Raw genomic sequence first — 57,453 nt, forward strand, 5'->3', positions numbered from 1 at the left:
GGAGGCCGAGGGTCTGACCATGTACGGCCAGATGACGGCCGGTTCGTGGATCTACATCGGCTCGCAGGGCATCGTCCAGGGCACCTACGAGACCTTCGGCGCGGTCGCCCGCAAGAAGTTCGACGGCACTCTCGCCGGCACGATCACCCTCACCGCAGGCGTCGGTGGCATGGGCGGCGCCCAGCCCCTCGCCGTGACGATGCACGAGGGCGTCGCCATCTGCGTCGACGTCGACGGGACCCGCATCGACCGCCGCATCGGCACCCGCTACCTGGACGTGAAGGCCGACAACCTGGACCACGCCCTGGAGCTCGCGGTCCAGGCCCGTGACGAGCGCCGCGGCCTGTCCATCGGCGTGGTGGGCAACGCAGCCGAGATCTTCCCGGAGCTGCTGCGCCGCGAGGCCCCGATCGACATTGTCACCGACCAGACCTCCGCCCACGACCCGCTGGCCTACCTGCCCGTCGGCATCTCGGTCGAGGACTGGGACAAGGAGCGCGAGGCCGACCCGGCCGGCTTCACCGACAAGGCGCGCCACTCGATGCGCCTCCACGTCGAGGCCATGATCGGCTTCCTCGACCGCGGCGCCGAGGTCTTCGACTACGGCAACTCCATCCGCGACGAGGCCCGCAAGGCGGGCTGCGAGCGCGCCTTCGACTTCCCCGGCTTCGTCCCGGCGCACATCCGCCCGCTGTTCGAGGAGGGCCTCGGCCCGTTCCGCTGGGCCGCCCTGTCCGGCGACCCGGAGGACATCGCCAAGACGGACAAGGCGATCAAGGAGCTGTTCCCGGAGAACAAGCACCTGCACCGCTGGATCGACATGGCCGCCGAGCGGATCGCCTTCGAGGGCCTGCCCGCGCGCATCTGCTGGCTCGGCTACGGCGAGCGCCACCTGGCCGGTCTGAAGTTCAACGAGATGGTCGCCTCCGGCGAGCTCTCCGCCCCGGTCGCCATCGGCCGTGACCACCTCGACTCCGGCTCGGTCGCCTCCCCGTACCGCGAGACCGAGGCCATGAAGGACGGCTCCGACGCCATCGCCGACTGGCCGCTGCTCAACGCCCTGGTCAACACGGCCTCCGGCGCCTCCTGGGTCTCCATCCACCACGGTGGCGGCGTCGGCATGGGCCGCTCCATCCACGCCGGTCAGGTCTGCGTCGCCGACGGCACCGAGCTGGCCGCGCAGAAGATCGAGCGCGTCCTCACCAACGACCCGGCGATGGGCGTCATCCGCCACGTCGACGCGGGCTACGAGCACGCGGCCGAGGTCGCGGCCGAGCGCGGGGTGCGGGTGCCGATGCGCGAGGGTGACGACGCGTGACGAGTTCTTCCTTCGGCGAGATGTGGCGCGACCTCGCGCCCATCGGCCGCCACAACGAGAGCGGCGGCTACCGCCGCTACGCCTGGACCGCCGCCGACACCGACTGCCGGGCCTGGTTCAAGGACCAGGCCGAGTCCCGTGGCCTGACCTACGAACTCGACCGCAACGGCAACCAGTGGGCCTGGCTCGGCGACGCCTCCGCAGGGGACGCCGTCGTCACGGGCTCCCACCTGGACTCCGTACCGGACGGCGGCGCGTTCGACGGGCCCCTCGGGGTCGTGTCGTCCTTCGCCGCCCTCGATGAACTGAGGCGCAGGGGAGTGGAGTTCACCCGCCCCCTCGCCCTCACCAACTTCGGTGACGAGGAGGGCGCCCGGTTCGGCCTGGCCTGCGTCGGCTCCCGCCTCACCGCGGGCCGGCTCACCCCGGAGCATGCGGCGCAGCTGCGGGACGGCGACGGCGTCAGCCTCCCGCAGGCCATGGAGCGGGCGGGCTACGACCCGGAGGCGATCGGCCCCGACCCCGAGCGGCTCGCGCGCATCGGCGCGTTCGTCGAGCTGCACGTGGAGCAGGGCCGCGCCCTGGACCTGTCCGGCGACGCCGTGGGCATCGCGAGCGCGATCTGGCCGCACGGCCGCTGGCGCTTCGACTTCCGCGGCGAGGCCAACCACGCGGGCACCACGCGTCTCGTGGACCGCCGCGACCCGATGCTGTCGTACGCGCAGACCGTCCTCGCCGCCCGCCGCGAGGCGGAACTCGCGGGCGCCGTCGCCACGTTCGGCAAGATCTCCGTCGAGCCGAACGGCGTCAACGCCATCCCGTCCCTGGTCCGCGGCTGGCTCGACTCCCGCGCCCCCGACCAGCAGACCCTCGACACGGTCGTCACGGCCGTCGAGAAGGCGGCCCGCGAGTACGCCGACGCGCACGGCATCGACCTGGAGACCGTGCGCGAGTCGTTCACGCCGGTCGTCGAGTTCGACCACGCGCTGCGCGACGAGCTCGGCCGCATCCTCGGCACCGACGAGCAACTCACCGTCCCGGTGCTCGGCACCGGTGCGGGACACGACGCCGGAATCCTCGCGGACTCCGTGCCGACCGCCATGCTGTTCGTGCGCAACCCCACGGGCGTCTCGCACTCCCCGGCCGAACACGCCGCGGAGGACGACTGCCTCGCCGGGGTGAGCGCACTCGCCGACGTATTGGAGGGCTTGGCGTGCAGGTGACGTACTGGCTGGAGCATGCCTGGCTCGACCCGGAGGTCGAGCCGGGCGTGGTCGTCGAGGTGTCGCGGGACGGCCGCATCGCGGACGTGCGCACCGGCGTCGGCACCCCGCCCCCCGACGCGACCGTTCTGCGCGGCCTGACCGTCCCCGGCCTGGCCAACGCCCACAGCCACGCTTTCCACCGCGCCCTGCGCTCCACCGTCCAGGTGGGCTCGGGCACGTTCTGGACGTGGCGCGAGGTCATGTACTCGGTCGCGGACCGGCTGACCCCGGACACGTATCACGCGCTGGCCAGGGCGGTGTACGGGGAGATGGCGCTCGCCGGGATCACCACCGTCGGCGAGTTCCACTATCTGCACCACGCGCCGGACGGCACCCCGTACGACGACCCCAACGCGATGGGCGAGGCCCTGATCGCGGCGGCGGCCGAGGCCGGCATCCGCATCACGCTCCTCGACACCGCGTACGTCTCGTCGGGCTTCGGCAAGGAGCCCGACCGCCACCAGCGGCGCTTCTCCGACGGCACCACCGAGGCGTGGGCGGAGCGGGCCACGCTCCTCAAGGACCGCGACCACGTGCGCATCGGCGCGGCGATCCACTCCGTGCGGGCCGTCCCCGCGGACCAGCTCGACACGGTCGCCGAGTGGGCGGGGACGCGCGGCGCGCCCCTGCACGTCCACCTCTCCGAGCAGGCCGCGGAGAACGAGGCGTGCCTGGCCGCGCACGACTGCACGCCGACCCGGCTCCTCGCGGACCATGGCGTGCTCGGCCCGAACACCACGGGCGTCCACAACACGCACCTCACCGACGAGGACATCGCCCTGCTGGGCGGTTCCGGGACGGGCACGTGCATGTGCCCCACCACGGAACGCGACCTGGCGGACGGCATCGGCCCCGCCGTCGCCCTCCAGAAGGAGGGCTCACCGCTCTCCCTGGGCTCGGACAGCCACGCCGTCATCGACCTCTTCGAAGAGGCGCGGGCGATGGAGCTGAACGAGCGGCTGCGCACGCGGACGCGGGGCCATTGGACGGCGGCGGCGCTGCTGCGCGCCGCCACGGCCGACGGTCACGCGGCGCTCGGCTGGGACGACGCGGGACGGATCGAACGCGGGGCGCTCGCCGACCTCACGACCGTCGCGCTGGACTCCGTACGGACGGCGGGCCCGGTGCCGCGCCTCGGGGCGGAGACGGCGGTGTTCGCGGCGTCGGCCGCGGACGTGCGGCACACGGTCGTGGGCGGCCGCCACATCGTCCGTGACGGCCGGCACGAGCTGGTCGGAGACGTCCCCGGGGCGCTGGCCGCGGCGATCGGGGCGCTGCGGGCGTAAGGCTGTCTCCCCTCCCCAGCCCGCCTCTTCCCGAATGTCCTCGAACGCCGGACGGGCTGACACAACAGCCCTCCGGCGTTCGAGGATTTCCCACCCACGGAGAGGAACCATGACCACCACCGTCATCACCAACATCGGCTCCCTGGTCACCAACGACCCGGCCCACGGCGACAGCCCGCTCGGGCTCATCGAGAACGCGGCGGTGGTCGTCGAGGGCGACCGGATCGTCTGGGTGGGGCCGCAGGCGAAGGCCCCCGACGCCGACGCCACCCACGACGCCGAGGGCCGCGCCGTCATCCCCGGATTCGTCGACTCGCACTCCCACCTGGTGTTCGCGGGCGACCGCACCCAGGAGTTTAACGCCCGCATGTCGGGCCGCAGTTACTCCGCCGGAGGCATCCGTACGACGGTCGCGGCCACCCGCGCCGCCACGGACGCGGAGCTGGAGGCGAACCTCACCCACTACCTCGCAGAGGCGCTGCGCCAGGGCACGACGACGTTCGAGACGAAGTCGGGCTACGGGCTGACCACCGAGGACGAGGAGAGGGCGCTGCGCATCGCTGCGCGGCACACCGACGAGGTCACCTACCTCGGCGCGCACATCGTGTCGCCGGACTACGCGGACGACCCGGCCGCCTACGTCGCGCTCGTCACCGGCGAGATGCTGGACGCCTGCGCCCCGCACGCCCGCTGGGTCGACGTCTTCTGCGAGAAGGGCGCCTTCGACGGCGACCAGGCCCGCGCGATCCTCACGGCCGGCAAGGCCCGCGGCCTGCACCCCCGCGTCCACGCGAACCAGCTCGGCCACGGGCCCGGGGTCCAGCTCGCCGTCGAACTCGACGCGGCGAGCGCCGACCACTGCACGCACCTCACGGACGCGGACGTCGACGCCCTCGCCAACAGCGGGACGGTCGCCACGCTGCTGCCCGGCGCCGAGTTCTCCACGCGCGCCGAGTGGCCCGACGCCCGCCGCCTCCTGGACGCGGGAGCGACCGTGGCGCTGTCCACGGACTGCAACCCGGGCTCGTCCTTCACGTCCTCGGTGCCGTTCTGCATCGCCCTGGCCGTACGGGACATGGGGATGACCCCGGACGAGGCGATCTGGTCGGCGACGGCGGGCGGCGCGCGGGCGCTGCGCCGCGACGACATCGGCCGCGTGGCGCCGGGCGTGTACGCGGACCTGGCCCTGCTCGACGCGCCGAGCCATGTGCACCTGGCGTACCGGCCGGGCGTGCCGCTGGTGTCGGCGGTCTGGCGGCGCGGAGCACGCGCCGCCTGAGCCGCACACACGTCGCCTCCGCGCTGCATGCGCGGAGGCGATGGAGGTCATGGCTCCGGCGTGACGGCTATTCCTCGAGCGTGAGGCCCTTGCGCAGGCGTACCAGCGTGCGCGACAGCAGCCGGGACACGTGCATCTGGGAGATGCCCAGCTCCTCACCGATCTCCGACTGCGTCATGTTGGCGACGAAGCGCAGGGAGAGGATCTTCCGGTCCCGGGACGGGAGTTCGGCGATCAGGGGCTTCAGGGACTCGACGTACTCGATGCCCTCGAGCCCGTGGTCCTCGTACCCGATGCGGTCCGCGAGCGCGCCCTCGGAGTCGTCCTCCTCGGGCTGTGCGTCCAGGGAGCTGGCCGTGTAGGCGTTGGAGGCGGCCATGCCCTCGACGACCTCGTCGTTCGTGATGCCCAGGCGCTCGGCGAGCTCGCCCACCGTCGGTGCGCGGTCGAACTGCTGGGCGAGTTCGTCGCCCGCCTTGGCAAGGTCGAGACGAAGCTCCTGGAGCCGCCGCGGAACGCGAACCGACCAGGACGTGTCACGGAAGAAGCGCTTGATCTCGCCGACGATGGTCGGCATCGCGAACGTGGGGAACTCGACGCCGCGGCTCAGCTCGAAGCGGTCGATCGCCTTGATCAGGCCGATCGTGCCGACCTGGATGATGTCCTCCATCGGCTCGCTGCGGGAGCGGAACCGGGACGCCGCGAACTTCACCAGGGCGAGATTGAGTTCAACCAGCGTGTTGCGGACATACGAATACTCGTGGGTGCCCTCTTCGAGGGACTCCAGCCGCTCGAAGAGCGTTTTGGACAGGGCCCGGGCATCCACGGGGCCCACCTCGTCGAAAGGCGGGATCTCCGGCAGGCCGGCCAGGTTGTCGAAGGTCTCGTGTTCCGGTGGGGGTGTCGACGTCGACGCCTGGTCAGTACGCGATTCGTCGAGCCGGGGTGACATGATGTCCTCCATCGTTCTCGGCATATGGCTGCCGGTGCCAATTCGTGCACTGCGGTGTGCGGCGCCTCCAAAGCCGGCCGTGGTCGATAGCTGTCCTTACTAGGCCTACCCGCTTTTACGCTCCGCCCGCAAGTGCGTTCTGTGCGTAAATGTCCGATTCCTAGGGGTTGTTCGGGTACCGGAGGGCATACTGAAGGCGTAGTGTTCGAGGGCGTCAATGAACAGCCACGACGGTCGAGCAGACTCGGAAGAGAGAGACGTCATGGACCGCGGGACAGTCGGCAGCGCGCATCGGGGCCGGCTTCTGGTCGAGGTGCGGGAAGAGGGCGCCAGCGCCGTCGTGACTCCGGTGGGTGAGCTGGATCACCACACCGCCGATCTATTGCGAGAACCCCTGGAGAGCTGTCTCACCGCCGGATTCTCACGGCTGGTGATCGACTGCTCACGGCTTGAGTTCTGCGATTCGACCGGGCTCAATGTGCTGCTCGGCGCCCGCCTCAAGGCGGAGGCCGCCGGCGGCGGAGTCCATCTGGCCGGGATGCTGCCCGTGGTGGCCCGGGTCTTCGAGATCACCGGCGCGGAAGCCGTCTTCACCGTCCATGAGTCGCTGAGCGCGGCTCTCGAGGACTGACAGGACGCGTACGCAGGTGAAGCACGGAAGTTACGCGTCAGTTGTCTCTACGTGATCGAGGCGTTACCAGCGTCACACCAGCCATGCCGAACAAGTGGGTGTTCTCACGGATCGGTCGGGCAGGAGACATGCTGGGTCCGACGCCGGACCACGCCGCCACGGCGGATCTTTTCCACACATCACACGTCAAGAGTCTCGGTGAGGTGAAGTGCTGATGGGCACCACCCGGCCTTACTCGCCGGGCGACCGCGGCCCGGAGCCGGAAGCCGCCGGCGAAACCGGTGGCACGCCAGGTCTGCCCCCCGTCGACGTCGGGCGGGCAGCCGGGCACCAGAGCCGCAGGCTCAGCCTCGCCGGGGCGGCCGGCATCGTCCCCCTGGCTCGTGACTTCACCCGCGAGGCGTTGCACGCGTGGGGCTGGATGCCGGCGGACACCGCCGACCGGAGAGCCGCCGCCGAGGACGTCCTGCTCGTCGTCTCCGAGCTGGTCACCAACGCCTGTCTGCACGCCGAGGGCCCCGAGGAGCTGCGCATCTCCTGCGACAGCAAGGTGCTGCGCATCGAGGTCTCCGACCGGGGGTCCGGGCAGCCCGCGCCCCGGACCCCGCACCGCGCAGGCCGCCCCGGAGGGCACGGGATGTTCATCGTGCAGCGCCTGTGCGTGGACTGGGGGGTCGTCAGGACCGCGGGCGTCCCCGGCAAGACCGTGTGGGCCGAAGTCGGGGCGCCCGCCTGACGGGAGCCCTTGGGGGGCCTGGGGTTACCCCGGGTTCGCACGTCTCTTCGCACGCGCCGGATCCCATCGGATCCGGCGCACACTTATGTCTTCCCTCGACAAGGTCCCCGGCGTACCTTGAGCGCCCAATCTGATGTGCCGTCAGTAACTTGGCGCGTGCCACTCAGGAACTCCCGGCATGAGGGGAACTCGAGGTGTCGTACCGGACGTACCAGAAGCGAACGGCAGCGCTCGCGCTGGCCGCGGCCCTGGCCGGCTCCGGGGTGCTGATGGCCGCCCCCGCAGCCCAGGCCGATGTGCAGGACGTCAACTACCAGTGCAAGACGCCGATCGGGAACAAGGGAGCGGTCTCCCCGATCGACATCAAGGGCGTGAAGAGCGGCAGCGGCTACAAGATCACCATGTCCTTCCAGAAGGGCGTCTCGTCCAGCCCGGTCGAGCTCGGCAAGGGCGCCATGAAGCCCAGCGCCGTCATCAAACTGGGCGGCGCGGAGACCGGTTCTCTGCCGGTGTCCGGGCCGCCGAACGCCGAGGCGGTCCCCGCCAACACCCCCATCAAGATCAGCGACCTGTCGGGCACCTACACCCCCGCGAAGAGCGGCAAGGTCACCTTCACGGCGGGTGTCCTCACCATCAAGGCGCTCGGCACCACGACCACGTGCACACCCGCGAACAGCCCGAAGCCGTCACTGACCCTGGACGTCAAGTCGGCCGGAGGCGGCGGCACTTCGGGCGGATCCTCGGGCGGATCGCAGAGCAACCCGTCCGGCGGCGAACTGCCGCAGACGGGACCCGAGGACTCCGCGATCGCGCTCGGCACCCTCGGCGGCACGGTGCTGCTCGCGGGCGCCGCGGGCGTGCTGTGGCTGACGCGGCGCAACCAGGCGGCGCGCTGACCTCGGCGGCCGTGCCCGTCCGACATCCGTACGTGACGACCTGGAGCCGCCGATGCCGTCCAGTCCCCGGGCCCGCGCCCGCCTGCGCGCGCTGTGCGGGGCCGCCGTCCTGCTGACATCGGGGGCGGGGGTCCCGGCGGCCGCGGCCGGCACGGCGCCCGCCTGGTCCGTCTCGCCGTCGGCCGGCGGCGGCACCAGGCCCGCGCAGGACGGGCGCCCCTACTTCTACGCGGAGGGGGTGCCCGGCGCCGTGCTCCAGGACAAGGTGGCCGTCACCAACCCCGGCGGCCGCGCCCTGACCGTACGGCTGCGTGGCGCCGACGCCGACAACACCGGCACCGGCGCCCTCTCCCTGCGCACGAGGTCGACCGACACGGGCGCCTGGATCACCTTCGCCCGGCGCGAGGTGAGGATCCCGGCGCGCACCCGCGCCGAGGTGCCCTTCACCGTCACCGTCCCGGCCGACGCCACACCCGGCGACCACCCGGGCGCCGTCGTGGCGAGCGCGAACGGGCGGGACTCCGGGGTCAGCGTCCATCTGCGGGTCAGCGGCCCCACCCTCTCGGCGCTCACCGTCGAGCGGGTCCGGGTCGCCGGCGGCCGGATCTCGTACGACCTCGTCAACCGCGGCAACACCGTCCTGACCCCGAGGCTCGCCGTGCGCGCCGACGGCGTACTCGGCCGGGCGCTCGACCGGCGCCCGCGCACCCTGCCGGTCGAGCTGCTGCCGGGCCGCCGCGTCACCCTCAGCGAGCCCTGGAAGAACGTCCCCGCCCTCGACTCGGTCCGGGTGCGGCTCACGGTCACGGCCGGGGGCGGAGCGCACGACGAGGCGACGGCGACGAAGCGGTTCGTGCCGTGGGCGGCGGTCGCCGGAACGTGTGCCGTGATCCTGGTCGCCGGGGGCGCGGCCTTCTGGTTCGTACGCCGACGGCGGCATGCGAACGGCGGCAATGGCGGCAACGGCGCGAACAGCGGGAACCACGGGAGCCAAGAGATCCAAGGGAGTTGGTCATGAACCGCCGCCACCGCTGCGGGCCCCGGCTGTGGGCGGCAGCGCTCGTCCTCGTCACCGCGCTCGGCCTCGCCGCCCTGCCGCTGCAGGCCGCCTCCGCCGCCGAGGGGCCGGCCGTCACCCTCTCCAAGTCCCAGGCGGGCACGGGCGGTTCGATCACCGTCGGCGGCTCGGGCTGGCGTCCCAAGACGCTGCTCATGATGCTGATCTGCGGCCAGTCCGAACCCGGCCGGGGAGTCATCGGCGGCACGAACTCCTGCGCCAACGCCGACGGCCGCGCCGTCACGACCGGGGACAAGGGCACCTTCAGCAAGAAGCTCCCGGTCGCCGAGCCGCCCGTGCCCTGTCCGTGCGTCGTCCACGTGGCGACCGTCACCGGCGACAAGGCGCAGGCGGACGTGGTGTTCAAGGTCGCGGGCCATCCGGTCCAGGCACTCCCCGCGCAGTCGGACGGCGGCGGCAAGCTGTCCGTCCTCACCGACACCCGGCTCGACGGTTCGAGCGGCGTCCTGACCTGGTTCGGCGCGCCGGCGTCGCGCACCTTCGTCTTCACCGTCGGCAACGTCGGCTCGGCCCCCCTCAAGGACCCGGTCTTCCAGGTCGGCACCTCCCACGGCGTGTTCGCCCCGCAGTGGGAGGACCAGCAGTGGCGCGGCACGATCGCCCCCGGCAGGAAGGCGCAGATCAAGCTGCCCGTCGAGCTCACCTCGGGGGCGCACGGCAACTACCTCGTCTCCCTCAAGTTCGGCGGCAAGGTCCTCGCCGAGCAGCCGTGGGGCGTGGGCCGCCCCTGGGGCGTGACGCTCTTCTGGATCCTGCTCTGCGTCGTCCTACCGGCCGCCGTGTTCCGGATCGGGATGGCCGTCGTCGACCGCGTACGCCCTCGGCGGTCCGGCGGCGCGGGCCGGCACCGGGGCGCGCTGCGCTTTCCCGAACTGCCCGCGCGCGTACCGAAGCTGCGCCTGTCCGAGTCCTCCCGGCGCGTCGCGAGCCCGCCGCGCGACACCACGGGAACCGGCACCCACACCACTACGGCCCTGCCCTGGTTCACCCCGGACACCGATCCGGGCGCACCGGCCGGTCAGCTCTCCGCACCGTCAGACAACAGCCCGACAACGAAGGGAAACACGTGAGCACCCAACGGAGAGTGAGCGCGGCCGGCGTCGCCCTGATGCTGGGCGGTGCGGGCCTCCTGCTCGCCGCCGCACCGGCACAGGCCGCCGAGGTCGCGTACAAGACCGAGTGCATCCCGCCCGCGATCTCCGGTATGGACCCCGTGCACGGCACGACGAAGGTGGAGATCACGGCGCCCGCGGAGGCGAAGGTGGGGGACGAGGTGGAGGTCGTCTGGAAGACGACACAGGCCGCCTCGGACAACCCCGGCGTCATCGACCTGGAGAAGGACACCGTCCAGCCGACCGGCACGGTGAAGGTGGGCGGCGCGCAGACCGCGGATCTGGCGGTGGAGGGCCCGCGCAGCAACCCGCCGATCAAGAAGAACAGCCCCATGGTGCTCTCCGACATGAAGGGCAAGATCAAGCTGACGGCGCCCGGCGAGGTGACGCTGACCCCGGACAAGTACAACATCAACGTCAGCAAGCCGATCTCGACGGACACCAAGTGCTCGCCCGAGGAGACCGTGAAGCCCGGAGCGACCATCAAGGTCACCGACGCGGGCGGCGCCACCACGGGCGGGCTGCCCACCGGCCTTCCGACGGGCGTGCCCACCGGGCTCCCGACGGGTCTGCCGACCGGGCTTCCCACGGGCGGCACCAGCGGCGGCGGGACCACCGGCGGCTCCTCCGCCGCGGGCGGCAGCGACACCGGTGGCAGCGGCGGCGGGAAGAGCGACTTCACCGGCAAGGAAGTCCAAGTCCCCTACAAGTGCAAGACGCCCATCGGCAACAAGGACGCCACGTCGCCGGTGCAGATCAACGCGAAGAAGGACGGCGGGAATTACGGCCTCACGGTCCAGTTCAAGAAGTCCGTCATGGACAGCCCGGCCGACATCCCGAAGGACTCGGTCAAGCCGTCGATGGAGGTGAAGCTGGGCGGCGCCGACAAGGGCACCGTCCATGTGGAGGGCCCGACGAACGCGGAGCCCATCAAGTCCGGTGAGCCCATCAACATCCCCGACCTCACGGGCACCTACAAGCCGGGCGCCGACGGCAAGTCGACCCTGTCACCCGGCGTCCTCACGGTGAACGCCCTCGGCACGACGACGACGTGCACCCCGTCGAAGTCGGAGGTCTCCCTGGAGATCGACACGGCGGCCCAGCCGGGCGGCGCGGCCGGCGGCTCGGGGTCGGCCGGCGGCTCGGCGGGCGGCGCGGACACGTCCGGCGGCCTCGCGGAGACAGGCTCCTCGAACGACGGCGTCCTGCGCGCCCTCGGCCTGGTCGCGGGCACGGTGATCCTGCTGGGCGGAGCGGTCTTCACGTTCCTGCCGAAGCGGCGGGCCCGGCTGCGCTGACCGGGGACACCCCGTAACGCCGAAGGGCCGCCGCACCGGATCCGGTGCGGCGGCCCTTCACACATGTGCAGGCCGGGCGGAGCGACTAGCGGACGTCGCCCATGAGCTCCTTGACCTTCTTGCGGTACATGAACACCGCGCCACCCGCGATCACCGCGAGTGCGGCCTCCAGGGCCACGACGCCCGAGCCGTTGAGGTCGGCGCCGTAGGTGGAGAGCAGACCCGTCACCGCGTCGCCCGCCGTCACCGCGAGGAACCAGACACCCATCATCTGGGAGCCGTACTTCGCCGGGGCCATCTTGGTGGTCACCGAGAGGCCGACCGGGGAGAGCGTCAGCTCGCCGACCGTCTGGACGAAGTAGATCAGGACGAGCCACCAGGGGCTGACCTTGCCGTCGCCCGCGGCCGTCAGCGGCAGCAGGAAGACGAAGAAGGAGATACCGACGAGGGCCAGACCCAGCGAGAACTTGGTGACCGTGCTCGGCTCCTTGCCCTTGCGGGCCAGCGCCAGCCAGATCATGGCGGCGACCGGGGCCAGCGCCATGATGATCACCGGGTTCACGGACTGGAACCAGGAGACCGGGAAGTCCCAGCCGAAGACGCTCGTGTTGGCGTGACTGTCGGCGAAGATCGACAGGGTCGAGCCACCCTGGTCGTAGATCATCCAGAAGACGGCGGCGGCGACGAAGAACCAGATGTAGCCGGAGACCTTCGACTGCTCGGCGCTCGTCAGTTCCTTGTCGCGCTTGATGCGGCCGAGGACCATGATCGGGACGATCAGGCCGATCAGCATGAGCGGGACCATCACCCAGTTCAGGGTGTAGGTGCCGGTGCCCACGACGATGCCGTAGAAGACGACCGCGATGAGCAGCCAGATCATCGACTTCTTCAGCGTGGCGGCACGCTCGGCGGCGTCCAGCGGCTTCGGGACGACCGACGACTTCTCCGACAGGTGGCGGGTGCCCAGCAGGAACTGGGCGAGGCCGATCGCCATGCCGACCGCGGCGAGCGCGAAGCCGATGTGCCAGTTCACGTTCTGGCCGACGGTGCCGATGACCAGCGGCGCGGCGAACGCACCGAGGTTGATGCCCATGTAGAAGACGGTGAAGCCGCCGTCACGACGCGGGTCGTCGGGGCCGTTGTAGAGGTGGCCCACCATCGTCGAGATGTTGGACTTCAGCAGACCCGAACCGACGGCCACGAAGAGCAGACCGACGTAGAAGACGCCGTTCGACGGGACGGCCAGCAGCAGGTGACCGAGCATGATCACCACACCGGCGATCGCGGTCGTCTTGCGCGGACCCCACACGCGGTCGCCGAACCAGCCACCGGGCATGGCGAGCAGGTACACCGTCGAGACGTAGACGGAGTAGATGGCGATCGCGGTGGCCGCGTCGAGGCCGAGCCCCTCGGGGGCCACCAGGTACAGCGGAAGCAGGGCGCGCATGCCGTAGTAGGAGAAACGCTCCCACATCTCGGTCATGAACAGAGTGGCCAGACCGCGAGGGTGGCCGAAGAAGGTCTTGCCGCCGGAGGGTGCCCCGGTGGATTCCTTCGTCAGGCTGGTCGCCATGGAAGATCCTTGCTGGTACGGGTCGCGGGTCGTGGGTGACCGGGCGGCCAGTGGGGGGTGGCCGGCACCGGGACCTGCCGTCCTCCTCCCCACGCCCACAGGGGAGCGCCTCCGCGTGCGAAGACGCATACGGAGACCAGGTACGGCTGTCCCGGGATCCACACCCCGTACGCGTCATAGCGTCGGGGTCCGGCCCACAGGTCATTCCTTCATGCTGGTTGGTAACCAGCTCGCACATGAAAGAGACCTTCGGCGCGCGGTGCGCTCCAAAGGTCGTTCTTTAGTGCATCAGGCGTTCAGTCACCATACGACACGACAGTGCGGCATATGGAAGGACTTGAGACATGGATCACAGGTCTTGACGGAACCGTGCGCGCGGATTCGAAGGCATTCCCCAGGATCTCATCCCACAGCCGCAGGCCCGCCCGGCCAGGTCGCGGCCCTGGTGGATCGCCCCCCGGCCGCGGTCCGGCGCGGACTACCATCACTGCATGACCCGTGTACTGCTCGCCGAGGACGACGCGTCCATCTCGGAGCCCCTGGCCCGTGCCCTGCGCAGGGAGGGTTACGAGGTCGAAGTGCGTGAGGACGGCCCGACCGCGCTCGACGCCGGACTTCAGGGCAGCATCGACCTCGTCGTACTCGACCTGGGGCTGCCCGGCATGGACGGCCTCGAGGTCGCCCGGCGGATGCGCGCCGAGGGGCACACGGTGCCCGTCCTCATCCTGACCGCCCGCGCCGACGAGGTGGACACCGTCGTCGGCCTGGACGCCGGCGCCGACGACTACGTCACCAAGCCGTTCCGCCTCGCCGAACTGCTCGCCCGCGTACGGGCCCTGCTGCGGCGCGGCGCCGCCGAGCCCCAGCAGCCGCCCGCCACGCACGGCGTCCGCATCGACGTCGAGTCGCACCGCGCGTGGATGGGCGACGAGGAACTCCAGCTCACCGCCAAGGAGTTCGACCTGCTGCGGGTCCTGGTGCGCGACGCCGGCCGCGTCGTCACCCGCGACCAGCTGATGCGCGAGGTCTGGGACACCACCTGGTGGTCCTCGACGAAGACCCTCGACATGCACATCTCCTGGCTGCGCAAGAAGCTCGGCGACGACGCCGCCAATCCCCGCTACATCGCCACGGTGCGCGGCGTCGGCTTCCGTTTCGAGAAGAGCTGACGTACTGGTACAGCTATGCGCCGCCGTCTGATCAACTCCACGCTCGCCGTCGTGCTCGTCGTGATCGCTGTCTTCGGGGTCTCGCTCGTCATCGTCGAGACCCGCACGATCACCAACAGCGCCCAGGAGCGGGTGGACTCCGAGGCGGTCCGGCTCGTCAGCATCGTCGACAGCCGGCTCCTCGGTGACGAACAGGTCACCGGCGCGATCCTGAGGAACCAGGTCGGCCCCGACCGGTACGCCAGGATCGAGCTGCCCGGGCACGCCCCCATCCAGATCGGGGAGCGCCCCGCAGGGGAGGTCATCCAGGCCACCGCCAAGGGCGAGAAGGGCGAGACGGTCACCGTCGAGGAGCCGCGCTCCTCCGTCACCCGCGAGGTCGGCCGCACGCTGCTGATCATCGCCGGGGTGGCGCTGCTCGCCGTCATCGCCGCGGTCCTGCTCGCCGTACGCCAGGCCAACCGGCTCACGTCCCCGCTCACCGACCTCGCCTCCACCGCGGAGCGCCTCGGCTCGGGCGACCCCCGCCCCCGCCACCGCCGCTACGGGGTGACCGAGCTGGACCGGGTCGCCGACGTCCTCGACTCCAGCGCCGAGCGGATCGCCCGCATGCTGACCGCCGAGCGGCGCCTGGCGGCCGACGCCTCGCACCAGCTCCGTACGCCCCTCACGGCGCTCTCCATGCGCCTGGAGGAGATCACCGTCACCGACGACCTGGACACGGTGAAGGAGGAGGCGACGATCGCGCTCGCGCAGGTCGAGCGCCTCACGGACGTCGTGGAGCGGCTGCTGACCAACTCGCGCGACCCGCGTACCGGGTCCGCGGTCTCCTTCGACCTGGACGAGGTCATCAAGCAGCAGCTGGAGGAGTGGCGCCCCGCCTACCGCAGCGCGGGCCGCGCCATCGTCTCCTCGGGCAAGCGGCATCTGAAGGCCGTGGGCACGCCGGGCGCCGTCGCCCAGGTCCTTGCCGCACTGATCGAGAACTCGCTCATGCACGGCGGTGGCACCGTCGCGCTGCGCACCCGCGTCACGGGCAACCAGGCCGTCGTCGAGGTCACGGACGAGGGGCCGGGGGTGCCGGGGGATCTGGGTGCGCGGATCTTCGAGCGGACCATCAGCGGCCGCAACTCGACGGGTATCGGCCTCGCGGTCGCACGGGACCTGGCCGAGGCGGACGGCGGCCGCCTGGAGATGCTCCAGACGAACCCGCCGGTGTTCGGGCTGTTCCTGTCGCGTACGCCGCTGAAGAAGCCGGCGCCCGGTGGTGGGCCCGAGACGGTCCGCTAGCCGGCTGGCCGGTGCCTGGACCGGGCCTGGTCAGCGGTGGGTGCGCTGCACGTCGGAGCGGCGGTCCTCGCGCCCGTCCGGCCCGTCCCGGCCGTCCCGGGTCTCCAGGAACGATCCAGCGCGGGTGACGGTCTCGTGGGGCAGGGTCTTGAAGACCCACGTGCGGTACGACCAGAAGCGGAACAGCGTCGCGATGCCGATGCCGATGACCTTGAAGAGGTTGCGCTGGAGCGAGCTGTCCCAGCCGAAGCCGTAGATCGCCACGTACAGGACGCCGTTCTCGATCACCAGGCCGACCGCGCTGAACGCCAGGAAGAGCGAGAGCTCCCGCGTCCGGCCGCTCTTGTCGCGGTCACGGTAGGTGAAGTAGCGGAACCCCACGTAGTTGAAGGCGATGGCGATGACGGTGGCGATGATGTTGGCCCGCACGGCCTGAAGGTTCGTGGTGTGCCACAGAAAGTTGGAGACCCCGAAGTTCACCAGGGTTCCGAGCGCGCCCACGGCACCGAACTTGGCGACCTCGCGGCCGAGCCGGTCGAGCCGCGCACGCCATGTGACAGGTCCGTTCATCGTGCTTGCCCCAGCCCCCGTAGATTCCGATATATCGACCCCGTCATGCTAACCAGGCGGCTGGTCGGGCGCCTGGGGACGCCGGTAATCCTGGCACCGCGGGGCGGCCGATACTCTGGGGGTGTGACGTTCCCGGTAGTCGGCATGGTCGGCGGGGGGCAGCTCGCTCGTATGACACACGAGGCGGGCATCCCGCTCGGCATCAAGTTCAAGCTCCTCAGTGACACTCCTCAGGATTCCGCGGCGCAGGTGGTCAGCGATGTCGTCATAGGCGACTATCGCGACCTGGACACGCTGCGTGACTTCGCGCGGGGCTGTGACGTGATCACCTTCGATCACGAGCACGTGCCCACAGAGCACCTGCGGGCCCTGGAGGCGGACGGAATCCCCGTTCGCCCAGGACCCGATGCTCTGGTGCACGCCCAGGACAAGGGTGTGATGCGCGCGAAGCTCACGCAGATCGGTGCTCCCTGTCCGCGCCACCGCATGGTGAAGGACCCCGCCGACGTGGCGGCCTTCGCGGCGGAGGGCGCTGCTGACGGCGATCCCACCAGTGACGGGTTCCCCGTGATCCTCAAGACGGTGCGCGGCGGCTACGACGGGAAGGGGGTGTGGTTCGTACGGTCCCTGGAGGACGCGGCCGAGCCCTTCAAGGCCGGCGTCCCCGTCCTCGCGGAGGAGAAGGTCGACTTCGTACGGGAGCTCGCGGCCAATGTCGTCCGCTCCCCGCACGGCCAGGCCGTGGCCTACCCCGTCGTCGAGTCCCAGCAGGTCGACGGCGTGTGCGACACGGTGATCGCGCCCGCCCCCGGCCTCGACGAGGATCTCGCCCTGCGCGCCGAACAGCTGGCCCTCGGCATCGCGAAGGAGCTCGGTGTCGTCGGGCATCTCGCGGTGGAGCTCTTCGAGACCCGCGACGGCCGCATCCTCGTCAACGAACTGGCGATGCGCCCGCACAACTCCGGCCACTGGACCCAGGACGGGGCCGTGACCTCGCAGTTCGCGAACCACGTCCGCGCCGTCCTCGACCTCCCCCTCGGCGACCCGCGCCCGCGCGCCCCCTGGACGGTCATGTGCAACGTCCTCGGCGGCGACTACCCGGACATGTACTCCGCGTATCTGCACTGCATGGCCCGTGACCCGAAGCTCAAGATCCACATGTACGGCAAGGACGTGAAGCCCGGACGCAAGGTCGGCCACGTCAACACCTACGGCGACGACCTGGACGACGTGCTGGAGCGCGCCCGTCACGCAGCCGGCTACCTCAGAGGAACGATCACCGAATGAGCACGTCCCCTGTCGTTGGCATTGTCATGGGTTCCGACTCCGACTGGCCCGTCATGGAGGCCGCCGCCCAGGCTCTCGACGAGTTCGAGATCCCCTACGAGGTGGATGTCGTCTCCGCGCACCGCATGCCGCGCGAAATGATCGCGTACGGCGAGCGCGCCGACGGCCGCGGCCTCAAGGCGATCATCGCGGGCGCCGGGGGAGCCGCCCACCTGCCGGGCATGCTCGCCTCCGTGACCCCGCTGCCCGTCATCGGCGTCCCGGTCCCGCTGAAGTACCTCGACGGCATGGACAGCCTGCTGTCCATCGTGCAGATGCCCGCGGGCGTCCCCGTCGCCACCGTCTCCGTCGGCGGCGCGCGCAACGCGGGCCTGCTCGCGGCCCGCATCCTCGCCACCCACGACGAGGAACTCCTCGGCCGCATGCGGGAGTTCCAGCAGGAGCTCAACGACCAGGCCACGGAGAAGGGCAAGCGACTGCGGGCCAAGGTCGAGGGCGCGTCCGGCTTCGGCTTCGGGAAGTGACCGCGATGACCACCTCCCTGGAGCGGGCCCGCGCGATACTCGCCGACTTCCCCGTCGTCGACGGCCACAACGACCTGCCGTGGGCACTGCGCGAGCAGGTCGCGTACGACATCGACGCGCGTGACATCGCCGTCGACCAGAGCGCGCATCTGCACACCGACCTGGCCCGGCTGCGGGCCGGCGGGGTCGGCGCGCAGTTCTGGTCCGTGTACGTGCGCTCCGACATGGCCGGCGACGTGGCGGTCAGCGCCACCCTGGAGCAGATCGACTGCGTCCAGCAGCTGATCGAGCGCTACCCGGCCGACCTGCGCCGCGCGCTGACGGCCGCCGACATGGAGGCCGCCCGCACCGAGGGCCGGATCGCGTCCCTCATGGGCGCCGAGGGCGGCCACTCCATCGACAACTCGCTGGCCACGCTGCGCGCGCTGCACACCCTGGGCGTGCGCTACATGACACTCACGCACAACGACAACATCGCGTGGGCGGACTCGGCGACGGACGAGCCGGGCGTCGGCGGACTCTCGCCCTTCGGCCACGAGGTCGTACGGGAGATGAACCGGGCCGGCATGCTCGTCGACCTCTCGCACGTGGCGGCGACCACGATGCGGGCCGCGCTCGACACGTCGGTCGCGCCGGTGATCTTCTCCCACTCGTCCTCGCGCGCCGTGTGCGACCACCCGCGCAACATCCCTGACGACGTCCTGGAGCGGCTGCCCGCGAACGGCGGCGTCGCGATGGCCACGTTCGTGCCGAAGTTCGTCCTCCAGGCCGCCGTCGACTGGACGGCCGCCGCGGACGACAACCTGCGCGCGTACGGCTTCCACCACCTGGACACGTCGGCGCAGGCCATGAAGCTCCACCGCGCCTTCGAGGAGGAGCACCCGCGCCCGGTCGCCACCGTCTCCACGGTCGCCGACCACCTCGACCACATGCGCGAGGTCGCCGGCGTCGACCACATCGGCATCGGCGGCGACTACGACGGCACGGCGTTCCTGCCGGACGGCCTCGGCGACGTCTCGGGCTACCCGAACCTGATCGCGGAGCTCGTCGACCGCGGCTGGTCGGACACCGACCTCGCCAAGCTGACCTGGCAGAACGCGGTACGGGTCCTCGGTGCGGCGGAGGACGTGGCCCGGGACGAGCAGGCGCGGCGCGGCCCCTCGAACGCGACGCTCGACCAGCTCGACGGCTGAGCGACCAGCTCGACGGCTGGGCGATCGGGCTCGACGGCTGGGCGACCTGCAGAAACCTCCGGAGTGATGCTGCTCCGGAGGTTTGGGGGCCCGGTGTCGCCGAACGCGCGGCCCATCAGGTGGCTGCGGGCCATGCGTGTGAGGGCGAACGCTACTGCCGACACCGTCGACGCCCGGAGCTTTGCCATGGCAGACCTGCAGGACGAACTGACCGCCACCTCCGAGATGCGCGAGCTCACCGAGCTCGGTCGACACCGACATCCCGCGACTGCGTGACGGAGGCGTCGGCGCCCTTCTGTGGGGCAACGTCCAGCGCGTCCTGCGCGGGACGGAGTTCGCGGCGCGGTCAGCCGCGCTGCGCCGCCCGCCGTCGACGGCGAGGATCGAACGCCTCGACACGTGACGGGCGGGCAGGGGAGCGGACTCAGCAGGCGCACAGGCAGAACGGGTGCCCTGCCGGGTCCGCGTAGACCCGCCAGGTGCGCGAGCGGTCCTCCGCGTCGAGGACCCTCGCGCCCAGGGCCAGTACGCCCTTCTCCGCGGTGTCGAGGTCCTCGACCGTGAGGTCCAGGTGGAACTGCTGCGGCCGGTCGGGCGCGGGCCAGGCCGGCGGTACGAAGTCGGGTGCCGCCTGGAACGCGAGCGGCCGGCCGCCCGATACTTCCAGGTCGACCCATGTGCCGTCGTCGCTCGTCACTTCGCCGCCTAGCACCTCCGCGTAGAAATCGGCGAGCGCGCGCGGTTCGGGACAGTCCAGGACGACGACACCCAGCGTGGCGAGAGCCATGACATCTCCTCGGTGTGAGGGTTACCCGTAGAGGCCTTCATAAGGTAACCGCGTTACTGCATGCTCCCGCAACAGAGGTAACGTCGCAACCATGAACGACCGCGTGCCCGCACCCGGGGGACTGGCCCTGATCCAGGACCTGGTGAACACCCTCGACATCGAGACGGGCGCCGACGCACTCGACACGGAGAAGGGGCGCGAGGCGCTCGGCCTCACTCAGGAGGAGGCGGAACCGGCGCGCGAACTGCGCGAGTCGCTGCGCGTCGCCTGCCTCGCACACGGCGGACACGCCCCCCACCGCTCGGTGACACCCCTGCACCGGCTGCTCGCCGAGGCCCCGCTCCTGGTCACCGTCGACGCGACGGACGGCTCGGCCTCTCTCGCGCCGGCGGACCCGCACGCTCTCGTCTCCCGCGTCGCGGCGGCGATCGCCCAGGCGCACGCGGACGGCACCTGGCCCCGCCTGAAGGCCTGCGAGGCCCCCGACTGCCACTGGGTGTACTACGACCGCAGCCCGGCGGGCCGCGGTCGCTGGTGCTCGATGGCGGTGTGCGGAGCGCGCGCCAAGATGCGCCGCTACCGCGCGAAATAGAGGCTCAGGCAGCCGGGCGGCCCATCGCCCGGTACGTCCAGCCGGCTTTGCGCCACAGCACTGGGTCCAGCGCGTTGCGCCCGTCGAGGATCAGCCGCGTACCGGCCAGCTCGCCGAGTGCCGCCGGGTCCAGCTCGCGGAACTCGCGCCACTCCGTCAGGTGCAGGACCACGTCCGCGCCCCGCACGGTCGCCTCGGCGGACTCCGCGTAGCCGAGCGTGGGGAACAGGCGCCGCGCGTTGTCCATGCCCTTCGGGTCGTAGACCGTGACCTGGCCGCCCTGGAGGTGGATCTGCCCGGCCACATTCAGCGCGGGGGAGTCCCGTACGTCGTCGGAGTCAGGCTTGAACGTGGCGCCGAGCACCGCGACCCGCTTGCCCAGGAACGAGCCGCCGCCGAGCGCCTCGCGGGTCATCTCGACCATCTGGCCGCGGCGCCGCATGTTGATGGAGTCGATCTCGCGCAGGAACGTCAGCGCCTGGTCGGCGCCCAGCTCACCGGCGCGCGCCATGAACGCGCGGATGTCCTTGGGCAGACAGCCGCCGCCGAAGCCGATCCCGGCCCGCAGGTACTTGTTGCCGATCCGCTCGTCATGGCCGAGGGCCTCCGCCAGCTTCGCCACGTCGCCGCCCGCGGCCTCGCAGACCTCGGCCATCGCGTTGATGAAGGAGATCTTCGTCGCGAGGAACGAGTTGGCGGCCGTCTTGACCAGCTCGGCCGTCGGGAAGTCCGTCACCACGAACGGCGAGCCCTGCCCGACCGGCGTCGCGTACACCTCGCGCAGGGTCTTCTCGGCGCGGTCGCTGCGCACGCCGACCACGATCCGGTCCGGGTGCAGGGTGTCGCCCACCGCGAAGCCCTCGCGCAGGAACTCCGGGTTCCAGGCCAGCTCGACCTCGGCGCCCGCGGGCGCCAGCTCCAGGATGCGGGTCGCGAGGCGCTCGGCGCTGCCGACGGGCACCGTCGACTTGCCGACGACGAGCGCCGGCTTGCTCAGGTGCCGGGCCAGTGACTCCACCGCGGCGTCGACGTACGACATGTCGCAGGCGTACTCGCCGTGCTTTTGCGGGGTGTTCACGCACACGAAGTGGACGTCACCGAACTCGGCGACCTCGGCCCAGTCCATGGTGAAGCGCAGCCGCCCGGTCGATCCCTCGATCCCGGCGACGTGCTTGCGCAGCAGTTCCCCGAGACCGGGCTCGTACATGGGGACCTCGCCCCGTGTGAGCATCTCGATCTTCTCGGGCACGACATCGAGCCCGAGCACCTCGAAGCCGAGTTCGGCCATGGCGGCGGCGTGTGTGGCGCCGAGGTAGCCGGTGCCGATCACGGTGATCTTCAAGGCCATGAGAGCTCCAGAGGTGTACGGCTGCAGTGCGGCCCCGAGCATAGTCGGGCGTGACGGGGGCCCTCACAGGGCACGTTTCCGCTGTCGTGTAGCTCACGTATCCCTCAGGTGGGCAGAGGCATAAAATTTGGGTTACTTAACGGTAATTAGCGTCCTTGGAGCGTGAGTCACCTTGGCAGGTTCGCCCGAATTCGACCTGTACCGTCCGGCCGAAGAGCACGACATGCTCCGCGAGTCCGTGCGGGCCCTGTGCGAGGCCAAGATCGCGCCGTTCGCCGCGGCGGTGGACGAGGAGGCGCGTTTCCCGCAGGAGGCCCTCGACGCACTCGTCGCCAATGACCTTCAGGCCGTGCACGTACCGGAGTCCTACGGCGGCGCCGGGGCCGACGCCCTCGCGACCGTCATCGTGATCGAGGAAGTGGCCCGCGTCTGCGCCAGCTCCTCCCTCATTCCGGCCGTGAACAAGCTGGGCTCGCTGCCCGTCATCCTCTCCGGCTCCGAGGAGCTGAAGAAGAAGTACATGACGCCGCTCGCCAAGGGCGAGGGCATGTTCTCGTACTGCCTCTCCGAGCCGGACGCGGGTTCGGACGCGGCGGGCATGAAGACGCGCGCGGTCCGCGACGGCGACTTCTGGGTCCTCAACGGCGTGAAGCGCTGGATCACCAACGCCGGCGCCTCCGAGTACTACACGGTCATGGCCGTCACCGACCCGACCAAGCGCTCGAAGGGCATCTCCGCCTTCGTCGTCGAGAAGTCCGACGAGGGCGTCTCCTTCGGCGCCCCGGAGAGGAAGCTCGGCATCAAGGGCTCCCCGACGCGCGAGGTCTACCTCGACAACGTCCGCATCCCCGCGGACCGCATGATCGGGGAAGAGGGCACCGGCTTCGCCACGGCGATGAAGACCCTGGACCACACCCGCGTCACCATCGCGGCCCAGGCCCTCGGCATCGCCCAGGGCGCCCTCGACTACGCCAAGGGCTACGTCAAGGAGCGCAAGCAGTTCGGCAAGCCGATCGCCGACTTCCAGGGCATCCAGTTCATGCTCGCCGACATGGCCATGAAGATCGAGGCCGCCCGCGCCCTGACCTACCAGGCCGCGGCCAAGTCGGAGCGAGGCGACGCGGACCTCACCTTCCAGGGCGCCGCGGCCAAGTGCTTCGCCTCGGACGTCGCCATGGAGGTCACCACGGACGCCGTCCAGCTCCTCGGCGGCTACGGCTACACCCGCGACTACCCGGTCGAGCGCATGATGCGCGACGCGAAGATCACGCAGATCTATGAAGGCACGAACCAGGTCCAGCGGATCGTGATGGCCAGGAACCTGCCGTAGTCCAGACCCCTGAAGCAGCCCCCGGCGCCGTGCCGGGGGCTGTTCTGCGTCCGGCCGATCTCGCCAACTCCCAATGCGGCAAGGACCGTACGCGGTCTGTGACGTGTGTCGTACGCTGTGCGCCTGTGGTCGCGTCCTGAGGGGCGCGGGCCGCGTGGGGCCGGGGGGCCGCCGTACCTGCGGGCCGGCTCGTGACGCGCACTCCCGGTGCCTACAAGGGAGTTGGGGGATGGTCATGGGGGGCCTGACGGACCGGCACGTGGTCGGCCAGCGGATCGGTGACCTCGCCGACGAGCGCGGGCTCGCACCGAGAGCCGAGGAACTCCAGGCGCTGGCCAAGGCGTTGCGTGCCGCAGACGCCGACGGCCTCGGCACCTGGGCCGACCTCGACCTGCTCGCCGCGTACGGGCGGCCCGAGAGCGTGGCGGTCGATCCGGCCGTCGAACACAAGGCGTGGGGCTGGCTGGAGGCCGGGCTCGGGGCGCTGGTCTTCCTGCCGCTGCTGTTCACCTGGCACGGCCTGACCCAGGCGTCCAGCGCGTACGGGGCCCTGACGGGCGACAACCCGAAGGCAGCGGCGCGGCCCTTCCTCCAGCTGTGGCAGTCCGGGTTCGAGGGACACCTCGCCGGGCTCTACACCTTCGGCACGGTCGCGATGAGCGCGACGGTCGCGATCGCCGTGCTGTTCGCCCTGGCGCTCGTACACAGCTTCCGCAAGGCGGCGGTCGACCGTCGCGAGGAAGCCGCGCGCCGTGCCGCCGAGCAGCTGATGGCGCGCCTGGTGCCGGCCCTCAGCCGTGCCCAGCTCGTCCTCAACGAACACCGGATGTCGTCCCCGGTCAGGTTCGCCGCCGAGCTGACCGGCGCCGCCAAGACGCTGACCCGGCTCGGCAACCGGGCCGCGAAGACCAACGCCGAACTCGCCGCCGCCGCCGAGACGGTCGGTGCGGCGCTCAAGGAGGCGGAGCGCCAGCTGGGCGCGGTCGGCACCTCCGTACGGCCGCTGGAGGAGGCTGCCGGACGGATCGAGACGGCCGTCAGCGGCAGTGGCGCGATGGTACGCGAGGCGCTCGATGAGGTCCGGGCGGTGAACGGTGAGGTCCGCGACAGCCTCGGCAGGGCCGGGGAGCGCGTCGAGGACTCCGTGACCGTACTCGCCGCCTCGCAGCGGTCGTTCACCACCGGCATCGAGGTCGCCGCCGATGTGTCGGCGCAGGTTCTGGGGCGCCTCGACGCCGCCGCGGAGGAGTCCGCGCGGCTGTTCGCCGCCGCCGAGGAGGCGGTACGGGAGTCCCGGAAGGTGGCGGAGGAGACGCAGGACGCCGTGCGGGACTCGCAGAGCGCCGCGCAGGAGACCCAGACCGTGGTGCGGGCGATGGCCCAGCAGGCCGGTGCCCTGCGCGAGACCGCCGAGAAGTTCGCGCAGCTGGTGGCGGTGGCGCAGAACTCCGGGGGAGTCGGTGTGCCCGTCCCCCGGCCGCCGGAGGGCGCGCCGTCGGCGCCGCCCGTACCGCCGTGGCCCGCGCGCGGTGTGGATCTCGGCAAGCCCGGCGACGCGGGTGAGGCCAGGGGGCACTCCGTCGAGGACGCCGTGCCGGGCCGGCCGGGCTCCGCGGGATGAGGGCGCGCAGGTTCAACCCGCTGCACCTGGCGGGCTGGCTCTTCGCCGACATGCTGCTGGTCCTCGCGCTCGTCGCGATGGGCGACCAGGGCGACCCCCAGGCCGCGGAGGCCGGACCGACGCCCTCGGCGTCCGCGAGCGGTAAGCCCACGCCGTCGAAGAGCCCCGAGCACAAGGGCCCGCGCGCGGTGACCCGTACGCCCGTCAAGGTGTCCATCGACGCCGCTCAGGGGGACCGGGACCGTATCGAGGAGCGGCTGCGCGCGGTGACGGAGAAGTACCGGGGACGGCAGGCGGCATTCGTCCTCACCTTCGGCCGCAACAGCGACCCGGGCGCCGGAGGCGCGTACGCCCACCAGGTCAACTCGCTGCTGACGAAGGCCCGTCCGGACATGTTCAGGAACGCGACCACCCGCGACTTCTGGAAGGGCGCGGCCACCGGGGGCCATGCCGACATCGAGATCTACTTCTACACCTACGCGAACTGACGACAGGCTTTCCGGAGGCACGAGGCCATGCAGATTCTGCCGTTCTACCTGCTGTGCGACGAGTCGGGCTCGATGACGGGGGACCCGATCGAGGCGATCAACAGCGCATTGCCCGAGCTTCACCACGAGATCAGCACCAATCCGACGGTCGCCGACAAGACCCGGTTCTGCCTGATCGGCTTCTCCGACGACGCGAAGGTGCTGCAGCCCCTGGTCGACCTGAGCGACATCGAGGAGGTCCCGGCGCTCGCCGCGGGCGGACTGACGTCGTACGGCGCGGCCTTCCGCGAGCTGCTGCGCTGCGTCGAGGCGGACGTCGCGTCGCTGAAGGCGCAGGGGCACGAGGTGTACCGGCCGGTCGCGTTCTTCCTGTCCGACGGCATTCCGACCGACGACGGCTGGGAGCAGGACCACAAGGACCTGCTCGGCTCGAAGTACGCCCCGAAGATCATCGCGTTCGGGATCGGTGACGCGGAGGCCGCGACGATCGGGCAGGTGGCGAACTTCCGCGCGTTCATGCAGCAGGACTCGACCGTGTCACCGGCGAAGGCCCTGCGGGAGTTCGCGTCCAGCCTGACCCGCTCCATCGTCCGGTCGGCGAGCAGCATCCCGGCCGACGGCGGGAGCGGTTTCACCCTGGCCGTGGACGAGACCGTCCCGGGCTTCTCCACCGTCTCCCTCGACAAGCTGTGAGCGAAGGGCGTACGCGGATGAACGAGAGCGAGGAAGCGGCCCGGCGGCACTGGACGCCGACCGACCCGCACGGCTTCGTGGCGTCGGACGGCGCCCCGACGGTGCGGGCCGACTCCCCAACGGTGCGCGACGACTATGAGCTGCCGGCGCCGGTGCAGGGCGCCGACGGCCCGGACCTCACCTCGTCTCCCGTCCCCGCTCTCGGCGCGCCCGCCCACAGCGGTCCGAAGGCGCCGAGCTATCCGCCGGTCCCGCAGGGACTGCCCGCCGTGGCAGGGGACTTGGCGGCGGCCGTGCTGCCGGACATCGTCCTCGACGGTGCCGCGTACCCGGGACTGAGCGTCCGCGCCGCCTCCGTACGCGGGGACTCCCACCGCTATGCCGGGGAGCCGCGGCAGGACGCGCTGTGCGTGACCCGCATCGGTGGCGACGAGCACGGCGGTGAGCTGCTGATGCTCGCGGTCGCCGACGGAGTGGGCTCGGCCCCGCGCTCGCACGTCGGGTCCAACGAGGCCTGCCGCCTGGCCGCCCGCTACCTCGACCACTCCACGTCCCTGCACGAGGCGATCCGCACCGGCGACGCCGAGCGGTTCCAGCGCACGGCCGACAACGTGGTGCGCCAGATCGGCAACCTGCTGGGTGACCTCGCGTTGCAGCACAGCGAGCACCCGGACGCCTTCGCCACCACGCTGCGGATCCTGTTGGTCCCGCTCGACCCGCGCATACGCACCCGCGGCTTCCTGGCGGTCGGAGACGGCGGCACGGCCCTGCTGAGCCGCGGCTACTGGCACCTGGACGTCGTGGGAGACGCCGACGGCGACAAGGACAGCGACGTCATCGACACGCGCACCGCGGCGTTGCCGCGCGCCCGCTCCGCCGTGACACGCCTGCTCCACGCTCACGCCGGCGACGTCCTCGTCCTCAGCACGGACGGCCTGTCGTCCCCGCTGGCGGGCGACGCCGGTATGCGGGACTTCCTCGCCGAGGCGTGGAACGGCGACGAGGTCCCGGCGCCGGCCGACTTCCTCTGGCAGTTCCAGTACCGGGTCAAGTCGTACGACGACGATCGCACCGCCGTCGTCCTGTGGGAGCACGGGGAGGCGCGGTGACGTTCCACAACGGCGCCGATCTCCCGTACAGCGGGCTCAAGTTGCTCGGCAAGGCAGGGGACGGCGGGCAGGGTGAGGTGCACGCGGTCGGCGGCCCCGGTGACCTGCTCTACAAGAGCTACCGCGAGCCGCACAAGGTCGACGGGTCGTCGCTGGCGGCCCTGGTGGCGTACCGTCAGGCGCTTGCCGCCACCGACAGGGACCGCCTCGACGCGGAGACCGCGTGGCCGCTGTGCCGGGTCCTCGACGCGGGGACGGTCACCGGGTTCCTGATGCGCAGGGCACCGGCGACCACCAACTGGCGTACCCCCAAAGGCGATACGAAGCTCATCGACCTGTCCTACCTGCTCCGTGAGCCCAAGGCGGCCTGGCAGGCCGTGCCGCAGCCCGAGCCGGATGCCCGGCTCGGGATCGCCGTCGCCCTGGCCGGGCTGTTCGGGCGGCTGCACGCGGCGGGGCTCGTGGTCGGTGACCTGTCGCAGGCCAATGTGCTGTGGACCCTCACGCCCGAGCCCGCCGTCTTCCTGCTCGACTGCGACGGCATCCGGCTCGTCGGCCGGCCCGCCGTGCTCGACCAGGCGGACACCCCTGACTGGCACGACCCGCTCGCCCCGGCCGGGACGGCCACCGTCGACAGTGACCGGTACAAGGCGTCACTGATGATCGGGCGGGTGCTGATGCGGGACCCGTACGTGCATCCGGGCCAGCCGATGGCGCCGCTCTCCGGTGTCCTCGACGACCGGCGCGAGGCAGCGGTGCGTAGCCTCTGGGCCCTAGCGGCCGGTCCCTACGGAAGCCGGCCCGACCTCGGGCAGTGGCAGACCGCGCTCGCCGGGCGCGAGACGATCAAGCTGATCGCGGCCGCTCCGGCGCCCCGCCCCGCGGTCGACCGTTCGATGTTCGACACCGCCCGGCGGCGCGGCACGATACAGCTGAACGGCCGGGGAGGACCGGGGCAGCCGGCCTGAGGTGGAGATCCGACCGGCCAACTGCCCCGTCTCTTGCGTCAGTTGCCCGAGACTGTCACGGTCTCGTCGTTCTTGAGCTCGCCCACCAGCTGCTTGACCTTGGTCTTGTCCCAGACGAGGTTGCCGTTGACCGAGCCGGAGACCGGCATGTTCATCGACTTGCCGTCGCCGCCCGTGACGCCCTTCATGGCGAAGAACATCGAGCCCAGGTCCCACAGGCTCATGTCCTTGTCGACGACGAGCGAGTCGAGTCCCGCGCCCATCGTCGGGTAGAGCTTGAACGGGTTCATGACCGTCGACGGGGTGGCCACCTGGTGGGCCAGCGCCGACAGGAACGCCTGCTGGTTCTTGGTGCGCTGGAGGTCGCTCGCCGCGAACGCGTGGCGCGTACGGACGAAGGCCAGGGCCTGCTGGCCGTTCAGCGTCTGCTTGCCCTTCTGGAAGTCGGCTCCGGACCACTTGTCCTTGAAGCCCTCCTTCAGGTTCATCTCGACGCCGCCGACCGCGTCCACGATCTTCGCGAAGCCGCCGAAGCCGATCTCCGCGTAGTGGTCGATGTGCAGCCCGGTGTTGAACTCGACGGTCCGCACGAGCAGTTCGGGGCCGTCCTCCGCGTAGGCGGCGTTGAGCTTCACCTGGCGGCCCTGGTTCGGGTAGAGCTTGCCGGAGTCCGAGCCCTTGTAGGACGGGATGGTGACGTTCGAGTCACGCGGCAGGGAGATCATCGTGCTGCCGTTGTCGCCGGTGTGCAGGATCATCATCGTGTCCGTGCGCTTGCCTTCGGCGGACCCGGTGTGCAGCTTCTTCTTCTCCGCGTCGGACATCCCGGCCCGGCTGTCGGTGCCGACGATGAGGTAGTTCGTGCCCGCGCCGGCCTCGGGCCGCTCTATGACCTTGGAGAGGTCGACGTCACGGTGGAGCTTGGAGTCGGCCCAGAAGTACGTGCCGATGCTCACACCGACGAACACGACGACGAGGGTGAGGACGGCCCACTTGATGCGCCGGCGCCAGTTCGGCCGGGGCCGCGGGGGCGCGTACCCGTCGTCCGGGTCGTTGTCGTTCGGTATGTAGCCGCCGCCGCGGCGCCCGCCGCCATCGCCGTAGACCTGGCCGGTGTTGTAGCCGCTGTCGTACTGGTCCCCGTACCCCTCGCCGTACGAGGGCTGCGCCGGGACCGTGGGCCGGGGCGGCGCGGAGCGGCGGGGGCCGCCGCCCTGTCCGCGCTGCACATGCGGCATCGCGCGGGCGCCCTCGGGGCGCGCGCTGGCACTGCCGCGACCGTAACCGCGGTCGCCGCCGCCCTGACTGTCGCCCCAACCCTCTGGCCAATCGTTCATGGCCCCAGTGTGCAGTCCTCGGCTGTGTGCCCCACAAGGGTGGGTGGCGAATCGGGCCAGGGCTGTTGCAGAGCTGACACAAAGCAGCCCGTGTCCTGCCCGGCATAAGGTGGAGGTCATGACAGACCAGGCCCGCGGCACGGAATCCGAAATTCCGGGTAAGCCGACCTCAGCTTCCCGTACGACGTTGTCGCACATCATGACCCATAACGACACCAACCTGCTCGGAACGGTACATGGTGGCGTGATCATGAAACTGGTCGACGACGCGGCGGGCGCCGTGGCCGGACGGCACTCGGGCGGACCCGCCGTCACCGCCTCCATGGACGAGATGGTCTTCCTGGAGCCGGTGCGTGTGGGCGACCTGGTCCATGTGAAGGCACAGGTCAACTGGACGGGCCGTACCTCCATGGAGGTCGGGGTCCGGGTCCTCGCCGAACGCTGGAACGAGTCGACGCCGGCCCAGCAGGTCGGCTCCGCGTACCTCGTGTTCGCCGCTGTCGACGCCGACGGCAAGCCCCGCTCGCTGCCGCCTGTGCTCCCGGAGAGCGAGCGCGACAAGCGGCGCTACCAGGAGGCCCAGATCCGCCGCCAGCACCGGCTCGCGCGCCGCCGCGCGATCAAGGAACTGCGGGAGCAGCGCGCGGCCGACGGCATCGAGGACTAGGTCCTGGGGTCTTTCGCCTGGAGGCGGCGGGGTGTCAGGCGCACACGACCTGGTCCCCGGTGACCGCCCCGAACTCGCCGTGGCGGTCGTCCTCGGCCCGCACCGCGCGGACCTCCTTGAAGTCGGGGCCCGCCACCACCTTCAGGACCGCACCCTGTCCGTTCACGGCCTGGAGCTGCGCGCCGGGCAGCGCCGTCGCCAGCGCCTTGGCCGACCGGTCCCAGCGCGGGTCGTAGAGAACCACCGTGTGCTGAGCGGTGCGCTGCGCCGCGTTCATCGGCGTACCGCTCGTGCGGAACCCCGTCCCCCGCAGCCCCGCGTCCACCGCCTTGCCGAGACCCGGTGTCATCGTGCCGTTCTCCACCTGGACGCGGATCTGCTGCGGTGCGACGCCGACGACCGTCCCCGTCTTCTTCTGGTGGTGCACAGCGAGCGGCTTGTCCTCGCGCAGCGCCTTGAACAGCTTCCCGGACTTCGCCGGGTCCCACTTCACCGTCGAGCCGATGCCCTGGACCGGGAAGCTGACGTTGCCGATCGGCACGGTCGTGAACTCCGACGACGACGGTGAGAACCCCCGCATCGCCTGCCCGAGCTCGACCATCTGATCCATGCCGAACCCCCGGTCCGCGCGCACGGAGCTGAGCAGGGTGCGAGCCACGTCACGGAACTTGACCGGGTTCAGGAGCACCCCGGACGACGTGGTCTTCGCGATGAGCGCGGCGAGGAAGCGCTGCTGGCGCTGCATCCGGCCCAGGTCGCCCGCCCCGTCGGTGTGCCGGGCGCGCACGTACTGAAGGGCCTGGCCGCCGTCGAGCGTGTGCGTGCCGACGGCCATGTCGAGCCCGGTGTACGAGTCCTTGAGCGGCTTGGCCGTGCAGATCTCCACGCCGCCGAGCACGTCCACCGTCTTCATGAAGCTGGTGAAGTCGACCTCGAGATAGTGGTCGATCTTCACCCCGGTCATGTGCTCGACGGTGCGCACGGTCAGATGGGGCCCGCCCTCCGCATACGCCGCGTTGATCTTCAGCGGGTGCTGCTGGTGCTGCTCGCCCGTCGTCTGGTCGGTGTGCGAGGGGATCTCGGCGTACGAGTCCCGGGGCAGGCTGACGATGCTCGCGCGGTCCCGGTCGGCGGAGAGGTGCACGATCATGATCGTGTCCGTGCAGTGACAGGGCGCGCCGCCCAGCCGGTACTTCTTCTTCTCCGCCGGGGTGATCTTGTCGCGGCCGTCGGTGCCGACGAGCAGCACGTTCGTCCCGTGACCGCCGGAGGGCCGGTTCTTCATGTCCTTGAATGGGTCGACGCGGTTGATCTCGGTGTCGAGCCCGGTGACGACCGCGTGCCCGATCCCGGCGGCCGCGAGGACCGTGACCGAGACCGTCGTCGCCACCCGCATGGCCCACCGAGGCTTCTTCCTCCGTACGGGGACGGGCACGGGGGGACGGCCGCGCTCCTGCCGTGGGGGACGCGGCGGGCGTGCGGGGGAGCGCGTCGGCGGACTGGGCACCTGGGGACACCTCCGAGAAGGTGGGCGTGGGATCGCGAGCACCGTAGGCCGATACGATCTCCTGCCCGCGGTAGTGACCACGGCGGCGCGCGCCGGTGTCCCCCATTAGCGGTAACGTGACGCCTGATGAACGCGAATTCCGACAAGCAGCTTCCGCCCGTATCGGTGATCATGCCCGTCCTCAACGAGGAGCGGCACCTGCGCGGAGCCGTCGAGGCGATCCTGGCGCAGGAGTACGGCGGCGAGATGGAGGTCGTGGTCGCGCTCGGCCCGTCCTCGGACCGCACGGACGAGATCGCCGCGGAGCTCGTCCGCGAGGACCCCCGGGTCCACACCGTGCCGAACCCCACGGGCCGTACGCCCGCGGCGCTGAACGCCGCGATCGAGGCGTCCCGCCACCCCATCGTGGTGCGCGTCGACGGACACGGCATGCTCTCGCCGAACTACATCGCGACGGCCGTCCGCCTCCTGGAGGAGACCGGCGCCCAGAACGTCGGCGGCATCATGCACGCCGAGGGCGAGAACGACTGGGAGGACGCGGTCGCCGCCGCCATGACGTCGAAGATCGGCGTCGGCAACGCGGCCTTCCACACGGGCGGCGAGGCCCAGCAGGCCGAGACCGTGTTCCTGGGTGTCTTCCGGCGCGAGGCTCTTGAGCAGCAGGGCGGCTACAACGTCGAGTTCATCCGCGCCCAGGACTGGGAGCTGAACTTCCGCCTCCGCGAGGCCGGCGGCCTGATCTGGTTCTCGCCCGAACTGAAGGTCTCGTACCGGCCGCGGCCCAGCGTGAAGGCGCTCGCCAAGCAGTACAAGGACTACGGCCGCTGGCGGCACGTCGTCGCCCGCTACCACGCCGGCTCGATCAACCTGCGCTACCTCGCGCCGCCGGTCGCCGTGTGCGCGATCGCCGCGGGTGTCGTCGTGGGCGCGCTCGTGACGCCGTGGGGCTTCGTGATCCCCGGCGGCTACCTGGCTGCCATCGCGGCCGGTTCGGTGCCGGCCGGCAGGGGGCTGCCGCTGAAGGCGCGCCTGCAGATCCCGGTCGCTCTGGCCACGATGCACATGTCGTGGGGCTGGGGCTTCCTGACCAGCCCGCGCTCCCTCGCGAAGAGGGTCATCGCGTCGAGGCGCCCCGCCGTACTCAGCGAGGCGTGAGCTTCTTCCCCGGTCTCCGAGGGGCCGGTCTCCGAGGGGCCGGTCGTTCCGGGGCCGAGTCCGTCGGCCCCGGAACATGCGTCACCAGGTGAAGTTCTTGTTCACCTTCATGCAGGCCTTCGTGTCCGAACCGTTCAGCGCCAGCGCCGTGTCCGGGGTGGTGTCGTCGTCCTTCGAGGACTTCGGGTAGGTGTTCCCCTCCCGCCAGTCGTCGCCCACGACGAGCGTCACCCCGGAGACATCGGTCGACTTCTTCACCGAACTCAGCGGAATGCCGAGGGACTTGGCGACCCGCTGGGCATCGCCCTCCAGATCGACACTGGGGAAGCGGATGACCGTCTTCTCCTCGCTCAGTGACTGCGACTGGTCGGCGGACGCCTTCGTGAAGCCCTTCGCGGTCAGGATCTGCGACACCGTGCTCGCCCGGCCCGACGCCGCGGGCAGCTCCGCCGTCCGCGTGCCGTTCTGCACCTGCACCGCGATCTCGCCGTCGGGCGCCGCCGGATCGTCCGACTCCTTGGGCGGCACCTTCTTCTTGTCCTTGCCGTCCAGGGCCACGTCCTCGCGCACGAGCCGGAACAGCTTCTCCGCGTCGCCCGGCTTCGGGGCCACGCGCGCGCCCACGTACACGAACGGCATCGTCGTCATCGTGATGCGTTTCGGCGCCGGCTTCTTCAGCTCGTTGCTGAGGTCGTAGAGCTTCTTGACCGTGTCGAGGCCCTCGTCGACGCGGAGCGCCTTCGTGGCCTCCTCGGCGAGGCTGCGCAGCTTGCCGGGGTTGGTGATGGTCGCGTTCTCCCGCATCTGGCGCACCATCGAGTTCATGTACATGTGCTGCGCCTTGGTGCGCGCGATGTCGCTGCCGTCCTCGAAGCCGTAGCGCGTCCGCAGCCACTGCAGGGCCTGCTTGCCCTTGACCGGGTGCGTGCCCTTCGCCAGCTTCAGTCCCGAGCCGTGGCCCAGGCTGTCCTTGGAGTGGATGTTGGCGTCCACGCACACCGGTACGCCGCCGATGGCGTCCGCCATGGAGACCACGCCCGCGAAGTCGACCATCATGAAGTGGTCGATGTGGATGCCGGTCAGCAGTTCCCAGGTGGCCACCGTGCAGCCGGGGCCGCCGCGGCCGAGCGACGTGTTCGTCATCTGCCGCCCCACCGTGGCCGGATACTCCGTGCCCGTCTTCGGGTCGGTGCACTTCGGCAGCTTGAGCAGGGTGTCGCGCGGCATGCTCACCACCGACATGTTGCTGCGGTCCGCGGAGAGGTGGACCAGCATCTGCACATCCGCGAGCGGCACGCCGCCGAAGGTCTCCTTGGCGCCGCCGAGCTTCTGGTTGGCCTTGGAGTCCCGCGCGTCCGAGCCGATCAGCAGGATGTTCAGCGGGGTCTGGCCCGCCGCGTTCGGTGTCGGCTTCGCCGCCTGGTGCTCACCGATGTTGAGCTTGTCCGTCTTGATGTTGCTGTTGAGATGCTCGTACCAGAGGTAGCCCGCTCCCGCGGTGCCGACTATCAGTACGGCGAGGGCGATCGAGAACCAGCGCAGTATCCGGTGTTTGCGGCGCCGCGGGCGCGCGCGCCCGCGGCGGTGTCCGCGCGACCTGCCGCCGTCACCCTGTCCCTGTCCCGGTACCCGACCCTGTCCGCCGTCCGGCCCCCCGGCCGCATGCCGACTGTCACGCACACTGCTCTGTCTCATGCCCCACCCTCCCCGCCCCGCCTACACCTCGGCCGCCTCTTGACTGTCTGTTAGACAGTCAAGAGGCGGCCGAGGTTGGTCACTTGGCGCACACAGTCTTGTCCGCCGTCGATTTCTGGATGTCCTCCGGCGCCTTCGACGGGGCGGCGATGGGTGTCCCGGCCCCCTTGAAGTCGGCGCCGAGCGTCAGGATCATCGCCGGCAGGCCCTGGTCGTTCTTCTCGCTCTTGCCGGGCTTCATGGCGGTTGCGGGCAGCCCCATGATGTCGGCGAGCCGGCGTGCCTGGTCGGCCTGGTCCGGCGCGTACTCGAGCGTCGTCTTCGACAGCTTCTTCGGCGCGTTGCCCAGCTGGCTCGACTTGAGGACACCCTCGGTGTTCTGCAGCCAGGTCAGCGTCTGCTGCGCGGCGCCGACGGTCTCGCTGCCGTTGTAGATGTCGACCCGGACCTCGGAGGCGTCGGCGCGGGAGCCCTTGAGCAGCGCGTCCTGCTTCGACTTGGCCGCCTTCTTGTCCTTCGCCACCTCGGTCAGGGACACGTCGTCCCGGATCATCGCGAACAGCGGGTCCGCCTTGGCCGGGTTGACGACGACTGTCGCGTGGACCTTCTCGGCGGGGTTGTCGACCACGGGCAGCGTGGTGAAGGTGATGTTCTTCGGCGGCACCTTCTTCAGCTCCAGGGCCACGTCCTTGAGCTCGCTGAGGCTTCCTATGCCGGTGTCCACCGTGAGTGCCTTGGTCGCAGCCTCGGCCAGGTTCTTCAGCTTGCTCGGGCTGGTGAGCGTGTCGCTGGAGCTCATCTTGCGCATCAGCGATCCGAGGAACTGCTGCTGCTGCTGGATGCGGTCCAGGTCGCCCTGGTTGCCGAAGCTGTGCCGGGTGCGCACGAACGCGAGGGCCTGCTCGCCCTTCACGTTGTGCTTGCCCTTGGACAGCTTCAGATGTGAGTCGGGGTCGTCGACGTCCTTGGCGAGGCAGATGTCCACACCGCCGACCGCCGTCGTCAGCGTCTTGACGGCGTTGAAGTCGGCCATCATGAAGTGGTCGGGCTGGACTCCCGTGATCTCCTTGACCGTTGCCATCGTGCAGCCCGCGTCGCGGCCGCTCTGGCCGAGGCTGGTGTTGAAGCGGGTGTCAGGCGTTCCGTTGATCGTCTTCAGCACCCCGCCCTCCCTCACCTTGCAGGCCGGAATGTCCGTGATGAGGTCGCGCGGGATGCTCAACGCGGTCGCGTTCGAACGGTCCTTGGCCACGTGCAGCAGGATGTTGGTGTCCGCGTGGCCGACGCTGTTCTTGTCGCCGTAGCCCGCGTTGCCCTTGCCGGTGCGCTTGTCCGTGCCGATCAGCAGGATGTTGAACGCCTCGTCCTTGCTGAAGCCGTTCTTCGCACCGACGACGTCCTGCTTGTCGATGTTGCCGTCGAGGTGGCGCAGGTACAGATACGCACCGCCCGCGCCGGCGACCAGGACGAAGGCCATGACGCCGCCCGTCCACAGGAGCGCCTTCTTGCCCTTGGACTTCTTCTTGCCCTTGGACCGGCGCCTGCTGGCCGGCTCCGGCTGCGGGGCCCGCCGCCTGCGCTGGCCGGGTACCTCGCGGCTGTCCTGTTCCTCGCGAGTCCTGCCGTTCTGCCGGTTCTGCCCGGTCTGTCCCCGTTGCCCGGTGGGGCGTTGGGGAGACCTGCGAGGTCCGGGTACGGCCGACTGCCCAGAGGAAGGGTTCAGTCGCAGTTCGTAATCGCCGGTGCTCGGGTTGAGTACCCACTGGTCTGCGGGGTCGATGTCGTCCGCCCGCCCACGGCCTTGCGCGTCCACGGTTGTCTGCATCCTCCGTTGGGGCCACGCGGCGCCTTGTCCCCCTCAAGAAGGCGCTCGGTCAGTCGGTAATCAGTGCGCGACCATCGTTGGCCGGGTGCACCGGATCGCTCACACTATCCGCCCAGTTCAGCGCCACGCGACGGCCGTGACAAATTCCACTCCCCTACAACTGGGCAATCCGTCCTATTTCTTTGGACGTGACGCGAACCCCTTGGGTATCGCTTTACCCGCAGGCATCCTGGGCGGCCGTGTTGCCGCGGAATGTGGGTGCCGGACTGGGGGAGGAACCGGACGAAACGGAGGGGGTGCCGGGCTTCCCGTCGTCATATCCGTCGTGCTCGTACGCCATGTCGTCCGTGTCCGAGCTGTCCTCGCCGGAGCCGTCGGAGGAGCTCTGGGCGGCACTCTCCTTCGGCGTCCTTTTGGCGACCACGACGGGGGCGTCGGTGCGCAATTGCGTGAAGAGCTTTTCGGCCGCGGGCTGGACGAGCTGGTCGCGGTTGGCGTTGTAGATGTAACTGCGCCGCGGCACCGTAAGGAATTGGACGCGTTCGGTCGGAATGTCCCGCATGCCGCGTACGAGGTTGTAGAGGCCGCGCAGACTGGCGAGTCCGGGGTCCGTGGTCAGGGACGAGGTGGCCGCGTCGAGCACGGGGTACAGCTTCGTCGGGTTGAGCAGCACCTGGTTGCTCTGCACCTTGTTCACCAGGGCGCCGAGGAACTGCTGCTGGCGGTCCATCCGGGCGGTGTCGCTGCCGTTGCCGAGGCTCTTGCGGGCCCGCACGAAGCCGAGCGCCTGCTCGCCGTTGAGGGTCTGCTTGCCCGCGGGCAGCTTCAGGTGCGCCGCGGGGTCGTTCATGGGTTCCTTCAGGCAGACCTCGACGCCGTCCGCGGCGTCGACCATGTCCTTGAACCCGCTGAAGTCGACGACCATGTGGTGGTCGACGCGGATGCCGGTGAGCTTCTCGACCGTACGGATCGTGCAGGCCGAACCGCCTTCCTCGAAGGCGTAGTTGAACATCGCGAACATGGGGTCGGCGCGGTTGCCCTTGGGTGTGCGGCAGCTCGGTATGTCCACCATCAGATCGCGGGGCAGCGAGACCGCGATGGCCCTTTTGTGGTCGGCGGATATGTGCAGCAGGATCGTCGTGTCCGAGCGCTGGGTGCCCGAGTCGCGGCCGTACTTGCGGTTGCCGGCGCCGGCTCGCGAGTCGGAGCCGATCAGCAGGATGTTCTGCGCGCCGTGCACGAGCGAGGTGGGCCGCTCCTTCTCGTAGCGGGCGAGTTCGGCGGCCGCGTCGGTGTCCTCGGTGATGTTCCCCTGGAGCTTCTCGTAGACCGCCCAGCCGGTGCCGCCCGCGGCGAGCACCACGACGCCGACGCCGATCGCCGTGTACCGCAGCCAGCGCCGGCGCCGCCGGGCCGTGCCCGCCCCCGTGGGGGACGCCCCCGCGCCCGGCCCGTGCGTGACCGGCCCCACCGCGTCGTCGTCGCCGGGGTGCCGCGGTTCAGGGGGCGTGCCTGCGGATTCGGTCACGTGAGTCCACCCCTCATGACGACGACGGTGCGCAGGTGCGCCCCTTCGACCATCGCCCGGCACGGCGCCCGTGGCCCGGTGGCCCAGGGGTGGACAGGGCCGAACGGGTGACGCCGGCCCGGGTGTCTCAGAGTGCGGTCGTCGAGACCCGCTCGTTCTCCACCCGCTTGGCCAGGGACTCCTGGTCCAGGCCGTCGAGGTGGCGGCACAGGACGACGGAACCGCCGGTGGCGAGCGGCGCGTACAGGCCCGCGCTCAGGCCGCGCCAGGTGTCGTACGGGAGTCCGGACAGCAGGCGCGAGCCGGGCCCTGTCAGGCCGAGGTCCGTGGCGTCGGCCCGCGCCTTCTCGACGACCTCGGCGCCGGTGAGCTCGGCCCCCGCGACGACGAGCGCGGGCTCCTCCGGGTCCACGGGCGCGAACGGGGCGAACCGGTCGCCCTGCCCCGGCACCTCGACCGCATAGTCGGCGAAGCCCTCCGGAGGCTGCGGGAAGCGTCCGCCGAGCGGACGCAGGGCGAGCGCCACCCGTTCGCCGGAGCAGGCGCGCGCCCGCTCCAGCGAGTCGGGGCCGCTGACGACGAGGTCGGCGGCGGCCGGGTCGCCGTCGACGTCGGCGACGACTCCGACCGACGCGCACGCGAGCAGCCACACGGCGCTCTGCCAGTGCGCGGGCAGCAGCAGCGCGAGCCGGTCACCGGGCTGTGCGGCGAGGTCGCCCTGGAGGAGATTGGCGGTCTTGGCCACCCAGTTGGCGAAGGTGGCCACGGACAGTTCGACGCGTTCGCCCGTGGCGTCGTCGTAGAAGGTCACCAGTGGGCGTCCTGGATCGGCGGCGAGCGCGGATCGCAGCAGGTCGGCGGGGGTGCGGTCGGTGGCGTTCACGGGCGCAAGGGTACGCGGGGCGTGCGGCGCCGTGAGGCCGGACGGGGGAACCTCACCGTCGTGTCGGCCCGATGAGCCGTCAATTCCCCTGCCCACCAATGACACTTCCCGATGGACAGATATGTACGGCTATGTCCACGATCGTTGGCATGCGTGGATTCATAGCTTCCTCGATCGGCGTCGCGTGTGCGGCCGCCCTGTCCCTTCCGCTCGCCCTGTCTCCCGGAGCCGGGGCAGCCACGGTCCGTTGGGCCGCCAGAGCCCTGGCCGCCGAAGCCGTCCCCGGCAGCACCCAGTCGCTGCCCCTGTCCTTCCTGCCCCGCGACCGCGGCCTGCGTGCCCCGGGCGAACAGGGTCTGACCCCGCGTGATGTGCGCCCCTTCTCGCTCGTCGGCGTCGTCTGGGACGACCCGGCGGCCGCGCTGGAGGGCCGCGTCCAGGTGCGTACGCGCGCCACGGGCACCGCCCGCTGGTCCGGCTGGCAGGACGTCGAGACCCACAACGATGACCACGCCCCCGACCCCGGCACGGCCGAGGGCGACTCGGGCCGGCTGCGCGGCTCCACGGCCCCGCTGTGGGTCGGCGCCTCCGACGGCGTCGAGGTGCGCGTGCGCCCCCAGGCCGCCCCGGCGCACCGGGACGCCGCGCCCGCCGGATCCGCCGCTCAGGTCCCTCTGCCCAAGGGCCTGCACCTCGAACTGGTCGACCCCGGCGCCGAGCCCCCGCCCGCCGGTGCCCCCGCCGAGGGCTCCCGCACCGGAGCGATGACCGCAGAGTCGGCGGCTGCCTCCGCCGTCAACGCGGACCTGGCCCCGCTCGGCGCGGACGCCATCCCCGCCCTCGGCAAGAAGCAGACCGAGAGCGAACTGATCGCGGCCCGCGGCGGCGAGGCCGACGCGAAGGCCCGCCCCTACATCGGCCCGCGCCCGCGCATCGTCACGCGCAAGGGCTGGGGCGCCGACGAGACCTTGCGCGAGCGCAACTTCGGCTACACCTCGAAGGTCAAGGCGGCCTTCGTTCACCACAGCGCCACGGGCAACAACTACACCTGCTCGCAAGCCCCTTCAGTCATCCGCGGTATCTACCGCTACCACGTGAAGAGCATGGGGTGGCGCGACATCGGCTACAACTTCCTCGTCGACAAGTGCGGCAACATCTACGAGGGCCGTGCCGGTGGCGTGGCGAAGCCGGTCATGGGCGCCCACACCCGCGGGTTCAACACGAACAGCATGGGAGTCGCGGTGCTCGGCACCTTCGGCACCTCGAAGCCGCCGGCCGCCGCGGTGAAGGGCCTCGCCCGCCTGACGGCCTGGAAGCTTGGCCTCTACGGGGTGAATCCGAGCGGTAAGACATATCTCACGTCAGCCGGTGGCAATCTGTACCGCAAGGGAAAGAGCGTACGACTGAACGCGATCTCGGGGCACCGGGACGGCTTCGCGACCGAGTGCCCGGGGCGCCTCCTCTACGACAAACTCGGCACCGCCCGGTCCACATCGGCCAGCCTCCAGGGCCGCTGACGCCCGGCCGCACCGCACAGTCTGCATACACTGGCCGGCCGAAAGGCAGTTCGACCGGCCCCAGCAGGAAGCAGAGACGACAGGTGACAGAAGCGATCCTCCTGGTCGGCGGCAAGGGCACCCGACTGCGACCGCTCACCGTGAACACACCCAAGCCGATGGTCCCGGCGGCGGGCGTCCCGTTCCTCACCCACCAGCTGGCCCGGGCGAGAGCTGCGGGCGTCGAGCACATCGTGCTCGCCACCTCGTATCTCGCCGAGGTCTTCGAGCCGTACTTCGGTGACGGCTCACGCCTCGGACTGCATCTGGAGTACGTCACCGAGGAGGAGCCCCTCGGCACCGGCGGCGCGATCCGCAACGTCGCGTCCCGGCTCCACTCGGGGCCCGACGACCCGGTCCTCATCTTCAACGGCGACATCCTCACCGGCCTCGACATCCGCGCCCTGGTGCACGAGCACGAGACCACCGGCGCGGACGTCTCCCTGCACCTGTCCAGGGTCGAGGACCCGCGGGCGTTCGGCCTGGTCCCCACGGACGCGACAGGCCGGGTCCAGGCCTTCCTGGAGAAGCCCCAGACGCCCGAGGAGATCGTCACCGACCAGATCAACGCGGGCGCCTACGTGTTCCGCCGCTCGGTCATCGACACGATCCCGACGGGCCGCCCCGTCTCCGTGGAACGCGAGACGTTCCCGGACCTGCTGGCGTCAGGCGCCCACCTTCAGGGCATGGTCGACTCCACGTACTGGCTGGACCTGGGCACCCCTCAGGCCTTCGTGCGCGGCTCCGCGGACCTCGTCCTCGGCCGCGCGCCGTCCCCGGCGGTTCCCGGCCGGCGGGGCGACAGCCTCACGCTGCCCACCGCCTCCGTCGCCCCCGGCGTGAAGCTCACGGGCGGCACGGTCGTCTGCGAGAACGCGACGGTCGGCGAGGGCGCCCGCATCTCGGGCAGCGCGATCCTCGCGGGCGCGACGGTCGAGGCGGGCGCGGTCGTCACCGACTCCCTGATCGGCCGCGGCGCCCACGTGGGCGCCCGCACGGTCCTGACGGGCGCGGTGATCGGCGACGGCGCGACGGTCGGCGCGGACAACGAACTCCAGTCGGGCGTACGGGTGTGGTGCGACGCCCGGATCCCGGCGGCGGCGGTGCGCTTCTCCTCGGACCAGTAGGGGCCGGCTCCTCGGACCGGCAGGGCCGGCTCCTCGGACCGGCAGGGCCGGCTCCTCGGACCGGCAGGGCCGGCTCCTCGGACCGGCAGGGCCGGCTCCTCGGACCAGTAGGGGCCGGCGAGCCCGACCCCCTACGCTGCAAGGAGCACCCCACCACCCGACGAGGATCCCTTGGCCGGCCGATATGCCCCCCGCCCCACGCGCACCACGGTGCGTGGCGGCGAGACCGGTGTGCCCAGGGCCGGTGTGCCCCGAGCCGTCGTGCCGCGCCCGGCGACCGAGGCGCACACCCGTCGCTGGACCCCCAAGGGCCCGTTCGACCTGGGCCTGACCCTGGGCCCGCTGCGCCGGGGGCCTGCCGACCCCGCCTTCCGCGTCACACCGGACGGCTCGGTCTGGCGGGCCACCCGCACCCCCGAAGGCCCCGGCACCCTGCGCGTGGCTCTGCGCGGCGGAGTCGCCGAGGCGGAGGCGTGGGGCCCGGGCGCGACCTGGCTCCTTGCCCAACTCCCGGAACTTCTCGGTGAGTCGGACGAGCCCGAGGCGTTCGAGCCGCGCCACAGGCTCCTCGCCCACGCCCACCACTACCGGCCGGGACTGCGCCTGCTGCGTACGGGTCTGGTCATGGAATCGCTGATCCCGTCGATCCTGGAACAGAAGATCACGACGGATGAGGCGTACCGCGCCTGGCGCATGCTGCTCCGTACGTACGGCACCCCGGCGCCCGGCCCCACCGCCGGGCTCGGCCTCCACGTCATGCCGGAGCCGCGCGCCTGGTCGCTCATCCCGTCCTGGGAGTGGCACCGCGCGGGCGTCGACAACAAGCGGGCCTCGACCATCCTGCGGGCCGTCAAGGTGGCCCGGCGTATGGAGGAGGCCGCGGCGATGACCCCGGCCGACGCCCGCGCCCGCCTCGAACTGATCCCTGGCATCGGTCCCTGGACCTCCGCCGAGACGGTCCAGCGCAGCAACGGCGCCGCCGACGCCGTGACGACCGGCGACGTCCATCTGCCCGGCATCGTCGGCTACGCCCTCGCCGGCAACCGCGACGCCGACGACGCGGAGATGCTGCGGCTCCTCGCCCCGTACGAGGAGCAGGGCCAGCGCCACCGCGCGGCCCGCCTCATCCTCCTCAGCGGCCGCACACCCCCGCGCAGACAGCCGAAGATGCGCCGCACGAACATCGCCGACTGGTAGCCGCTCTCCTAACGCACGACCACGAAGTCACCGGCGTCACGCGCCGGGCGCTCGGCAGGGGCGGCGGCCGCGTGTCCCACGGCCACGGCACCCATCGGGTCCCACTCCTGCGGAAGCCCGAGCACCTCGCGTACGACATCGCGGCAGAACATCGTCGACGACACCCACGCGGAGCCGAGCCGCTCACCGGCGAGCGCGACCAGGAAGTTCTGCACGCCCGCACCGGCCGCGACCACGAACATCTCCCGCTCGGCGGCGTCCCGCCGCGCGTGCCCGTACGTGTGCGACCCGTCCATCACCATGCACGGCACGACCAGATACGGCGCCTGGCGCAGCACGTCACCGCGGCGCACGCGCTTGGCGACGGACTCCTCGCTCTTGCCGTCGCGCCGCAGGTCCTCGACCCACGCGTCCCGCATCGCGTCGAGCAGCCGGACCCGCGAGTCCTGCGACTCCAGGAGCACGAACCGCCACGGCGTCGTGTGGTGCGGGGCGGGCGCGGTCACGGCCGCGGCGACCGCGCGCCGTACGGCTCCCGGGTCGACCGGCTCGTCCGTGAACGCCCGCACCGTACGCCGCTGGGTCACGGCCTCCCGCACGGCCTCGGACGTGCCGAGCCGGAACATGTCGTCACGCGCGACGCGCACCAGCTCGCGCGCGCCGGTGCCCTCGCCCACCACGTGCCCGAGCCCGCGCACGACGGCGACGGGCAGCCCGGCGGCCTTGCCCTTCACCAGGTCCCCGGCGGCGGCCAGCTCGTCCGCCGTGGCGACGACGGTGGCGCTGAGCGGATTGCCGTACGCGTCCGTGCCGCCGCGCAGGTCGTCGAGGACGTGCACGCCCGCGGCGCCGATGGCGACGTCGGTCAGGCCGTTGCGCCAGGGGCGGCCGAAGGTGTCCGTGACGACGACCCCGACGTCCACGCCGAGCGCGTCCCGCAGCCCGTCCCGGATCGCCGCGGCCGACGCGTCGGGGTCCTCCGGGAGCAGCAGCACGGTGCCCGCGGGCGTGTTCGACGCGTCCACACCGGCCGCGGCCATGACCAGACCCAGCTTGTTCTCGACGATGCGCAGGGTGCCGCGGCGCGCGACGACCCGTACGGTCTCGGCGTCTATGGCCGCCTCGCGGTCGGTCGCCTCGACGATCCGGCCCTCGGCCTTGCTGACGATCTTCGAGGTGACGAGCAGTACGTCGCCGTCGACGAGGCCGGGCTCGGCGGTGGCGATCAGCTTGGCGAGGTCGTCGCCCTCCCGGACCTCGGGGATGCCGGGGAGCGCCCAGGCGCGGAAGGAGGGAGCGTCACTCACGCGCGGACCTCCTCCGCGAGCGTGAGCGCCTCACGCGCCATCTGCGTCGTCGCGTCCAGGTCGGACATCATCAGCGGCACCGCTCGGCAGCGGATGCCCGCCGCCTTGACGCGCTCCACCGTGCCCGCGTCCACCGTGTCGACGAGCCACCCGTCGAGCAGCCCCGACCCGTAGTGCTCGGCGACCGCGGCCGCCGTCGAGTCGACGCCCACGGCGGCGAGGACCTTGTCGGCCATGCCGCGCACGGGCGCGTCCCCGACGATGGGCGAAAGCCCGACGACGGGCACACCGGCTTCGGCGATGGCCTCGCGGATGCCGGGCACGGCGAGGATGGTCCCGACGCTGACGACGGGGTTGGACGGCGGGAAGAGGATGACGTCCGCTTCGGCGATGGCCTCCAGGACACCCGGCGCGGGCTTGGCCTGCTCGGCGCCGACGGGCACCACCGCGTGCGCGTCCACGGAGGCCCGCAGCTTCACCCAGTACTCCTGGAAGTGCACGGCCCGGCGCTCCCCGTCGAGGGTCACCGCCACATGGGTCTCGACGCGGTCGTCGGACATCGGGATGAGCCGCACGCCGGGCTTCCAGCGCTCGCACAGCGCCTCGGTGACCGCGCTGAGCGGATAGCCGGCGCCCAGCATCTGCGTACGGACGATGTGGGTCGCGAAGTCCCGGTCGCCGAGACCGAACCACTCGGGCCCCACCCCGTACGCGGCGAGCTCCTCCTTGACCAGATACGTCTCGTCCGTACGTCCCCAGCCCTGCTCCTCGTTGATGCCGCCGCCGAGCGTGTACATCACCGTGTCGAGGTCGGGACAGACCTTCAGCCCGAAGAGGTGGATGTCGTCCCCGGTGTTGCCGATGACCGTGATGACCGCGTCGTCCGGTGCCGCCTGCTTGAGACCGCGAAGGAACCGGGCACCACCGATGCCGCCTGCCAGAACCACAATGCGCATGTGCCCAGCATCGCAGGCGGGTACGACAGTTCGTCAGGCGGTCACGGCATCCTGCGTGGCGTCGCTGACGCAGCGGGGGGCGTGCATGGGCATCTCGGTGAGGCCGGGGTAGTACACGTGGAGGCTGACGGCGGGTTCCAGCGCGTCGTTGACGACCTCGTGGACGTAGCCGGGGGCGAAGACGCGCTGTGCGCCGGGCGCGAGGGTGCGGGAGTCACGCTCCGAACGCTCCGTCAACTCGCCCTGGAGGACGGTCAGTATCCCGGAGGAGCGGCCGTGGTCGTGCAGTCCGCTGCCCTGTCCGGGCACCCAGGACAGGAGCCAGACCTCGTAGCCGGGGCCCGTCTGCAGGCGGTGGTACCAGCGGCTGGAGGCGTCGTACTCGACGAGGTGTTCCCACCGGCCGCGGTCGGTGGCGATGGTGCGGGCCAGGCCGGCGAACTCGGCGACGGTGGCCGGGTGCTCGCGGGCGGGCTGGAGCAGGTGGGGTACTTCGAGGATGTCGCCGGCGATCTGGAGGTCGCTGTCGCTGTTCATGGGTATGGGGGTTCCTCGGCGGAGTGCGGTGTGCTGGTGGGTGTCGCTGGACGGCGCCCGGTACAGATGAACTGCCGGGGGAGTGGAGCGAGGGGATTCAGCCGGAGCGCGGTGGGCTCAACAGCTGGGACAGCAACAGCAACAGCGCGCGTGGGCAGCACCGAGGGACCCGGGTCGGGTCACGGAAAGCGCCAAGTTCGCGAGCATGCCCACCAGGACACCGGTTCATTCCTCCCCTGTCAACTAGGTGTCCGGATTGTGGGATATGTTTCACCTCATCCGGTTGCTCTGCCAGGCGAATGGTTTGTGCACCTCCTGGCTCGGACACATGGCGCATCAACCGGGCGTACAAACGCCGTCGCGCTCCCGTGATCCGAATGTGATCAGGAACGCTCCGGCGCCGCTCCCGGAACGAGATCAACGCCCGAGGCGTCTCTCTTGCAGAGGCCCGCGTGAGGTCTGCCGGAGCTCTTGGGGGAGTGACGGCCGGGATGGGCCTCTGGCAAGTGTCAAGGTTTAGGCCGATTTGAACACTTTCCGCATACCCTTGGTTCCGCAGAGTGAATAAGGGACCCAATAGCAGATCTCGGCTTGACTGGCCCGGATCGGCACACTTGTAATTTCACTCGTGTCGTTCAGCCGGAATCGGTAACGGCAGCATCACGGGGACGCACAGACGGACGAGGGGCGCACTATGACCGAGTCGTTTCAGCAACTGCTGGTCGAGGACGCGGAAGAGGAACTCGGCTGGCAGGAGCGCGCGCTGTGCGCCCAGACCGACCCCGAGTCCTTCTTCCCGGAGAAGGGCGGCTCCACCCGGGAGGCCAAGAAGGTCTGCCTCGCCTGCGAGGTCAGGTCCGAGTGCCTCGAGTACGCACTCGCCAACGACGAGCGGTTCGGCATCTGGGGCGGCCTCTCCGAGCGGGAGCGGCGCCGCCTGAAGAAGGCCGCGGTCTGAGGCGACAAAGACTGCAGAACGCCGCAAGACCGCACGAAGTCCCGCACCGAGGCCCGCAGCTGGGACCAGAGCTGGGGCCGCACCGAGGACCGAAACAAGGACGCCGTCCGAAGACTCTTTTCCGCGTAGCGATCGGCCCGTCGCCCTGGGTTGTCCACAGGGGGCGGGCCGCCGTTGTTGTCAGCCGTTAGTGTGGGGCCCCGTCCGAGACGACCCAGCGCCCCGCAGGGCACAGGCGTCCACCGCAGTCCAACGAACCGGGGCCCGTACCTCGATGTCCGTGCACAGCCATTCGGCAGGCCAATTCGACACTGCCGCAGCCGCGTTCAACCCGGGGCACGCCGCAGGGCCAGACCCGACCAGGCCACCCGAGTTCCCCAGACATGTCGTCACCGCCGTGCTCGTCTCCCACGACGGAGCACGCTGGCTGCCCGACGTCCTGTCAGGACTGCTCGGCCAGGAGCGCCCCGTACAGAACGCCGTAGCCGCCGACACCGGCAGCGCGGACGCCTCCGCCACGCTGATCGCCGACGCGATCGGCGACGAGCGCGTTCTCCACCTGGCCCGCCGCACCGGCTTCGGCCAGGCCGTCGACGAAGCGGCGCGCACCGCGGGAGCGCTGACACCGGAGGAGCTGCCGTACCTCAAGCGCCCCAGTGGCTGGGACCCCGTCAGCCGGAGCTGGCGCGACGACGCCTACGACATGCCGGAACTGCCGCACGGCGAGCCCGAGCAGTGGCTGTGGCTCCTGCACGACGACTGCGCGCCTGAGCCCGACGCGCTCGCCGAACTCCTGCGCGTCGTCGAGAACGAGCGCGAGATCGGCAACGAGGTCGCCGTCGTCGGACCCAAGCTGCTCGGCTGGTACGACCGCAGGCAGCTTCTCGAGGTCGGCGTCTCCATCGCCAACTCGGGGCGCCGCTGGACCGGCCTCGACCGCCGCGAGCAGGACCAGGGGCAGCACGACCACGTGCGGCCCGTCCTGTCCGTGTCCACCGCCGGCATGCTGATCCGGCGCGATGTCTTCGAACAGCTCGGCGGGTTCGACCGCAGACTGCCCCTGATGCGCGACGACGTCGACCTGTGCTGGCGCGCCCAGGCCGCCGGGCACCGCGTCGTCATCGCCCCCGACGCCGTCGTCCGGCACGCGGAGGCCTCCTCGCGCGAGCGCCGCACCGTCGACTGCGTGGGCCGCACGGCGACGTCCCCGCACAAGGTCGACAAGGCCGGCGCCGTCTACACCCTGCTCGTCAACGCCCCTACGGCCGTGCTGCCCTGGGTGCTCCTGCGCCTCGTCATCGGCACGCTCGCGCGTACGCTCGCGTACCTCGTCGGCAAGGTTCCCGGCCAGGCGCTCGACGAGATCACCGGACTCCTCGGCACCCTGCTGCGGCCCGAGCGGATCCTCGCGGCCCGCCGCAGGCGTGGCAAGGGAGTGGTCGACGCCAAGGAGCTGCGGCCGCTCTTCCCGCCGCCGGGCGCCACGGTCCGGCTCACCGTCGAGCAGGTCGCGGGCAGCGTCTTCGGCGCGTCCGACCCCGAGATCAACGCCGCGGGACGGCATGGCAGCGCCGTCGAGTCCGGCCCCGGCGGGGACGACGCGGACTTCCTGGAGATCGAGCAGTTCGCCCGTCTCAAGCGCATCGCCCGCAAGCCGGGACCGATGCTCTTCGTGGTGCTGCTGTTCGTGTCGCTCATCGCCTGCCGCGCGCTGCTCGGCGGTGGGGCGCTCGCGGGCGGCGCGCTGCTGCCCGCTCCGGGTGACGCGTCCGCCCTGTGGTCGCGCTATCTCGACGGCTGGCACGCGGCCGGCACGGGCGGCACCCAGTCCGCGCCGCCGTACCTGGCGTTCGTCGCCGCGTTCTCCACGCTCCTGTTCGGCTCGACCGGACTCGCCGTCACCGTGCTGCTCGTCTGCTCGGTGCCGCTCGCCGGCTTCACCGCCTACTTCGCCTCGCGGCCCCTGGTCACCTCGCGCCTGCTGCGCGCGTGGGCCTCGGTCGCGTACGCGTTCCTGCCCGCGGCCACCGGCGCGCTCGCCGGCGGCCGGATCGGCACCGCGGCCCTTGCGATCCTGCTGCCGCTCATCGCGCGCGCGGGGTTGTCCGCCAGCGGCTTGATGAACAGCGCGGGGGCGCGCGGCAGCTGGCGCGCCACCTGGGCGTACGCCCTCCTGCTGACCGTCACGACGGCCTTCACGCCCATCGTGTGGCCGATCGCGCTCGTCCTCGGCATCGCGCTCCTCGCGGTCCGCCGGGGCGACATCGCCGCGTACGGGCTCCGCTTCCTGGCGTCGCTCGGCACCCCGCTCCTGATCCTCGCCCCCTGGTCGCTGACGCTGCTTCCGTTCGGCTTCTTCAAGGAGGCGGGCCTCCCCTACGGGAAGGGGTCGGCGTCCGCGCTCGGCCTGCTAGGCGCCTCGCCCGGCGGCTCCGGCACCCTCGGCGGCCTGCTGCTCATCGGCATCGTCCTCGCCGGGCTCGCCGCGCTCCTGCGCACCGAGCGCCGCCCCGCCGTCCTCACCGCCTGGGCGATCGCCCTGGTGGCCCTGGTCTTCGCGGCCCTGTCGAACAGCTCGGCCTGGGCCGGGCCCGCGACCCTCGTCTACGGCATCGCCCTCCTCGCCGCCGCCGTGCTCGGCGCCGACGGGGCACGCTCGCGCGTGGCCGAGCAGAGCTTCGGCTGGCGGCAGCCGGTGGCGGCCCTCATCGCGTTCGCCGCGGTGGCCGGACCGCTCCTCGCCGCGGCGGGCTGGATGATCCGCGGGGCCGACGGCCCCCTGGAGCGCCGCGACCCCACCCAGGTGCCCGCGTTCGTCGCCGAGGAGAGTGACACCCAGGACCAGGCCCGCACCCTCGTCATGGACAGCGACTCGGCCGCCAGGGTGTCGTACACCCTGGTGCGCGGCGCCGGCGCGCGCCTCGGTGACGCCGAACTGACCGAGGCGGGCGGCAGCAACAAGAAGCTCGACAAGGTCGTCGCCAACCTCGTCGCCGGCTCCGGCGCCGACCAGGCCGACCAGCTCGGCGGCTTCGCCGTGCGCTACGTCCTCGTACGCGCGGGCGCGCCCCGGCAGATGAGCCGCGTGCTCGACTCCACGCCCGGCCTGTCCCGGCTCAGCCAGCAGGACGGCACCGCCCTGTGGCGCGTGGACCGGCAGGTCTCCCGCGCCGCGATCGTGTCCGGGTCCGACGAGCCGCAGCCCGTCGCCGCGGGCCCCGTCGAACTCCACACGAAGATCCCCGACGGCAAGGCCGGCCGTGTCCTGCGCATCGCCGACACGGCCGACGAGGGCTGGACGGCGACGCTGGACGGCGCGCCCCTGACGAAGACGACCGTCGACGGCTGGGCACAGGGCTTCGAACTGCCCGCCACGGGCGGCCGCCTGGACGTCACGTTCGACGCGCCGATCTCGCACGCGGCCTGGCTGTGGGCGCAGGGCGTGCTCGCTCTCGTCCTCGTGGTGCTCGCGCTGCCGGGCCGGCGCAGGGACGTGGACGACGACCTCCCCGAGGAGCCCGTCGTGCCCGCGCAGGCTGTCGAGGGCGAGGGCCGCAGGGCCCGCCGCCTGCGCGCCCAGGCGGAGGCCGAACAGGCCGCGGCCGAGGACACGGACGGCGCGGTACCGCCGCCGCCTTCGGAGGAGGAGCTCGCCGCGGCCGGTGTGCCGCAGCAGCAGTCGTACGGCGAGTGGGACACCCCCACGTACGCGGCCGCCGAGTACGGCCAGTACACCGCGGGTGATCAGCAGCAGTACCAGGGCGGCGCCTACCAGGGCACGTACGACCCGACCCAGCAGGCGGATCCCTATCAGGCAGACCCCTACCAGGCCGGCCAGTACGACCCGTACGCCTACGGGGGCACGTACGACGGCCAGCAGCAGTACGGGCAGCAGGCCTACGACGCCCCGTACGAGCAGCCGCAGCCGCCCGCGCAGCCGCCGCACGGCACCGACAGTGAGCGCCCCGACGGGAGCCAGCAGTGAACCGCACCACCCTGTCCCTGATCGCAGCGGCCGCGGCCCTCGCCGCTGTCACCGGTTTCGCGGCGGCCACCGCGCCCGGCGGCGACGGCGACTCCGCGAAGGCGGCCGCGCGGCTGCCGGTGGAGCGCTCCAGCCTGCTGTGCCCCGCGCCGAGCACGTCGGACCTCGCCGAGACCGCGTACACCTCGTACACACCCGCCTCGAAGGGGTCGGGCAGTTCGGGTAAGGCCGCCCTGTCGCCGGCCACGCGCGAGCTGACGGACGGCACCGGGAGCGGCAAGGGCAAGGGCAAGGCCGACAAGCCGGTGCTGTCCCCGCTGAAGCCGGGCAAGCCCGTCGCGGGTGAGTCGTCGGGCGCCGAGTCGCCCGCACTCGTGGGGAGCGCCGACGGGAATCTCGCGCCCGGCTGGACCGTGCAGCAGACGACGGAGGTGGCCGCCGGCACCGGCCGCGGCCTCCTCGGGGTGAACTGCTCGGCGCCGGACACGGACTTCTGGTTCCCGGGCGCCTCCACCGCCAAGGAGCGCAGCGACTACATCCACCTCACGAACCCGGACGACTCGGCGGCGGTCGTCGACGTCCAGCTGTACGGGGCGCACGGCGCCATCAAGTCCGATGTGGGCGAGGGCATCCAGGTCCAGCCGCACTCCAGCGTGCCGGTCCTGCTGTCCACCCTCACCGACAAGCCGCAGACGAACGTCACGCTCCATGTGACGGCCCGCAGCGGCCGGGTCGCCGCCGCCGTCCTCGCCGCGGACGACAAGCTCGGCGGCGACTGGCTCCCGGCGTCCGCGGACCCCGCGGGCACGGTCGTCCTGCCCGGCATCCCGAAGGACGCCACGAGCGTGCGCCTGGTCGCCTTCACGCCCGGCGACAACGACGCGGACCTGAAGGTCCAGCTGGCCTCCCCGACCGGCCGCATCACCCCGGCCGGGCACGAGAGCCTGCACGTGAAGTCGGGGATGACGGCCGCCGTCGACCTCGGTGACGTGACGCGCGGCGAGGCCGGCTCCCTCGTCCTGACGCCCACGGGCGACTCGGCCCCGGTCGTGGCAGCCCTGCGCGTCGTGCGCGGCAAGGGCGACGATCAGGAGTCGGCGTTCATCCCGGCGACCCGGCCGCTCGGCGCGCGGGCGACCGTCGCCGACAATCGGGCGAAGGGCTCGACGCTGTCGCTGACGGCCCCGGGCGCGGCGGGCACGGTCAAGGTGACGGCGTCGGCGGGCACCGAGGGCGGGACCCCGGTCACGAAGACGTACACCGTGAAGGGCGGCACGACGATGTCCGTGCAGCCGCCGGTCCCGGCCGGGCTCAAGGGGTCGTACGCGCTGACGGTGGAGCAGGTGTCGGGCGGGGAGGTCTACGGCTCGCGGATGCTGGACGTGCCCGACGCGGACGTCCCCGGCGTCCCCATGTTCACGGTCCAGACGCTCCCGGACGACCGGGGGACGGTCTCGGTGCCGCACGCGGACCAGGACCTGTCGGTACTGCAGAAGTGATCTCGACGTGGCCCGGTCCGCCGGGTCACTCCTCGTCGCCGTAGCGCGGATCCACCGTCTCCGGGGACAGGCCGAGGAGTTCTGCGACCTGCTCGACCACGACCTCGTGCACCAGGGCCGCGCGCTCGTCGCGGCCCTTGGTGCGGATCTCGACCGGGCGGCGGTAGACGACCACGCGCGCGGGGTGCCCCTCGCGCGCCGCGATCGTGGAGCCCAGGGGCACCGACTCGTCGCTCCAGCCCTCGTCGGCCGCGCCGACCGAGGGCACATCGAGGATGAGGAAATCGATGTCGGCGAGCTGCGGGAAGCGCCGCTCGAGCCGCTCCACGGAGTCCTGCACCAGATCCGCGAACCCCGCGGCCCGGCTCGCGGAGAGCGGCACCTGAGGAGGGGCGACGGGCCCTCGCATGCCCCTGCCGTGCCGGTCGCGGCGGCGGGGAGGCTTCGGCTCTGCGGCGGGGGGCGGTACGGGGTTCTCCATCACTGACGCAGCGTAGTCCTCCCGCGGACGCACCCGCCCGCGGTGGCCCGCACGGAACCCGCATGTCGCTTCCTGACCGATCAAGCCAAACTTGGGCGCGATTCCGCACCCCTCCCGGACCGGTGACCTCGCGGCTCCTGTCGGTATTTGCCCCGACCGGTGACCGTGCGCACCAGGGACGCGGGGCGCACCACCCCCGGTCCGCGCAGGTCAGCGCCGCGCTCCCGGAGCCCCGTGTGCGCCGCTGCGCACCACGACACGGTGGGGTGACCTCCCGGGGAGTCGTCGCGGCCCGCTCAAGAGTGCGGTACCGTCCAACGCTGTGAGCCCTGTACGTCGCTGTTCGCGCACCGCTTGCGGCCGTCCCGCCGTCGCGACGCTGACGTACGTCTACGCCGACTCGACCGCGGTCCTCGGCCCCCTCGCCACCTACGCCGAACCCCACTGCTACGACCTGTGCGCCGAGCACTCCGAGCGCCTCACCGCCCCGCGCGGGTGGGAGGTCGTCCGGCTCGCCGACACCTCCGGCCCCTCGCGCCCCAGCGGTGACGATCTGGAGGCCCTGGCGAACGCCGTGCGTGAGGCGGCTCGCCCGCGGGAGCGCGCGGCCGAGGCGGGCGGCTCGGGCCCCCGCACGGCGGACCCGATGGAGGTCGCACGCCGCGGCCATCTGCGGGTGCTGCGCTCACCGGACAACTGAGCCGGACCCCACCCGGTAGCCGGGCCGGCGGCCGGATTCGGACTTCGGTTTCCCCTTTACGGAATCTCCTTCGTCCCACTCATTGACCTGAGTTTGTTGCGGACACAACAATTTCGCCACCCAGAGCCCCGGGAGGCGCCCGTGTTCGTCCAACAGCTTGAACCGGTGGCCGGATCGCTCGGCCTGTCCGCACTCGTCGCGACCCTGCCCCTTGTCACCGTGCTCGTCCTGCTCGGCGCCGTCCGCATGAAGGCCCACCTCGCGGGCCTCATCGGGCTCGCCGTGGCCGCCCTCGTCGCCTGCCTCGCCTACGGGATGCCCGTCGGCCAGACCGTGTCGAGCGCCGCACAGGGCGTGCTGTTCGGGCTCTTCCCCATCATGTGGATCGTCGTCAACGCCCTGTGGGTGTACCGGATGACCGTCCGCACCCGGCACTTCGACATCCTGCGCCGCTCCTTCGGGCGGCTGTCCGACGACCCGCGCATCCAGGCCCTCGTCATCGCGTTCTGCTTCGGCGCCCTGCTGGAGGCGCTCGCCGGATTCGGGGCGCCCGTCGCGATCTGCTCCGTGATGCTCGTCGCCCTCGGCTTCGACCCCGTGAAGGCGGCCGTCGTCGCCCTCGTCGCCAACACCGCGCCCGTGGCCTTCGGCGCGATGGGCACCCCCGTCGTCACCCTCGCCCAGGTCACCGGGCTCCCGCTCGACTCCGTCGCCTCCGTGGTGGGCCGTCAGACACCGCTGCTCGCCCTGCTGGTGCCGCTCATCCTCGTCTGGCTCGTGGACGGGCGGCGCGGCCTGCGCGAGACCTGGATACCCGCCCTCGCCTGCGGAGTCGCCTTCGCCGCCGCCCAGTTCGCCGCCTCGAACTACGTCTCCGCACAGCTCGCCGACATCGGGGCCGCGCTCATCGGCGCGGGCGCCCTCGTCGCCGTGCCGCACGCGCGCAGGCCCGCCGCCGAACCCGTACGCGCCGCCGTCCTGACCGGCGTACGCAGCGAGGAGCTCGACCAGGACGACCCGCGGCCCGAGGTCCTGCGCGCCTACGCCCCGTACGCGCTCATCGTCGTCATCTTCTCGATCGCGCAGATCCCCGCGGTCAAGGACTGGATCGCCAAGGCGACACGCATCTTCGACTGGCCCTTCCTGAACGTCGCGAACCCCGAGGGCAAGCCCGTAGGCGGCAACGTCTTCACCCTGCCGCTCGTCTCCACCGGCGGCACCCTCGTCCTCCTCGCCGGCGCGATCACGGCCGCCGTCATCGGCGTCCACGCGCGCGTGGCCGTACGCGAGTGGCTGTCGACCGTGTACGAGCTGCGCTTCGCGATCCTCACCGTGACCAGCGTCCTGGCCCTCGCCTACGTCATGAACCTCTCCGGGCAGGCCGCCACCATCGGGCACTTCGTCGCCGCTGCCGGTGCGGGCCTCGCGTTCCTGTCGCCCGTACTCGGCTGGTTCGGCGTCGCCGTCTCCGGATCCGACACCTCCGCCAACGCCCTGTTCGGCGCACTCCAGGTCACCGCCGCCCAGCAGTCGGGCCTGTCACCCGAACTGCTCGCCGCCGCGAACAGCTCCGGCGGCGTCCTCGGCAAGATGATCTCGCCGCAGAACCTCACCATCGCGGCCGCGGCCGTCGGACTCGCGGGCAAGGAGGGGGACCTGTTGCGCAAGGTGCTGCCGTGGAGCGCGGGACTGCTGCTCGTGATGTGCCTGATCGTGATGGCACAGAGCTCCGCGGTCCTCGGCTGGATGCTGCCCTGACAGCTGACTGTCAGTCCGTACGGGTAGTTTGTGCTGTCCGAAGCGGACTTCAGGAGAGTTGGGTGACCGTGGCTGCTGATCTGTCGCAGATCGTCAAGGCGTACGACGTACGCGGAGTGGTCCCGGACCAGTGGGACGAGCACCTCGCCGAGCTGTTCGGCGCCGCCTTCGTGCGCGTCACGGACGCCGCGGCCATCGTCGTCGGACACGACATGCGGCCCTCGTCACCCGGCCTCTCCCGGGCCTTCGCGCGCGGCGCCGCCGCCCTCGGCGCCGACGTGACCGAGATCGGCCTGTGCTCCACCGACCAGCTGTACTACGCGTCGGGCGCGCTCGGACTGCCCGGCGCGATGTTCACGGCCTCGCACAACCCGGCCCAGTACAACGGCATCAAGATGTGCCGCGCCGGCGCCGCCCCCGTCGGACAGGACACGGGCCTGGCAGAGATCCGCGAACTGGCCGAGAAGTGGCTGGAGACGGGCGCCCCCGAACCCGCCGTGAAGGCGGGCACCCTCACCCGGCGCGACACCCTCGACGACTACGCGGCCTATCTGCGCTCCCTCGTCGACCTCACGAAGATCCGCCCCCTGAAGGTCGTCGTCGACGCGGGCAACGGCATGGGCGGACACACCGTCCCGACCGTCTTCGCGGGCCTGCCGCTCGACCTCGTCCCGATGTACTTCGAGCTCGACGGCACGTTCCCCAACCACGAGGCCAACCCGCTCGACCCGGCGAACCTCGTGGACCTCCAAAAGCGCGTCCGCGAAGAGGGCGCCGACCTCGGCCTCGCCTTCGACGGCGACGCGGACCGCTGCTTCGTCGTCGACGAGCACGGCGACCCCGTCTCCCCGTCCGCCGTCACCGCCCTCGTCGCCTCCCGCGAACTGGCGAGGAACGGCGGCACGGGCACGATCATCCACAACCTGATCACCTCCTGGTCCGTCCCCGAGGTGGTGAAGGAGCAGGGCGGCACACCGGTACGCACGCGCGTGGGCCACTCCTTCATCAAGCAGGAGATGGCCACCTCCGGAGCGATCTTCGGCGGCGAGCACTCGGCGCACTACTACTTCCGCGACTTCTGGAACGCGGACACAGGCATGCTCGCCGCGCTCCACGTCCTCGCCGCCCTCGGCGGCCAGAGCGGCGCCCTGTCCGCCCTGGTCGCCGAGTACGACCGATACGCCGGCTCCGGCGAGATCAACTCCACGGTCGACGACCAGCACGCCCGCCTCGCCGCGATCAAGACCGAGTACGCCGGCCGGGACGGCATCACACACGACGAGCTCGACGGCCTGACGATCACCTCCGCGGACTGGTGGTTCAACGTCCGCCCGTCCAACACCGAACCCCTCCTTCGGCTGAACGCGGAGGCCAGGGACGAAGCCACGATGACCAAGATCCGCGACGAGGTCCTGGCGATCATCAGAGCCTGACCACGGCCACACGCGAAACGGGACCCCGTCCGAGCAGCCGTGCCCCCGCCCCCGGCGGTACGCTGACCAGGCCGCACGCACACACATTCACATCGCTGAAGGGACACCTCATGCCGCTCGAAGCCGGCCTCCTGGAGATCCTCGCCTGCCCGGCCTGCCACGCCCCCCTCAAGGAGGCCGACGCCGAGCTGCTCTGCACCGGATCGGACTGCGGCCTCGCCTACCCGATCCGCGACGGTATCCCCGTACTCCTCGTGGACGAGGCCCGCCGCCCCGCATAGGTCCCACCCAGGCCCCGCGCGGGCCGTCCCGGAGGCTGACACCATGCTCGACGAATCGCTGCTCGACGCCCCCGAGGCCCTCGTCAGGGTCGACCGCCGCGGACTCCTGCGCGGCGCCGCCGAGGCCGGCGCCCGCGTCCGCACCGCGGTCCGGCACGCCGCGGAGGCCGGGATCACCCAGCTCAAACCGGACGGCCGCCCGCGCGCCGTCCTCTTCGCCGGACCCGGCCTCGCCGCCAGCTGCGTCGCCGACCTGCTCAACAGGCTCGCCGGCGCCTCCTGCCCCGTCGCCCACCTGCACCCCACCGGAGTCGCCCCCGCCGCGGGCGCCCTGCGCTGGGAGCTGCCCGGCTGGGCGGGCCCCGTGGACCTGCTCCTGATCGCGACCACCGACGGCACCGAGCCGGGACTCGCCCTCCTCGTCGAGCAGGCCTACCGACGCGGCTGCACCATCGTCGCCGTCAGCCCCACGGGCACCCCCCTGACCGAGGCCGTCGCCGGGGCACACGGCCTCTTCGTACCGATGGCGACCGCCCCGTACGAGCAGGACGAACCCGCCGCGGCCTCCGCGCCCGGCGCCCTGTGGGCCCTGCTCACCCCGCTGCTCTCCCTCCTGGACCGCACCGGCCTGCTCTCCGCGCCGGCCGAGACCCTGGAGAAGGTCGCCGACCGCCTCGACCAGACCGCC

The 57,453-nt window shown here is 71.4% G+C and carries 50 protein-coding genes (2 of these 50 only partly in view); 35 read left to right on the forward strand and 15 right to left on the reverse strand.

Annotation, left to right across the window (positions count from 1 at the left end; all coding sequences use genetic code 11):
• From hutU to hutI, 4 genes are all read left to right on the forward strand, one after another.
• A protein-coding gene (gene hutU / locus ACWFR4_RS27030; protein WP_453654966.1) for a urocanate hydratase crosses the window boundary here: on the forward strand, positions 1-1,318 show its 3' portion. It extends 347 nt beyond the left edge of the window; only the last 1,318 of its 1,665 coding nucleotides appear in the window; its start codon lies off the left edge, out of view; the stop codon is at positions 1,316-1,318.
• A 20-nt stretch (positions 1,319-1,338) separates the two neighbouring features.
• Positions 1,339-2,541 (forward strand): allantoate amidohydrolase, encoded by a 1,203-nt coding sequence (locus ACWFR4_RS27035; RefSeq protein ID WP_453655014.1) that lies wholly within the window; start codon positions 1,339-1,341, stop codon positions 2,539-2,541.
• Positions 2,532-3,869, forward strand: a complete 1,338-nt coding sequence (locus ACWFR4_RS27040) for a formimidoylglutamate deiminase (protein WP_453654968.1) — start codon at positions 2,532-2,534, stop codon at positions 3,867-3,869. The genes ACWFR4_RS27035 and ACWFR4_RS27040 overlap by 10 nt, the downstream gene beginning before the upstream one ends.
• A gap of 109 nt (positions 3,870-3,978) precedes the next feature.
• Positions 3,979-5,148, forward strand: a complete 1,170-nt coding sequence (hutI, locus tag ACWFR4_RS27045; protein WP_453654970.1) for an imidazolonepropionase — start codon at positions 3,979-3,981, stop codon at positions 5,146-5,148.
• A gap of 67 nt (positions 5,149-5,215) precedes the next feature.
• Here the strand turns inward: hutI and ACWFR4_RS27050 are convergent, their stop codons facing one another.
• Entirely contained in the window at positions 5,216-6,100 is an 885-nt protein-coding gene (locus tag ACWFR4_RS27050) for an RNA polymerase sigma factor SigF (RefSeq protein WP_453468508.1), read from the reverse strand.
• A gap of 262 nt (positions 6,101-6,362) precedes the next feature.
• On the opposite strand from ACWFR4_RS27050, the gene ACWFR4_RS27055 reads away from it, so the two are divergent.
• The 6 genes from ACWFR4_RS27055 (at position 6,363) to ACWFR4_RS27080 (ending at position 11,851) form a co-directional block, all read left to right on the forward strand.
• Positions 6,363-6,731 (forward strand): STAS domain-containing protein, encoded by a 369-nt coding sequence (locus ACWFR4_RS27055; RefSeq protein WP_453468503.1) that lies wholly within the window; start codon positions 6,363-6,365, stop codon positions 6,729-6,731.
• A gap of 214 nt (positions 6,732-6,945) precedes the next feature.
• Positions 6,946-7,467, forward strand: a complete 522-nt coding sequence (locus ACWFR4_RS27060; RefSeq protein WP_453468504.1) for an ATP-binding protein — start codon at positions 6,946-6,948, stop codon at positions 7,465-7,467.
• 194 nt (positions 7,468-7,661) lie between these two features.
• Complete coding sequence (locus tag ACWFR4_RS27065) at positions 7,662-8,363, forward strand: LPXTG cell wall anchor domain-containing protein (protein ID WP_453654972.1); 702 nt, start codon at positions 7,662-7,664, stop codon at positions 8,361-8,363.
• Between the two features lie 52 nt (positions 8,364-8,415).
• Positions 8,416-9,381: a COG1470 family protein gene (locus ACWFR4_RS27070; RefSeq protein WP_453654974.1), complete on the forward strand. Its 966-nt coding sequence runs from the start codon at positions 8,416-8,418 to the stop codon at positions 9,379-9,381.
• Entirely contained in the window at positions 9,378-10,511 is a 1,134-nt protein-coding gene (locus ACWFR4_RS27075) for a hypothetical protein (protein WP_453654976.1), read from the forward strand. The genes ACWFR4_RS27070 and ACWFR4_RS27075 overlap by 4 nt, the downstream gene beginning before the upstream one ends.
• Positions 10,512-10,549: 38 nt before the next feature.
• Complete coding sequence (locus tag ACWFR4_RS27080; RefSeq protein WP_453468509.1) at positions 10,550-11,851, forward strand: hypothetical protein; 1,302 nt, start codon at positions 10,550-10,552, stop codon at positions 11,849-11,851.
• 85 nt (positions 11,852-11,936) lie between these two features.
• On the opposite strand, the gene ACWFR4_RS27085 is transcribed toward ACWFR4_RS27080, so the two are convergent.
• Complete coding sequence (locus ACWFR4_RS27085; RefSeq protein WP_453465366.1) at positions 11,937-13,424, reverse strand: peptide MFS transporter; 1,488 nt, start codon at positions 13,422-13,424, stop codon at positions 11,937-11,939.
• Positions 13,425-13,915: 491 nt separating this feature from the next.
• Here ACWFR4_RS27085 and ACWFR4_RS27090 point away from each other — a divergent pair, with 491 nt between their 5' ends.
• Positions 13,916-14,593: a response regulator transcription factor gene (locus ACWFR4_RS27090; protein WP_100597941.1), complete on the forward strand. Its 678-nt coding sequence runs from the start codon at positions 13,916-13,918 to the stop codon at positions 14,591-14,593.
• Between the two features lie 15 nt (positions 14,594-14,608).
• A complete protein-coding gene (locus ACWFR4_RS27095) occupies positions 14,609-15,883 on the forward strand; it encodes an ATP-binding protein (protein ID WP_453465368.1) in 1,275 nt (424 codons plus the stop codon).
• Positions 15,884-15,913: 30 nt separating this feature from the next.
• Here ACWFR4_RS27095 and ACWFR4_RS27100 read toward each other — a convergent pair whose 3' ends face one another.
• The gene (locus tag ACWFR4_RS27100; protein WP_453465370.1) at positions 15,914-16,453 is read right to left on the reverse strand and encodes a GtrA family protein; all 540 of its coding nucleotides are present in this window, start codon (positions 16,451-16,453) and stop codon (positions 15,914-15,916) included.
• Positions 16,454-16,576: 123 nt separating this feature from the next.
• Here ACWFR4_RS27100 and ACWFR4_RS27105 point away from each other — a divergent pair, with 123 nt between their 5' ends.
• Genes ACWFR4_RS27105 through ACWFR4_RS27115 form a run of 3 tightly spaced genes read left to right on the forward strand, consistent with a single transcriptional unit; the run spans position 16,577 to position 19,457 of the window.
• Complete coding sequence (locus ACWFR4_RS27105) at positions 16,577-17,740, forward strand: 5-(carboxyamino)imidazole ribonucleotide synthase (RefSeq protein WP_453465372.1); 1,164 nt, start codon at positions 16,577-16,579, stop codon at positions 17,738-17,740.
• Positions 17,737-18,264, forward strand: a complete 528-nt coding sequence (gene purE, locus ACWFR4_RS27110; protein WP_453654978.1) for a 5-(carboxyamino)imidazole ribonucleotide mutase — start codon at positions 17,737-17,739, stop codon at positions 18,262-18,264. The genes ACWFR4_RS27105 and purE overlap by 4 nt, the downstream gene beginning before the upstream one ends.
• Positions 18,265-18,269: 5 nt before the next feature.
• Positions 18,270-19,457 carry a dipeptidase gene (locus ACWFR4_RS27115; RefSeq protein WP_453654980.1) on the forward strand — a complete coding sequence of 396 codons (1,188 nt, stop codon included), beginning with the start codon at positions 18,270-18,272 and terminating at the stop codon, positions 19,455-19,457.
• A 424-nt stretch (positions 19,458-19,881) separates the two neighbouring features.
• On the opposite strand, the gene ACWFR4_RS27120 is transcribed toward ACWFR4_RS27115, so the two are convergent.
• Positions 19,882-20,244: a VOC family protein gene (locus ACWFR4_RS27120; protein WP_453465377.1), complete on the reverse strand. Its 363-nt coding sequence runs from the start codon at positions 20,242-20,244 to the stop codon at positions 19,882-19,884.
• A 91-nt stretch (positions 20,245-20,335) separates the two neighbouring features.
• Between ACWFR4_RS27120 and ACWFR4_RS27125 the strand changes: the two genes are divergently transcribed.
• A complete protein-coding gene (locus ACWFR4_RS27125) occupies positions 20,336-20,836 on the forward strand; it encodes a CGNR zinc finger domain-containing protein (protein WP_355686395.1) in 501 nt (166 codons plus the stop codon).
• Between the two features lie 4 nt (positions 20,837-20,840).
• Here ACWFR4_RS27125 and ACWFR4_RS27130 read toward each other — a convergent pair whose 3' ends face one another.
• Positions 20,841-22,184, reverse strand: a complete 1,344-nt coding sequence (locus tag ACWFR4_RS27130) for a UDP-glucose dehydrogenase family protein (RefSeq protein WP_453654982.1) — start codon at positions 22,182-22,184, stop codon at positions 20,841-20,843.
• 172 nt (positions 22,185-22,356) lie between these two features.
• Here ACWFR4_RS27130 and ACWFR4_RS27135 point away from each other — a divergent pair, with 172 nt between their 5' ends.
• The 6 genes from ACWFR4_RS27135 to ACWFR4_RS27160 all read left to right on the forward strand — a co-directional run bounded on the left by ACWFR4_RS27135 (position 22,357) and on the right by ACWFR4_RS27160 (position 28,393).
• Positions 22,357-23,514, forward strand: a complete 1,158-nt coding sequence (locus ACWFR4_RS27135) for an acyl-CoA dehydrogenase (RefSeq protein WP_326712659.1) — start codon at positions 22,357-22,359, stop codon at positions 23,512-23,514.
• A gap of 235 nt (positions 23,515-23,749) precedes the next feature.
• Complete coding sequence (locus ACWFR4_RS27140) at positions 23,750-25,135, forward strand: hypothetical protein (protein WP_453465381.1); 1,386 nt, start codon at positions 23,750-23,752, stop codon at positions 25,133-25,135.
• Entirely contained in the window at positions 25,132-25,623 is a 492-nt protein-coding gene (locus ACWFR4_RS27145; protein ID WP_453654983.1) for a hypothetical protein, read from the forward strand. The genes ACWFR4_RS27140 and ACWFR4_RS27145 overlap by 4 nt, the downstream gene beginning before the upstream one ends.
• Before the next feature lie 27 nt (positions 25,624-25,650).
• On the forward strand, positions 25,651-26,316 hold the full coding sequence (locus tag ACWFR4_RS27150; RefSeq protein ID WP_266563463.1) for a vWA domain-containing protein: 666 nt from the start codon (positions 25,651-25,653) through the stop codon (positions 26,314-26,316).
• Positions 26,317-26,333: 17 nt separating this feature from the next.
• Entirely contained in the window at positions 26,334-27,425 is a 1,092-nt protein-coding gene (locus ACWFR4_RS27155; RefSeq protein ID WP_453654984.1) for a protein phosphatase 2C domain-containing protein, read from the forward strand.
• Complete coding sequence (locus ACWFR4_RS27160) at positions 27,422-28,393, forward strand: hypothetical protein (RefSeq protein ID WP_453465387.1); 972 nt, start codon at positions 27,422-27,424, stop codon at positions 28,391-28,393. The genes ACWFR4_RS27155 and ACWFR4_RS27160 overlap by 4 nt, the downstream gene beginning before the upstream one ends.
• A gap of 38 nt (positions 28,394-28,431) precedes the next feature.
• On the opposite strand, the gene ACWFR4_RS27165 is transcribed toward ACWFR4_RS27160, so the two are convergent.
• Positions 28,432-29,730, reverse strand: a complete 1,299-nt coding sequence (locus ACWFR4_RS27165; RefSeq protein WP_453654986.1) for an LCP family protein — start codon at positions 29,728-29,730, stop codon at positions 28,432-28,434.
• Between the two features lie 118 nt (positions 29,731-29,848).
• On the opposite strand from ACWFR4_RS27165, the gene ACWFR4_RS27170 reads away from it, so the two are divergent.
• Positions 29,849-30,397 (forward strand): acyl-CoA thioesterase, encoded by a 549-nt coding sequence (locus ACWFR4_RS27170; protein WP_453465390.1) that lies wholly within the window; start codon positions 29,849-29,851, stop codon positions 30,395-30,397.
• A gap of 34 nt (positions 30,398-30,431) precedes the next feature.
• Here the strand turns inward: ACWFR4_RS27170 and ACWFR4_RS27175 are convergent, their stop codons facing one another.
• Positions 30,432-31,904: an LCP family protein gene (locus tag ACWFR4_RS27175; RefSeq protein ID WP_453465392.1), complete on the reverse strand. Its 1,473-nt coding sequence runs from the start codon at positions 31,902-31,904 to the stop codon at positions 30,432-30,434.
• 126 nt (positions 31,905-32,030) lie between these two features.
• Here ACWFR4_RS27175 and ACWFR4_RS27180 point away from each other — a divergent pair, with 126 nt between their 5' ends.
• The gene (locus ACWFR4_RS27180; RefSeq protein ID WP_453465394.1) at positions 32,031-33,059 is read left to right on the forward strand and encodes a glycosyltransferase family 2 protein; all 1,029 of its coding nucleotides are present in this window, start codon (positions 32,031-32,033) and stop codon (positions 33,057-33,059) included.
• 81 nt (positions 33,060-33,140) lie between these two features.
• On the opposite strand, the gene ACWFR4_RS27185 is transcribed toward ACWFR4_RS27180, so the two are convergent.
• The 4 genes from ACWFR4_RS27185 to ACWFR4_RS27200 all read right to left on the reverse strand — a co-directional run bounded on the left by ACWFR4_RS27185 (position 33,141) and on the right by ACWFR4_RS27200 (position 38,990).
• Complete coding sequence (locus tag ACWFR4_RS27185) at positions 33,141-34,754, reverse strand: LCP family protein (RefSeq protein WP_453654988.1); 1,614 nt, start codon at positions 34,752-34,754, stop codon at positions 33,141-33,143.
• 79 nt (positions 34,755-34,833) lie between these two features.
• The gene (locus ACWFR4_RS27190; RefSeq protein WP_453462962.1) at positions 34,834-36,567 is read right to left on the reverse strand and encodes an LCP family protein; all 1,734 of its coding nucleotides are present in this window, start codon (positions 36,565-36,567) and stop codon (positions 34,834-34,836) included.
• 226 nt (positions 36,568-36,793) lie between these two features.
• Positions 36,794-38,107 carry an LCP family protein gene (locus tag ACWFR4_RS27195; protein ID WP_453654990.1) on the reverse strand — a complete coding sequence of 438 codons (1,314 nt, stop codon included), beginning with the start codon at positions 38,105-38,107 and terminating at the stop codon, positions 36,794-36,796.
• Between the two features lie 127 nt (positions 38,108-38,234).
• A complete protein-coding gene (locus tag ACWFR4_RS27200) occupies positions 38,235-38,990 on the reverse strand; it encodes a TIGR03089 family protein (protein WP_405480680.1) in 756 nt (251 codons plus the stop codon).
• A 149-nt stretch (positions 38,991-39,139) separates the two neighbouring features.
• On the opposite strand from ACWFR4_RS27200, the gene ACWFR4_RS27205 reads away from it, so the two are divergent.
• The 3 genes from ACWFR4_RS27205 (at position 39,140) to ACWFR4_RS27215 (ending at position 42,870) form a co-directional block, all read left to right on the forward strand.
• Complete coding sequence (locus ACWFR4_RS27205; RefSeq protein WP_453654992.1) at positions 39,140-40,507, forward strand: peptidoglycan recognition protein family protein; 1,368 nt, start codon at positions 39,140-39,142, stop codon at positions 40,505-40,507.
• 83 nt (positions 40,508-40,590) lie between these two features.
• A complete protein-coding gene (locus ACWFR4_RS27210; RefSeq protein WP_453462954.1) occupies positions 40,591-41,673 on the forward strand; it encodes a sugar phosphate nucleotidyltransferase in 1,083 nt (360 codons plus the stop codon).
• A gap of 171 nt (positions 41,674-41,844) precedes the next feature.
• Complete coding sequence (locus tag ACWFR4_RS27215; protein ID WP_453462951.1) at positions 41,845-42,870, forward strand: DNA-3-methyladenine glycosylase family protein; 1,026 nt, start codon at positions 41,845-41,847, stop codon at positions 42,868-42,870.
• Positions 42,871-42,878: 8 nt separating this feature from the next.
• Here the strand turns inward: ACWFR4_RS27215 and ACWFR4_RS27220 are convergent, their stop codons facing one another.
• The 3 genes from ACWFR4_RS27220 to ACWFR4_RS27230 are packed head-to-tail and all read right to left on the reverse strand — an operon-like array spanning position 42,879 to position 45,670.
• Complete coding sequence (locus ACWFR4_RS27220) at positions 42,879-44,177, reverse strand: coenzyme F420-0:L-glutamate ligase (RefSeq protein ID WP_453462948.1); 1,299 nt, start codon at positions 44,175-44,177, stop codon at positions 42,879-42,881.
• Positions 44,174-45,133, reverse strand: a complete 960-nt coding sequence (gene cofD / locus ACWFR4_RS27225; RefSeq protein ID WP_453654994.1) for a 2-phospho-L-lactate transferase — start codon at positions 45,131-45,133, stop codon at positions 44,174-44,176. Before cofD ends, ACWFR4_RS27220 begins: the two co-directional genes overlap by 4 nt.
• A gap of 33 nt (positions 45,134-45,166) precedes the next feature.
• Positions 45,167-45,670 carry a cysteine dioxygenase gene (locus tag ACWFR4_RS27230; protein WP_453654996.1) on the reverse strand — a complete coding sequence of 168 codons (504 nt, stop codon included), beginning with the start codon at positions 45,668-45,670 and terminating at the stop codon, positions 45,167-45,169.
• 694 nt (positions 45,671-46,364) lie between these two features.
• Here ACWFR4_RS27230 and ACWFR4_RS27235 point away from each other — a divergent pair.
• From ACWFR4_RS27235 to ACWFR4_RS27245, 3 genes are all read left to right on the forward strand, one after another.
• Positions 46,365-46,628, forward strand: coding sequence for a WhiB family transcriptional regulator (locus ACWFR4_RS27235; RefSeq protein WP_093617031.1), 264 nt, complete (start codon positions 46,365-46,367; stop codon positions 46,626-46,628).
• A gap of 274 nt (positions 46,629-46,902) precedes the next feature.
• Positions 46,903-50,613, forward strand: a complete 3,711-nt coding sequence (locus tag ACWFR4_RS27240; RefSeq protein ID WP_453654998.1) for a glycosyltransferase — start codon at positions 46,903-46,905, stop codon at positions 50,611-50,613.
• Positions 50,610-52,112: a DUF5719 family protein gene (locus ACWFR4_RS27245; RefSeq protein ID WP_453655000.1), complete on the forward strand. Its 1,503-nt coding sequence runs from the start codon at positions 50,610-50,612 to the stop codon at positions 52,110-52,112. The genes ACWFR4_RS27240 and ACWFR4_RS27245 overlap by 4 nt, the downstream gene beginning before the upstream one ends.
• A gap of 25 nt (positions 52,113-52,137) precedes the next feature.
• Here the strand turns inward: ACWFR4_RS27245 and ACWFR4_RS27250 are convergent, their stop codons facing one another.
• Positions 52,138-52,593, reverse strand: a complete 456-nt coding sequence (locus ACWFR4_RS27250) for a metallopeptidase family protein (protein WP_453462970.1) — start codon at positions 52,591-52,593, stop codon at positions 52,138-52,140.
• Between the two features lie 322 nt (positions 52,594-52,915).
• Here ACWFR4_RS27250 and ACWFR4_RS27255 point away from each other — a divergent pair, with 322 nt between their 5' ends.
• The 5 genes from ACWFR4_RS27255 to ACWFR4_RS27275 all read left to right on the forward strand — a co-directional run.
• Positions 52,916-53,293: a DUF3499 domain-containing protein gene (locus tag ACWFR4_RS27255; protein WP_453462934.1), complete on the forward strand. Its 378-nt coding sequence runs from the start codon at positions 52,916-52,918 to the stop codon at positions 53,291-53,293.
• 141 nt (positions 53,294-53,434) lie between these two features.
• Entirely contained in the window at positions 53,435-55,051 is a 1,617-nt protein-coding gene (locus ACWFR4_RS27260) for an L-lactate permease (protein ID WP_453655002.1), read from the forward strand.
• 68 nt (positions 55,052-55,119) lie between these two features.
• Positions 55,120-56,484 carry a phosphomannomutase/phosphoglucomutase gene (locus ACWFR4_RS27265; protein ID WP_453462967.1) on the forward strand — a complete coding sequence of 455 codons (1,365 nt, stop codon included), beginning with the start codon at positions 55,120-55,122 and terminating at the stop codon, positions 56,482-56,484.
• Between the two features lie 110 nt (positions 56,485-56,594).
• On the forward strand, positions 56,595-56,765 hold the full coding sequence (locus tag ACWFR4_RS27270) for a Trm112 family protein (protein WP_100597970.1): 171 nt from the start codon (positions 56,595-56,597) through the stop codon (positions 56,763-56,765).
• A 43-nt stretch (positions 56,766-56,808) separates the two neighbouring features.
• Positions 56,809-57,453, forward strand: the 5' portion of a protein-coding gene (locus ACWFR4_RS27275; RefSeq protein ID WP_453655004.1) for an SIS domain-containing protein. The gene runs 480 nt beyond the window's last position; 645 of the gene's 1,125 nt are visible here — the first part of the coding sequence; the start codon lies at positions 56,809-56,811; the stop codon falls past the right edge of the window.

The organism is Streptomyces sp. NPDC055140 (genome assembly GCF_053607285.1).

Bases quoted from the DNA above. Each gene is read 5' to 3' on its own strand.
- ACWFR4_RS27035 (WP_453655014.1), top strand. From the start codon at position 1,339: ATGTGGCGCGACCTCGCGCCCATCGGCCGCCACAACGAGAGCGGCGGC.
- ACWFR4_RS27170 (WP_453465390.1), top strand. From the start codon at position 29,849: ATGACAGACCAGGCCCGCGGCACGGAATCCGAAATTCCGGGTAAGCCG.
- ACWFR4_RS27270 (WP_100597970.1), top strand. From the start codon at position 56,595: ATGCCGCTCGAAGCCGGCCTCCTGGAGATCCTCGCCTGCCCGGCCTGC.
- ACWFR4_RS27180 (WP_453465394.1), top strand. From the start codon at position 32,031: ATGAACGCGAATTCCGACAAGCAGCTTCCGCCCGTATCGGTGATCATG.
- ACWFR4_RS27185 (WP_453654988.1), bottom strand. From the start codon at position 34,754: ATGAGACAGAGCAGTGTGCGTGACAGTCGGCATGCGGCCGGGGGGCCG.
- hutI (WP_453654970.1), top strand. From the start codon at position 3,979: ATGACCACCACCGTCATCACCAACATCGGCTCCCTGGTCACCAACGAC.
- ACWFR4_RS27145 (WP_453654983.1), top strand. From the start codon at position 25,132: ATGAGGGCGCGCAGGTTCAACCCGCTGCACCTGGCGGGCTGGCTCTTC.
- ACWFR4_RS27055 (WP_453468503.1), top strand. From the start codon at position 6,363: ATGGACCGCGGGACAGTCGGCAGCGCGCATCGGGGCCGGCTTCTGGTC.
- ACWFR4_RS27250 (WP_453462970.1), bottom strand. From the start codon at position 52,593: ATGGAGAACCCCGTACCGCCCCCCGCCGCAGAGCCGAAGCCTCCCCGC.
- ACWFR4_RS27155 (WP_453654984.1), top strand. From the start codon at position 26,334: ATGAACGAGAGCGAGGAAGCGGCCCGGCGGCACTGGACGCCGACCGAC.
- ACWFR4_RS27230 (WP_453654996.1), bottom strand. From the start codon at position 45,670: ATGAACAGCGACAGCGACCTCCAGATCGCCGGCGACATCCTCGAAGTA.
- ACWFR4_RS27240 (WP_453654998.1), top strand. From the start codon at position 46,903: ATGTCCGTGCACAGCCATTCGGCAGGCCAATTCGACACTGCCGCAGCC.
- ACWFR4_RS27235 (WP_093617031.1), top strand. From the start codon at position 46,365: ATGACCGAGTCGTTTCAGCAACTGCTGGTCGAGGACGCGGAAGAGGAA.
- ACWFR4_RS27050 (WP_453468508.1), bottom strand. From the start codon at position 6,100: ATGTCACCCCGGCTCGACGAATCGCGTACTGACCAGGCGTCGACGTCG.
- ACWFR4_RS27115 (WP_453654980.1), top strand. From the start codon at position 18,270: ATGACCACCTCCCTGGAGCGGGCCCGCGCGATACTCGCCGACTTCCCC.
- ACWFR4_RS27070 (WP_453654974.1), top strand. From the start codon at position 8,416: ATGCCGTCCAGTCCCCGGGCCCGCGCCCGCCTGCGCGCGCTGTGCGGG.
- ACWFR4_RS27085 (WP_453465366.1), bottom strand. From the start codon at position 13,424: ATGGCGACCAGCCTGACGAAGGAATCCACCGGGGCACCCTCCGGCGGC.
- ACWFR4_RS27205 (WP_453654992.1), top strand. From the start codon at position 39,140: ATGCGTGGATTCATAGCTTCCTCGATCGGCGTCGCGTGTGCGGCCGCC.
- ACWFR4_RS27140 (WP_453465381.1), top strand. From the start codon at position 23,750: ATGGGGGGCCTGACGGACCGGCACGTGGTCGGCCAGCGGATCGGTGAC.
- ACWFR4_RS27075 (WP_453654976.1), top strand. From the start codon at position 9,378: ATGAACCGCCGCCACCGCTGCGGGCCCCGGCTGTGGGCGGCAGCGCTC.
- ACWFR4_RS27090 (WP_100597941.1), top strand. From the start codon at position 13,916: ATGACCCGTGTACTGCTCGCCGAGGACGACGCGTCCATCTCGGAGCCC.
- ACWFR4_RS27100 (WP_453465370.1), bottom strand. From the start codon at position 16,453: ATGAACGGACCTGTCACATGGCGTGCGCGGCTCGACCGGCTCGGCCGC.
- purE (WP_453654978.1), top strand. From the start codon at position 17,737: ATGAGCACGTCCCCTGTCGTTGGCATTGTCATGGGTTCCGACTCCGAC.
- ACWFR4_RS27120 (WP_453465377.1), bottom strand. From the start codon at position 20,244: ATGGCTCTCGCCACGCTGGGTGTCGTCGTCCTGGACTGTCCCGAACCG.
- ACWFR4_RS27125 (WP_355686395.1), top strand. From the start codon at position 20,336: ATGAACGACCGCGTGCCCGCACCCGGGGGACTGGCCCTGATCCAGGAC.
- ACWFR4_RS27130 (WP_453654982.1), bottom strand. From the start codon at position 22,184: ATGGCCTTGAAGATCACCGTGATCGGCACCGGCTACCTCGGCGCCACA.
- ACWFR4_RS27165 (WP_453654986.1), bottom strand. From the start codon at position 29,730: ATGAACGATTGGCCAGAGGGTTGGGGCGACAGTCAGGGCGGCGGCGAC.
- ACWFR4_RS27095 (WP_453465368.1), top strand. From the start codon at position 14,609: ATGCGCCGCCGTCTGATCAACTCCACGCTCGCCGTCGTGCTCGTCGTG.
- cofD (WP_453654994.1), bottom strand. From the start codon at position 45,133: ATGCGCATTGTGGTTCTGGCAGGCGGCATCGGTGGTGCCCGGTTCCTT.
- ACWFR4_RS27150 (WP_266563463.1), top strand. From the start codon at position 25,651: ATGCAGATTCTGCCGTTCTACCTGCTGTGCGACGAGTCGGGCTCGATG.
- ACWFR4_RS27080 (WP_453468509.1), top strand. From the start codon at position 10,550: ATGCTGGGCGGTGCGGGCCTCCTGCTCGCCGCCGCACCGGCACAGGCC.
- ACWFR4_RS27060 (WP_453468504.1), top strand. From the start codon at position 6,946: ATGGGCACCACCCGGCCTTACTCGCCGGGCGACCGCGGCCCGGAGCCG.